At 67.5% G+C, this 55265-nt stretch carries 54 protein-coding genes and 2 pseudogenes (1 of these 56 running past the window's edge); 29 read left to right on the top strand and 27 right to left on the bottom strand.

Annotated features, from left to right (window positions below):
- On the bottom strand, positions 1-524 hold the beginning of the coding sequence (locus J7528_RS18435; RefSeq protein ID WP_291877345.1) for a Gfo/Idh/MocA family oxidoreductase. It extends 829 nt beyond the left edge of the window; only the first 524 of its 1353 coding nucleotides appear in the window; its start codon is at positions 522-524; its stop codon lies off the left edge, out of view.
- Positions 525-535: 11 nt separating this feature from the next.
- Entirely contained in the window at positions 536-1672 is a 1137-nt protein-coding gene (locus tag J7528_RS18430) for a Gfo/Idh/MocA family oxidoreductase (RefSeq protein ID WP_291877343.1), read from the bottom strand.
- 196 nt (positions 1673-1868) lie between these two features.
- Between J7528_RS18430 and J7528_RS18425 the strand changes: the two genes are divergently transcribed.
- Positions 1869-3863 carry a M13 family metallopeptidase gene (locus J7528_RS18425; protein WP_291877341.1) on the top strand — a complete coding sequence of 665 codons (1995 nt, stop codon included), beginning with the start codon at positions 1869-1871 and terminating at the stop codon, positions 3861-3863.
- A gap of 66 nt (positions 3864-3929) precedes the next feature.
- Here J7528_RS18425 and J7528_RS18420 read toward each other — a convergent pair whose 3' ends face one another.
- Positions 3930-4244, bottom strand: a complete 315-nt coding sequence (locus J7528_RS18420; protein WP_291877339.1) for a DUF1476 domain-containing protein — start codon at positions 4242-4244, stop codon at positions 3930-3932.
- 374 nt (positions 4245-4618) lie between these two features.
- Here J7528_RS18420 and purC point away from each other — a divergent pair, with 374 nt between their 5' ends.
- From purC to purQ, 4 genes are all read left to right on the top strand, one after another.
- Positions 4619-5377, top strand: a complete 759-nt coding sequence (gene purC, locus J7528_RS18415) for a phosphoribosylaminoimidazolesuccinocarboxamide synthase (protein ID WP_291877337.1) — start codon at positions 4619-4621, stop codon at positions 5375-5377.
- A 91-nt stretch (positions 5378-5468) separates the two neighbouring features.
- A complete protein-coding gene (gene purS, locus J7528_RS18410) occupies positions 5469-5708 on the top strand; it encodes a phosphoribosylformylglycinamidine synthase subunit PurS (RefSeq protein WP_291877334.1) in 240 nt (79 codons plus the stop codon).
- Between the two features lie 89 nt (positions 5709-5797).
- Positions 5798-6283, top strand: a complete 486-nt coding sequence (locus tag J7528_RS18405) for a DUF3291 domain-containing protein (protein ID WP_291877331.1) — start codon at positions 5798-5800, stop codon at positions 6281-6283.
- A gap of 56 nt (positions 6284-6339) precedes the next feature.
- Complete coding sequence (gene purQ, locus J7528_RS18400) at positions 6340-7002, top strand: phosphoribosylformylglycinamidine synthase subunit PurQ (protein WP_291877329.1); 663 nt, start codon at positions 6340-6342, stop codon at positions 7000-7002.
- A gap of 4 nt (positions 7003-7006) precedes the next feature.
- On the opposite strand, the gene J7528_RS18395 is transcribed toward purQ, so the two are convergent.
- Positions 7007-7765: a hypothetical protein gene (locus J7528_RS18395; RefSeq protein ID WP_291877327.1), complete on the bottom strand. Its 759-nt coding sequence runs from the start codon at positions 7763-7765 to the stop codon at positions 7007-7009.
- Positions 7766-7937: 172 nt separating this feature from the next.
- Between J7528_RS18395 and J7528_RS18390 the strand changes: the two genes are divergently transcribed.
- Positions 7938-9881 (top strand): CocE/NonD family hydrolase, encoded by a 1944-nt coding sequence (locus tag J7528_RS18390; RefSeq protein ID WP_291877325.1) that lies wholly within the window; start codon positions 7938-7940, stop codon positions 9879-9881.
- A gap of 68 nt (positions 9882-9949) precedes the next feature.
- On the opposite strand, the gene J7528_RS18385 is transcribed toward J7528_RS18390, so the two are convergent.
- Positions 9950-10120, bottom strand: coding sequence for a hypothetical protein (locus J7528_RS18385; protein ID WP_291877323.1), 171 nt, complete (start codon positions 10118-10120; stop codon positions 9950-9952).
- A gap of 88 nt (positions 10121-10208) precedes the next feature.
- Positions 10209-10811 (bottom strand): peptidylprolyl isomerase, encoded by a 603-nt coding sequence (locus tag J7528_RS18380; RefSeq protein ID WP_291877321.1) that lies wholly within the window; start codon positions 10809-10811, stop codon positions 10209-10211.
- A gap of 198 nt (positions 10812-11009) precedes the next feature.
- Here J7528_RS18380 and J7528_RS18375 point away from each other — a divergent pair.
- From J7528_RS18375 to J7528_RS18365, 3 genes and pseudogenes are all read left to right on the top strand, one after another.
- Positions 11010-11213, top strand: a pseudogene (locus J7528_RS18375) (hypothetical protein); the annotation flags it as partial.
- Between the two features lie 93 nt (positions 11214-11306).
- Entirely contained in the window at positions 11307-13514 is a 2208-nt protein-coding gene (gene purL, locus J7528_RS18370) for a phosphoribosylformylglycinamidine synthase subunit PurL (RefSeq protein ID WP_291877318.1), read from the top strand.
- Between the two features lie 19 nt (positions 13515-13533).
- Complete coding sequence (locus tag J7528_RS18365) at positions 13534-13881, top strand: hypothetical protein (RefSeq protein ID WP_291877315.1); 348 nt, start codon at positions 13534-13536, stop codon at positions 13879-13881.
- Here the strand turns inward: J7528_RS18365 and J7528_RS18360 are convergent.
- A complete protein-coding gene (locus J7528_RS18360; RefSeq protein WP_291877312.1) occupies positions 13878-14732 on the bottom strand; it encodes an oxidoreductase in 855 nt (284 codons plus the stop codon). The two genes, J7528_RS18365 and J7528_RS18360, sit on opposite strands and share 4 nt — an antisense overlap.
- A 47-nt stretch (positions 14733-14779) precedes the next feature.
- On the opposite strand from J7528_RS18360, the gene J7528_RS18355 reads away from it, so the two are divergent.
- Positions 14780-15427, top strand: a complete 648-nt coding sequence (locus tag J7528_RS18355; RefSeq protein ID WP_291877309.1) for a TetR/AcrR family transcriptional regulator — start codon at positions 14780-14782, stop codon at positions 15425-15427.
- On the opposite strand, the gene J7528_RS18350 is transcribed toward J7528_RS18355, so the two are convergent.
- Positions 15404-17200, bottom strand: a complete 1797-nt coding sequence (locus J7528_RS18350) for an ATP-binding protein (protein ID WP_291877521.1) — start codon at positions 17198-17200, stop codon at positions 15404-15406. The genes J7528_RS18355 and J7528_RS18350 overlap by 24 nt on opposite strands.
- A 119-nt stretch (positions 17201-17319) precedes the next feature.
- Positions 17320-18249, bottom strand: a complete 930-nt coding sequence (locus tag J7528_RS18345; RefSeq protein ID WP_291877306.1) for a M20/M25/M40 family metallo-hydrolase — start codon at positions 18247-18249, stop codon at positions 17320-17322.
- Positions 18250-18389: 140 nt separating this feature from the next.
- On the opposite strand from J7528_RS18345, the gene J7528_RS18340 reads away from it, so the two are divergent.
- The 4 genes from J7528_RS18340 to J7528_RS18325 are packed head-to-tail and all read left to right on the top strand — an operon-like array spanning position 18390 to position 20339.
- Positions 18390-18626: a BolA family transcriptional regulator gene (locus J7528_RS18340; RefSeq protein ID WP_291877303.1), complete on the top strand. Its 237-nt coding sequence runs from the start codon at positions 18390-18392 to the stop codon at positions 18624-18626.
- A 9-nt stretch (positions 18627-18635) separates the two neighbouring features.
- The gene (locus J7528_RS18335; protein WP_291877300.1) at positions 18636-19529 is read left to right on the top strand and encodes a hypothetical protein; all 894 of its coding nucleotides are present in this window, start codon (positions 18636-18638) and stop codon (positions 19527-19529) included.
- A gap of 52 nt (positions 19530-19581) precedes the next feature.
- The gene (gene grxD, locus J7528_RS18330) at positions 19582-19923 is read left to right on the top strand and encodes a Grx4 family monothiol glutaredoxin (protein WP_291877298.1); all 342 of its coding nucleotides are present in this window, start codon (positions 19582-19584) and stop codon (positions 19921-19923) included.
- Complete coding sequence (locus J7528_RS18325; protein ID WP_291877296.1) at positions 19920-20339, top strand: thioesterase family protein; 420 nt, start codon at positions 19920-19922, stop codon at positions 20337-20339. Before grxD ends, J7528_RS18325 begins: the two co-directional genes overlap by 4 nt.
- On the opposite strand, the gene J7528_RS18320 is transcribed toward J7528_RS18325, so the two are convergent.
- Together J7528_RS18320 and J7528_RS18315 are read right to left on the bottom strand one after the other, a co-directional pair.
- A complete protein-coding gene (locus tag J7528_RS18320; protein ID WP_291877295.1) occupies positions 20336-20515 on the bottom strand; it encodes a hypothetical protein in 180 nt (59 codons plus the stop codon). The two genes, J7528_RS18325 and J7528_RS18320, sit on opposite strands and share 4 nt — an antisense overlap.
- Positions 20512-20901 carry a hypothetical protein gene (locus tag J7528_RS18315; protein ID WP_291877291.1) on the bottom strand — a complete coding sequence of 130 codons (390 nt, stop codon included), beginning with the start codon at positions 20899-20901 and terminating at the stop codon, positions 20512-20514. The genes J7528_RS18320 and J7528_RS18315 overlap by 4 nt, the downstream gene beginning before the upstream one ends.
- A 79-nt stretch (positions 20902-20980) precedes the next feature.
- On the opposite strand from J7528_RS18315, the gene J7528_RS18310 reads away from it, so the two are divergent.
- Positions 20981-22123, top strand: a complete 1143-nt coding sequence (locus tag J7528_RS18310; protein WP_291877289.1) for a serine hydrolase domain-containing protein — start codon at positions 20981-20983, stop codon at positions 22121-22123.
- Positions 22124-22224: 101 nt separating this feature from the next.
- Here J7528_RS18310 and htpX read toward each other — a convergent pair whose 3' ends face one another.
- The 3 genes from htpX to rpsD form a co-directional block, all read right to left on the bottom strand.
- A complete protein-coding gene (gene htpX / locus J7528_RS18305) occupies positions 22225-23166 on the bottom strand; it encodes a zinc metalloprotease HtpX (RefSeq protein ID WP_291877286.1) in 942 nt (313 codons plus the stop codon).
- An 11-nt stretch (positions 23167-23177) separates the two neighbouring features.
- On the bottom strand, positions 23178-23486 hold the full coding sequence (locus tag J7528_RS18300) for a zf-TFIIB domain-containing protein (RefSeq protein ID WP_291877284.1): 309 nt from the start codon (positions 23484-23486) through the stop codon (positions 23178-23180).
- 277 nt (positions 23487-23763) lie between these two features.
- Complete coding sequence (rpsD, locus tag J7528_RS18295) at positions 23764-24381, bottom strand: 30S ribosomal protein S4 (protein ID WP_291877282.1); 618 nt, start codon at positions 24379-24381, stop codon at positions 23764-23766.
- Between the two features lie 200 nt (positions 24382-24581).
- On the opposite strand from rpsD, the gene J7528_RS18290 reads away from it, so the two are divergent.
- Positions 24582-25475, top strand: coding sequence for a LysR family transcriptional regulator (locus tag J7528_RS18290; RefSeq protein ID WP_291877280.1), 894 nt, complete (start codon positions 24582-24584; stop codon positions 25473-25475).
- A gap of 51 nt (positions 25476-25526) precedes the next feature.
- On the top strand, positions 25527-26648 hold the full coding sequence (locus J7528_RS18285; protein ID WP_291877278.1) for a TDT family transporter: 1122 nt from the start codon (positions 25527-25529) through the stop codon (positions 26646-26648).
- Here the strand turns inward: J7528_RS18285 and fghA are convergent.
- On the bottom strand, positions 26638-27471 hold the full coding sequence (gene fghA / locus J7528_RS18280) for an S-formylglutathione hydrolase (RefSeq protein ID WP_291877276.1): 834 nt from the start codon (positions 27469-27471) through the stop codon (positions 26638-26640). The two genes, J7528_RS18285 and fghA, sit on opposite strands and share 11 nt — an antisense overlap.
- A complete protein-coding gene (locus J7528_RS18275; protein WP_291877274.1) occupies positions 27471-28580 on the bottom strand; it encodes an S-(hydroxymethyl)glutathione dehydrogenase/class III alcohol dehydrogenase in 1110 nt (369 codons plus the stop codon). Before J7528_RS18275 ends, fghA begins: the two co-directional genes overlap by 1 nt.
- A gap of 147 nt (positions 28581-28727) precedes the next feature.
- Between J7528_RS18275 and J7528_RS18270 the strand changes: the two genes are divergently transcribed.
- A complete protein-coding gene (locus tag J7528_RS18270; RefSeq protein ID WP_291877271.1) occupies positions 28728-29747 on the top strand; it encodes an oxidoreductase in 1020 nt (339 codons plus the stop codon).
- Here J7528_RS18270 and J7528_RS18265 read toward each other — a convergent pair.
- Positions 29744-31018, bottom strand: a complete 1275-nt coding sequence (locus J7528_RS18265; RefSeq protein WP_291877269.1) for a DUF1254 domain-containing protein — start codon at positions 31016-31018, stop codon at positions 29744-29746. The genes J7528_RS18270 and J7528_RS18265 overlap by 4 nt on opposite strands.
- Before the next feature lie 71 nt (positions 31019-31089).
- Complete coding sequence (locus J7528_RS18260; protein WP_291877268.1) at positions 31090-31884, bottom strand: RNA methyltransferase; 795 nt, start codon at positions 31882-31884, stop codon at positions 31090-31092.
- A 76-nt stretch (positions 31885-31960) separates the two neighbouring features.
- Between J7528_RS18260 and J7528_RS18255 the strand changes: the two genes are divergently transcribed.
- Entirely contained in the window at positions 31961-32959 is a 999-nt protein-coding gene (locus tag J7528_RS18255; protein WP_291877266.1) for a serine hydrolase, read from the top strand.
- Here the strand turns inward: J7528_RS18255 and J7528_RS18250 are convergent.
- Complete coding sequence (locus tag J7528_RS18250; RefSeq protein WP_291877263.1) at positions 32956-35442, bottom strand: ATP-binding protein; 2487 nt, start codon at positions 35440-35442, stop codon at positions 32956-32958. The genes J7528_RS18255 and J7528_RS18250 overlap by 4 nt on opposite strands.
- A gap of 195 nt (positions 35443-35637) precedes the next feature.
- Here J7528_RS18250 and J7528_RS18245 point away from each other — a divergent pair, with 195 nt between their 5' ends.
- Entirely contained in the window at positions 35638-36849 is a 1212-nt protein-coding gene (locus J7528_RS18245) for an NADP-dependent isocitrate dehydrogenase (RefSeq protein ID WP_184721382.1), read from the top strand.
- Positions 36850-37019: 170 nt separating this feature from the next.
- Here the strand turns inward: J7528_RS18245 and J7528_RS18240 are convergent, their stop codons facing one another.
- Entirely contained in the window at positions 37020-37622 is a 603-nt protein-coding gene (locus J7528_RS18240) for a CAP domain-containing protein (protein ID WP_291877255.1), read from the bottom strand.
- Positions 37623-37974: 352 nt separating this feature from the next.
- Here J7528_RS18240 and J7528_RS18235 point away from each other — a divergent pair, with 352 nt between their 5' ends.
- The 5 genes from J7528_RS18235 (at position 37975) to J7528_RS18215 (ending at position 43425) form a co-directional block, all read left to right on the top strand.
- Positions 37975-38553, top strand: a complete 579-nt coding sequence (locus tag J7528_RS18235; RefSeq protein ID WP_291877254.1) for a DUF2939 domain-containing protein — start codon at positions 37975-37977, stop codon at positions 38551-38553.
- A 10-nt stretch (positions 38554-38563) separates the two neighbouring features.
- Positions 38564-39496 carry an AEC family transporter gene (locus tag J7528_RS18230; protein WP_291877253.1) on the top strand — a complete coding sequence of 311 codons (933 nt, stop codon included), beginning with the start codon at positions 38564-38566 and terminating at the stop codon, positions 39494-39496.
- A 108-nt stretch (positions 39497-39604) separates the two neighbouring features.
- Positions 39605-41692, top strand: coding sequence for a TonB-dependent siderophore receptor (locus J7528_RS18225; RefSeq protein ID WP_291877251.1), 2088 nt, complete (start codon positions 39605-39607; stop codon positions 41690-41692).
- Between the two features lie 9 nt (positions 41693-41701).
- Positions 41702-42991: a PepSY-associated TM helix domain-containing protein gene (locus J7528_RS18220; RefSeq protein WP_291877248.1), complete on the top strand. Its 1290-nt coding sequence runs from the start codon at positions 41702-41704 to the stop codon at positions 42989-42991.
- A 56-nt stretch (positions 42992-43047) separates the two neighbouring features.
- Entirely contained in the window at positions 43048-43425 is a 378-nt protein-coding gene (locus J7528_RS18215) for a VOC family protein (protein WP_291877247.1), read from the top strand.
- On the opposite strand, the gene J7528_RS18210 is transcribed toward J7528_RS18215, so the two are convergent.
- The gene (locus J7528_RS18210; RefSeq protein WP_291877244.1) at positions 43422-43922 is read right to left on the bottom strand and encodes a hypothetical protein; all 501 of its coding nucleotides are present in this window, start codon (positions 43920-43922) and stop codon (positions 43422-43424) included. The genes J7528_RS18215 and J7528_RS18210 overlap by 4 nt on opposite strands.
- A gap of 162 nt (positions 43923-44084) precedes the next feature.
- Between J7528_RS18210 and J7528_RS18205 the strand changes: the two genes are divergently transcribed.
- Positions 44085-44513: a cupin domain-containing protein gene (locus tag J7528_RS18205; protein ID WP_291877241.1), complete on the top strand. Its 429-nt coding sequence runs from the start codon at positions 44085-44087 to the stop codon at positions 44511-44513.
- A 34-nt stretch (positions 44514-44547) separates the two neighbouring features.
- On the opposite strand, the gene J7528_RS18200 is transcribed toward J7528_RS18205, so the two are convergent.
- The gene (locus J7528_RS18200) at positions 44548-45120 is read right to left on the bottom strand and encodes a TetR/AcrR family transcriptional regulator (RefSeq protein WP_291877239.1); all 573 of its coding nucleotides are present in this window, start codon (positions 45118-45120) and stop codon (positions 44548-44550) included.
- Between the two features lie 190 nt (positions 45121-45310).
- Between J7528_RS18200 and J7528_RS18195 the strand changes: the two genes are divergently transcribed.
- Positions 45311-46051, top strand: a complete 741-nt coding sequence (locus tag J7528_RS18195; RefSeq protein ID WP_291877237.1) for a 3-oxoacyl-ACP reductase family protein — start codon at positions 45311-45313, stop codon at positions 46049-46051.
- A gap of 110 nt (positions 46052-46161) precedes the next feature.
- Here J7528_RS18195 and alaS read toward each other — a convergent pair whose 3' ends face one another.
- Both alaS and recA read right to left on the bottom strand, forming a co-directional pair.
- Entirely contained in the window at positions 46162-48807 is a 2646-nt protein-coding gene (gene alaS, locus J7528_RS18190) for an alanine--tRNA ligase (protein WP_291877235.1), read from the bottom strand.
- A 420-nt stretch (positions 48808-49227) separates the two neighbouring features.
- Positions 49228-50298 (bottom strand): recombinase RecA, encoded by a 1071-nt coding sequence (gene recA / locus J7528_RS18185; protein ID WP_291877233.1) that lies wholly within the window; start codon positions 50296-50298, stop codon positions 49228-49230.
- Positions 50299-50561: 263 nt separating this feature from the next.
- On the opposite strand from recA, the gene J7528_RS18180 reads away from it, so the two are divergent.
- Positions 50562-52169 carry an EAL domain-containing protein gene (locus J7528_RS18180; protein ID WP_291877231.1) on the top strand — a complete coding sequence of 536 codons (1608 nt, stop codon included), beginning with the start codon at positions 50562-50564 and terminating at the stop codon, positions 52167-52169.
- 58 nt (positions 52170-52227) lie between these two features.
- Here J7528_RS18180 and J7528_RS18175 read toward each other — a convergent pair whose 3' ends face one another.
- Positions 52228-54051 (bottom strand): DUF885 family protein, encoded by a 1824-nt coding sequence (locus J7528_RS18175; RefSeq protein ID WP_291877228.1) that lies wholly within the window; start codon positions 54049-54051, stop codon positions 52228-52230.
- A 114-nt stretch (positions 54052-54165) separates the two neighbouring features.
- Positions 54166-54543 (bottom strand): nuclear transport factor 2 family protein, encoded by a 378-nt coding sequence (locus J7528_RS18170; protein ID WP_291877225.1) that lies wholly within the window; start codon positions 54541-54543, stop codon positions 54166-54168.
- A gap of 66 nt (positions 54544-54609) precedes the next feature.
- Between J7528_RS18170 and J7528_RS18165 the strand changes: the two genes are divergently transcribed.
- Positions 54610-55131 (top strand): GNAT family protein, encoded by a 522-nt coding sequence (locus J7528_RS18165; protein ID WP_291877223.1) that lies wholly within the window; start codon positions 54610-54612, stop codon positions 55129-55131.
- Here the strand turns inward: J7528_RS18165 and J7528_RS18160 are convergent.
- A pseudogene (locus J7528_RS18160) lies at positions 55128-55265 on the bottom strand (hypothetical protein); the annotation flags it as partial. The gene J7528_RS18165 and the pseudogene J7528_RS18160 overlap by 4 nt on opposite strands.

Raw genomic sequence — 55265 nt, 5'->3', positions numbered from 1 at the left:
GGCCAGGGCTTGTCCGACCGCTGTTGCGAGCCGATCTGCAGGATGCGGCCGCTGGCGGCGACGGCGTCGGCCATGGTCCGCCCCTCGGCGATGGTCAGCGAGGCCGGCTTCTGCAGATAGACGTCCTTGCCGGCCTTGACCGCGTGCACGGCCAGGATGGCGTGCTGGTGGTCGGGCGTGGCGATGATGACGGCGTCCAGGTCCTTGGCCGCCAGCACCTCGTGATAGTCGGCATAACCCCGCGCGCTGTCCCAGGCGCGGCCGTACTTCTTGCTGTAGGTCTCATTGACCAGCTGCTTGCCCAGCTCGACGCGCTTGGAGTCGAGATCGCAGACCGCCAGGATCTGGGCGTGGTCGTACTTGAAGGTCTCGGCCATGTCGTGGCCGCGGGCGATGCGGCCCACGCCGATGACGCCGATATTGATGCGGTTGGACGGCGCGTTCTGGCCGAAGACCGTGGCGGGCACGATGGTCGGGAAGGCGATGCCGGCGGCCAGAACACCGCGACGCGTGAGGTTGCTCATCGTCATCTCCCTTAAGCCAGCACCGGCTTGGTGGCGTTCTTCTGGGCGGTCAGAACCAGTTCGGCGGCCAGCAGGGCCTGCTCCTGGTCCTGGGCGATCGAGGTGCGCTCGACGATGTCGGTGACGAACTGCGGGCCGAAGGGCAGCTGCACCTGGCTGCAGTCGATGTAGCGGGCCTGCTTCTTGTCGACGATCAGCAGGTGGTTGGCGCCCGGCCGGCCCGTGGGATCGATGTACTTGCGCAGCTCGATATAGCCCTCGGTCCCGAGGATGAAGAGCCGCCCGTCGCCCCAGACGCCCAGGCCGTCGGGCGTGTACCAGTCGACCCGCACATAGCCCGTGCCGCCGTCGCCCACGGCGGTCAGGTCGCCGAAGTCCTCGAACTTGGGGTGGTCGGTATTGGCGATGTTGCCGACTTGGCTGGCCACGACCTTGGCGGTCTTGCTGCCGGTGTAGAACAGGAACTGGTCGGCCTGGTGCGAGCCGATGTCGGTAAGGATGCCGCCGTAGCGAGCCTTGTCCCAGAACCAGTCCGGACGCCCCTGGCCGATGCGGTGGGGCGCCAGGTTGACCGTCTGCACGACCTTGCCGATCGCCCCGGCCATCACCAGCTCGCCGGCCTTGATCGCCGAGGGCACCTCCAGCCGTTCGGAGTACATGATCGCGTATTTGCGTCCGGTCTTCTTCACCGCCGCGCGCACCTGGGCCAGTTGCTCCAGGGTGATGATGCCCGGCTTGTCGGCCAGGTAGTCCTTGCCGGCGGCCATGACCTTCAGGCCCAGCGGCGTGCGCTGGTCGGGGATCGGCGCGGCGGCGACCAGCTGGACCGACTTGTCGTTGAGGATCTGGTCGATGCTGGCAGCCACCGGCACGTCGCCATGCTGCTTCTTGAAGTCGGCCAGCTGCTTGGCGTCGTTGTTGTAGGCATAGACCCAGACGCACTCGCCGCCGCCCCGCTTCACGGCCGCGGTCATGCTCATGATATGGTAGTGGTCGAGCCCGATCACCGCGAACTTGATCTTGTGCTTGGCCGTCAGGGCCGGCCCCGGCGCGGCGACCTCCTGAGCGATGGCCGCGCCGCTCGCCAGAGCCGCGCCACCCAGTCCCGCCGCCATCAACACGGCTCGGCGACTTGCGAGATCGTTCATCGGTTTCCTCCACGCGTCAGCTTGCCTGACCACTGATTGGCAGTGATCAGACCACTAAAACGCCAGGTCGAAAATCCCCTTTTAGGTCGTAGCCGCTCAACCGAAGGCTTCATCTCACATTACGGGAAATTCATCTGCGCTGGGCCCGCGCTTGGGGCAGCATCCCAGCACTTTGAGGGGCATTGGGATCCTACACATGCGCATCTTCCTGCTGGCCGCCGTTTCGGCGGTCGCTCTTTCCAGCTCGGCCTTCGCCGCCGACAAGCCGATGTATGGCGCCTGGGGCGTTGACCTGACGGCTCGCGACATGGCCATCAAGCCGGGCGACGACTTCAACAAGTACGCCAACGGCGGCTGGGAGAAGAAGACGACCATCCCGGCCGACCAGGCCTCGGCCGGCGTCGGCTACGACGTCTACAACCGCTCGCAGGACCAGCTGCGCACCCTGATCGAGACGGCCGACGCCTCGACCCCAATCGGCGCGCTGTACAAGAGCTTCACCGACGAGGCCAAGGTCGAGCAGGTCGACGACGCGCCGCTGAAGGTCGACCTGGCCGCGATCGCCGCCGTCTCGTCCAAGGCCGAGATGGCCAAGGCGATGGGCCAGGCCCACGGCGGGTTCGGCCCCGACCTGTTCTCGCTGGACATCTATGCGGACGCCAAGAACCCCGAGATCAACACGCTCTACATCGGCCAATCGGGTCTGGGCCTGCCCGACCGCGACTATTACCTGACCGACGGCTTCAAGCCGCAGCTGGCGGCCTATACCGCCTTCGCCGAGCGGGCGCTGAAGATGGCCGGCTATGCGGACCCGGCGAAAGCCGCCGCCGACGTCGTCGCCTTCGAGACCGCCATCGCCAAGGTCAGCTGGCCGGTCGCCGAACGCCGCGACATCGACAAGGTCTACAACCCGGTCAGCCTGGACGAGCTGAAGGCCTACGCGCCTGAAGTTCCGTGGACGGATTACCTGGCCGCCGCCGGGATCACCGGGCGCAGCCAGGTGGTGCTGGGCGAGAAGACCGCCGTCCGCGACATCGCCAAGCTGTTCGCCAGCACGCCGCTGGAGACCCTGAAGGCCTGGCGCACGGTGCAGGGCGTGCAGGAGATGTCGCCTTACCTCTCCAAGCGCTTCGTCGACAGCCGGTTCGAGTATGTGAAAGTGCTGAGCGGCCAGACCCAGCTGCGTCCCCGCTGGAAGCGCGGCGTGCAGCTGGTCGACAGCAGCCTGGGCGAAGTGGTCGGCCAGACCTATGTCGCCAAGTACTTCCCGCCCTCCTCCAAGGCCCAGATGGTCGAGCTGATCGCCAATCTGAAGGTCGCCATGGCCGAGCGCATCGAGAAGGCGCCGTGGATGGCCCCGGCCACCAAGCAGGCGGCCCTGAGCAAGCTGTCGAAGATGAAGGTCATGGTCGGCTATCCCGACAAGTGGCGCGACTATTCGGGCCTGAAGCTCGACGCAGGCGACCTGTACGGCAACGTCCGCCGCAGCGGCGCCTTCGAATGGGCCTACACCCTGGGCGACCTGGGCAAGCCGGTCGACAGCGGCAAGTGGGGCATGACCCCGCAGACGGTGAATGCCTACAACGGCGGGCTGGAGAACAAGATAGTGTTCCCAGCCGGCATCCTGCAGGCTCCGTACTTTGACCCGGCGGCCGACGCGGCGGTGAACTACGGCGCGATCGGCGCGGTGATCGGCCATGAGATCAGCCACGGCTTCGACGACCAGGGCCGCAAGATCGACGACACCGGCAAGCTGCGGGACTGGTGGACCGCCGAGGACGCCAAGCGCTTCGAGGCGCAGGCGGCGGTGCTGGGCAGCCAGTACGGGACCTATGAGCCCGTGCCCGGCATGAAGATCAACCCGGCCTTGACCATGGGCGAGAACATCGCCGACTTGGCCGGTCTGCAGGTGGCCTATGACGCCTACCACGCCTCGCTGAAGGGCAAGCCCGCCCCGACCATCGACGGCATGACCGGCGACCAGCGCTTCTTCCTGGCCTTCGCCCAGAGCTGGCAGGACAAATCGCGCGACGATTCGCTGAAGCAGCAGATGGCGTCGGATCCCCACTCGCCGTCGAACTTCCGGGTGATCGGCCCGACGCGCAATGTCGACGCTTGGTACGCGGCCTTCGGGGTCAAGCCGGGCGACAAGTTCTATCTGCCGCCGGAGAAGCGCTCGCGTATCTGGTAGGGCGCAAAAGGAAAGGGCCGCTCTAAGGAGCGGCCCTTGTTCTTTTCAGCGATGAGCGCTGAAGGCCTATTCGGCCTTGATCTGCTCGCGAGCCACGGCCAGCAGTTCTTGCATCTTCATGCGGACTTCGCCTTCCGAGGCGGCGACGCCCGAGCCCTTCAGGTCTTCGAAGACCTTGCGGAACACGTCCTCGTCGCCCGGCTGTTCGAAGTCGGACTTCACCACGGCGCGCGCGTATTCCTCGACCGTCGCCAGGCCCATCAGGCCGGCCGCCCACTCGCCCAGCAGGCGGTTGCGGCGGGCGGTCGCCTTGAATTCCAGTTCCTGGTCGTGCGCGAACTTGCGTTCGAAAGCCTGTTCGCGTTCGTCGAAGGTGGTCATGAAGGCCCCAAAGTCGCCAGCCTGTCCCCGCCAGATGAATTCATCCGGCCGCGACAGGCCATAATTCTAAACATTTTGAGCATGATGGTCGCCGGAACCGGCGTCCGCTTTCAGCGATCATGCTCCTACGCGGGCTGCATATCCTTTGCCGGTCTCCGCCGCAATCGGCGGATAAGCCGCAGGCGACGTTTCCGGCTCCAGCATAGACCAAAACCAACCAGGTTTGTTTGCGCGGCCGCGCTCATTCGGGTAGGTTCCGTAAGATATTTTTTAGTGAGCGGCCTTGAGTCGAATGCCGCGCGCAGCTATCCGCCGCGCGCGCTTTTCGTTTCCCCGGTGGGGCGCGCGCTTTCAGAAGGGCCTCGACGAGAGCCATGACGACCCGTCGCAAGAAGATCTACGAAGGCAAGGCCAAGATCCTCTACGAGGGCCCCGAACCCGGCACCCTGATCCAGTACTTCAAGGACGACGCGACGGCCTTCAACGCCCAGAAGAAGGCCATCCTGGAAGGCAAGGGCGTCATCAACAACCGTATCAGCGAGTACATCATGACTCGCCTGAACGGCATCGGCGTCCAGAACCACTTCATCCGCCGCCTGAACCTGCGCGAGCAGCTGATCAAGGAAGTCGAGATCGTCCCGCTCGAGGTCGTGGTGCGCAACATCGCCGCCGGCTCGATCGCCACGCGCCTGGGCCTGACCGAGGGTCAGCCCCTGCCCCGCTCGATCATCGAGTTCTACTACAAGGACGACAAGCTCGGGGACCCGATGGTCTCGGAAGAGCACATCACCGCGTTCAACTGGGCCGCCACCCAGGAGATCGACGACATGATGGCCATGGCCCTGCGGGTGAACGACTATCTGTCGGGCCTGTTCAGCGGCGTCGGCATCACCCTGGTGGACTTCAAGGTCGAGTTCGGCCGCATCTACGAGGGCGACTTCTCGCGGATCATCCTGGCCGACGAGATCAGCCCCGACAGCTGCCGCCTGTGGGACTCGGCGACCAACGAGAAGCTGGATAAGGACCGCTTCCGCCGCGACCTGGGCAATGTCATCGAGAGCTATACCGAGGTGGCCCGCCGCCTGGGTATCATGAAGGAAATGCCGACCGTCATTCAGGGCGGCGTGCACTAAGTTCCTGACCCCGCAGCGGGGTGGGTGTCGCGACGCAGACCGTCGCGCGGGAGGGGCGCATGCGGCGGCCCTTTTTACGGAGAGACTGTCAGTGAAAGCCACCGTCCACGTGTTCCTGAAGCCCGGCGTGCTCGACGTCCAGGGCAAGGCTGTCGAGAACGCCCTGCACGGCCTGGGCTGGCCGTCGGTCAAGGAGGCCCGCGTGGGCCGCGTGATCGAGTTCGACCTGGACGCCACGGACGCCGAAGCCGCCAAGGCCGAGGTCAAGACCATGTGCGAGAAGCTGCTGGCCAACACGGTCATCGAAAGCTACCGCATCGAGATCGCCTAAAACGAATGTAGGGGCGGAATTTCCTCCGCCCCTCTTCCGCCCCCAGCTTCGCCACACAATGTTCGGTGAAGAGACAAAGGGAGTGATTGATGAGCGCGAAGTTCCACCTGGCCGAGGTCAATGTCGGACGCCTGAGGGCCCCGATCGACCATCCGATGATCAAGGACTTCGCGGACAACCTCGACCGCATCAACGCTCTTGCCGAATCCTCGCCTGGCTTCGTCTGGCGACTGAAGGGCGACGGCAACAACGCCACTGATCTCGCGATCGACGGCGATCCCCTGTTCATTCCGAACCTGTCGGTCTGGGAGGACATCCCCTCCCTGGGCGCCTACGTCTATCGTAGCGGTCACGTCGAGATCATGCGCCGCCGCAAGGAATTCTTCGAGCCCATGGACCACGCCATGGCCCTCTGGTGGGTCCCGGTGGGTCACGTCCCGACGGTGGAAGAAGCCCTGGAAAAGCTGGCCCTGCTCAAGGCCCATGGCCCGACCCCGGCCGCCTTCCTCTTCAAGACCCCCTTCCCGCCCCCGACCGGCGAACCGGTCCAACCCGAGCTGGACGAGTGCGCGTGATGTTTCCGGCCGTGCGGGACTGACATCCCGCACGAACGGTGCTACAGGCCCGCGCCATGAAAGCCGCCGTCGTCGTATTCCCCGGTTCGAACTGCGATCGTGACTGCAAGGTCGCCATCGAGCGCTCCGCTGGAGCCCGTGTCGAAATGGTCTGGCACCAGGAGACGGCCCTGCCGGACGACCTGGACCTGATCGTCCTGCCCGGTGGCTTCTCCTACGGCGACTACCTGCGCTGCGGCGCCATGGCGGCCCAGAGCCCGGTCATGAAGGAAGTCGTCACGGCCGCCGAAAAGGGCGTCGCCGTCGTCGGCATCTGCAACGGCTTCCAGGTCCTGACGGAAGTCGGCCTGCTGCCCGGCGCCCTGCTGCGCAACGCTGGCCTCAAGTACGTCTGCAAGCCGATCGGCCTGGACATCGTCAACGGCCAGACCCGCTTCACCGCCGGCTACGGCGAGCAGCGCCAGGCGGTCATGACCGTCGGCAATGGCGAGGGCAACTACTTCGCCGACGAGGAAACCCTCGACCGGATCGAAGGCGAAGGCCAGGTGGTGTTCCGCTACCAGGAAAACCCCAACGGCTCGGCCCGCAACATCGCCGGCATCGTCAACAAAAGCGGCAACGTCCTGGGCCTGATGCCCCACCCCGACCGCTCGTTCGATCCGGACCTGGGCTCGGACGACGGCGCGGTGCTGTTCCGCAGCATCTTCCAGAGCGCCTGACGCTCTAAGCGGGTTGGACCAACTTCCAGCCCTTGCCCTCCCGCACGATCCGCGCGGCCTTCCAGTCGGAGGGCTTGGTTGTGGGCGTCGCGGCGACACCCCGCATCCCCTCTGACAGGACCTTCACCTCGAGGGTGTCATTGTCGATCCAACGCGGATCGCATGCGGCGAAAGCCTGGACCTCGGCGTGACTGAACGCGCCATCCGCATGGGTCGCGATCTCGACGCCGTTCAGGCTCTCGCCCTCGACGTCGTCACCCGTAGCAGCGAACGAGCGTCCATCTGGAGAGGCCACGGGCGGACCGCCCAGACCGACCTGTGCGCCCTTCGCGTCGACGAGGTACCAGGTCATCCACTCCCAGTGGCGGCCCAGCAGCACGTCGAAGCGCGCGTCCGGCAACCGTCCCAGATAAGCGTAGGCGACCGAGGCATCGCCCTCCTCATCGTTGTCGGCGAACCGCGCGCCGGAGACGATCAGCACCCCATTCTCGCGTCGCACCCGGCCTTGGGTGGACGCCAGAACTCCAGGCTCCGCAGCCTTCGGCGTCGGCCCTGGCGACGCGGTCTCGCGCCTAGCCCAATCTTCCGCTGTCAGGTGGCAGAGGGCATCGCCATAGTCGGCTCGGAAGACTCGACCGGCGAAAGACGCCACCGCATGCGCGTTGGCGGGCCGAGCCGCCGACGCCTCGCGCACGGGCTCACGTTGGCAGCCTGAAACGATGATCACGAGAGCAAGCAGGCCGGGGACGAGCAGCAGGCGCAAGACAACCTCCGATAATCCTCCCGGTAGATCACGCTGTCCCGTCGCGCTCAAGCGCTAGCCCGGCGCCTGCCTTCCGCGCGCTGATCAAAAAGTGGGCTGCCCACTGCTGTTATAGTGTAGCAGCTCGAGAATCCGGAGCCTAAGGTGCCTGCCATTGCAGGAGGGCCATTCCATGAGTCTCGTTTCCAAGCTGCGCGTCGGCCTGCTGGCCGCCGTGGCTTTTTCGGCGTTCGCCGCCGCCGCTCACGCGCAAGTCACCTCGATGACGCCGGATATCGACGGCAAGTACGCCCAGACCAAGATCAACTACGACTACGAAAAGCGCGTGGTCATGATCCCAATGCGCGACGGGACCAAGCTGTACACCGTCATCGTGGTCCCCAAGGGCGGCAAGAACCTGCCCATCATGCTGACCCGCACGCCCTACAACGCCGCCAAGCGCGCCGCCCGCGCCGATAGCCCGCGCATGGTCGCGGCCATGCCGCAGGGCGACGAGCCGTTCGTGGCCGACGGCGGCTATATCCGCGTCTTCCAGGACATCCGCGGCAAGTACGGCTCGGAAGGCGAATACGTCATGACGCGCCCGCTGAAGGGGCCGCTGAACAGCTCGGAAGTCGATCACTCCACCGACGCGTACGACACCATCGACTGGCTGGTGAAGAACGTGCCCGAGACCAACGGCAAGGTCGGCATGCTGGGCAGCTCGTACGAGGGCTTCACCGTCGTGATGGCGCTGGTCAATCCGCACCCGGCCCTGAAGGTCGCCGCGCCGATGAGCCCGATGGTCGACGGCTGGATGGGCGACGACTGGTTCCAGCACGGGGCCTTCCGCCAGAACAATTTCGACTACTTCGCCGGCCAGACCAGCGTACGCGGCGCTGGCGAGAGCGTCCAACGCCAGGGCTATGACGACTACGCCAACTTCCTGCGAGAGGGGTCGGCCGGCGACTACGCCAAGAACCACGGCCTGGACAAGCTGCCCTGGGCCCAGAAGCTGTTCGCCCACACGGCCTATGACAGCTTCTGGAGCGAGCAGGCCCTCGACAAGACCATGGAAAAGACGCCGCTCAAGGTGCCGACCATGTGGATCCAGGGCCTGTGGGACCAGGAGGACATCTGGGGCGCGGTGCACTCGTACCCGGCGCTGGAGTCCAAGGACACGAACAACGACAAGAACTACCTGGTGCTGGGCCCCTGGCGGCACAGCCAGGTCAACTACGACGGCTACAACCTGGGTCCGTTCAAGTGGGACGGCGACACCGCCCTGCAGTTCCGCCGCGATGTGATGAAGCCCTTCTTCGACCAGTACCTGAAGGACGGCCCCAAGGCCGATACCCCGCCGGTGCTGATCTATGACCCCGGCCAGAACAAGTGGAACCGCTACACGTCGTGGCCCCAGGGCGGCGCTCAAGGCGCCGGCGCGGGCAAGGCGACCAAGAACCTCTACCTGAGCGCCAATGGCGGCCTGGGCTTCCAGGCTCCGGCGGCGGCGAAGGGCGCGGCGGCCTATGACGAGTATGTCTCCGACCCCGCCAAGCCGGTGCCCTACATCCCGCGTCCGATGCAGTTCGCCGACCGCAGCCGCTGGACGCCGTGGCTGGTCACCGACCAGCGCGCCGTCGATGGCCGCCCGGACGTCCTGACCTATGTCAGCGAGCCGCTGACCGAGCCGATGAAGATCGCGGGCGTGCCGAAAGTGAACCTGACGGCCTCGACCAGCGGCAGCGACAGCGACTGGGTGGTCAAGCTGATCGACGTCTATCCCGACGAGGTCCCCAGCCAGCCCGAACTGGGCGGCTACGAGCTGCCGGTGGGCATGACCATCTTCCGCGGCCGCTATCGCGAGAGCTTCAGCGAGCCCAAGGCCCTGACGCCCAACAAGCCGCTGAAGTACCAGTTCATCCTGCCGACCGCGAACTACACCTTCCAGCCGGGTCACCGGATCATGGTGCAGGTCCAGTCCAGCTGGTTCCCGCTGTACGACCGCAACCCGCAGACCTTCGTGCCGAACATCTTCTTCGCCAAGCCGGCCGACTACGTGAAGGCGACGCAGCGGGTGTTCCACGCGGGCCCCGAGGCCAGCTTCATCGAGCTGCCGGTGGTCGACGCCAAGTAGGCATACGAAAAGGGCCGGCGGTGACCATCCGCCGGCCCTTCCCATCTACGGAGAGGAATTCAGTCAGGTCAGCGATCGCCGCGCCTGGCGTTCTCATCCTGCTGGTTGGCCTGGCCGCCAGGATTGCGGCCCTGCTCGTTCGGGTTCTGCCTGGGCTGGCCCTGCTGCTGCTGCTGGTCGGGCGCTCGACGCTGCTGGTCGTTCTGCTGCTGCTGCGGGTTGCGATTGTTGTCAGCCATCGGGCTTACTCCTGTTTCACTCCGCACGCTCTCGGCGCACGAGGACAAAACGGGCGCGGACTCGCGACGTTCCTACGGCGGAGTCGCCTTAATTCCGGCTAAGCTCAAGAATCTTCACGGGTTTCTCGATCATCTGTCCCTTCATGTAGGGATCGTCGGCCCGCGTGACCGTCGCCGCCGCGTGGATGGCGCGGACCACATCCATGCCCTCGACCACCTTGCCGAAGGCCGCGAAGCCGCCGCCGTCCTTGTTGCGCGCGCCGCCATAGTCCAGGGCCGGGCTGTCCTCCAGGCAGATGAAGAACTCCGAGGTCGCCGAGCCGGGCGTGTCGCGGGCCATGGAGATCACCCCGGCGGTGTGGCGGATGCCAGTGCGCTTCGTCGGCTCCAGCGGGATCGGCGGCAGGCGCTCGCCCGCGTCGCCTAGCCCACCCTGGATCACGCTGATCGTGGCCGGGTTGTTGTCGTTCTTCGGTGAGACGGTCCGGTAGAAGGTCCCGCCCTTCATCAGCCCCTTGTCGGCATAGGCCAGGAAGTTGGCCACGGTGATCGGCGAGCGGTCGGGATAGAGCGCCAGGACGATCTTCCCCCTCTCGGTGACCAGCTTCACCCGCACCTCCCGGTCGCGGCCGGCGCCGGTCAATGGGATGGCGGCCAGGGCAGCGAGCAAGGCGCGACGATCGAGGCTCATGCGGGTCTCCGGAACGATACCCTCACCATGGCGCCGTTCGCGGGAGAAAGCTTCGCCTTAGACAAGAGAATTAGGGTTAAGCCGCACCACCCGCGCGAGATCGGTGGAATCCCCGTCTCGGGTCGATCAACGTTATCCCGAGGGAAAAACACGAAGGCATCGGCGGAGCCTTCGAAGACGCACAGAGTTAAGACCAACATGGCCGACCCCGAAGTTCGGTTCCCCGAGACCTATGTCAGCGGCGTGCCCGTCTGGGCCAAACGCCGTAAGCGCTCGGGCATCAATCCGTTGCTGAACACGATCATCGTCATCCTGGCCCTGTTCGGGGCCATGGTCATCGGCGTGTCGGCGCGCATGGGCTCCGTCGAAAAGGGCGGCGCGGTCATCGACCAGTGGATGGCCCTGGGGATGAAGCACCTGGAGAACGCCATCAAGGCGATGTAGCGCGCGACAGGCTGTAGCGGAATCTGACCGACCGGGTTAGAAGGCGCGCCCATGAGCACGCCCCAAAAGCCCATGGCCGAATTGGCCGCCGAGTTCGGCCTGAAACCCGCCGAATATGACGTCGTCCTGAAGCGGCTGGGCCGCGAGCCCAACCTTGTCGAGCTGGGCGTGTTCTCGGTGATGTGGTCCGAGCATTGCTCGTACAAGTCGTCGAAGAACCAGCTGAAGAAGTTCCCGATCGACGGGCCGCGCGTGATCTGCGGTCCGGGCGAGAACGCCGGCGTGATCGACATCGGCGACGGCGACGCGATCATCTTCAAGATGGAAAGCCACAACCACCCCTCGTACATCGAGCCCTATCAGGGCGCGGCGACGGGCGTGGGCGGCATCATGCGCGACGTCTTCACGATGGGCGCGCGGCCGATCGCGCTGCTGAACGCCCTGCGCTTCGGCGAGCCGGACCACCCCAAGACCAAGCGCCTGGTGGATGGCGTGGTCGCCGGCATCGCCGGCTACGGCAACTGCGTGGGCGTGCCCACGGTCGCCGGCGAGACCAACTTCCACAAGGGCTACAACGGCAACATCCTGGTCAACGCCATGTGCGTGGGCCTGGCCAAGGCCGACAGCATCTTCTACTCGGCCGCCCCGGGCCCGGGCCTGGCGGTCGTCTATTTCGGCTCCAAGACCGGCCGTGACGGCATCCACGGCGCGACCATGTCCTCGGCCGAGTTCTCGGAGGACTCGGAAGAGAAGCGCCCCACCGTGCAAGTCGGCGACCCCTTCGCCGAGAAGCTGCTGATCGAAGCCACGCTGGAGCTGATGGCCACCGGCGCGGTCGCCGCCATCCAGGACATGGGCGCGGCGGGCCTCACCTCCTCGTCGGTCGAGATGGCCGGCAAGGGCGGCGTCGGCATCGAGCTGAACATGGACATGGTCCCGCAGCGCGAGACCGGCATGTCGGCCTACGAGATGATGCTGTCGGAAAGCCAGGAGCGCATGCTGGCGGTCCTGAAGCCCGGCCGCGAGCAGGACGGCCACGCCATCTTCGAGAAGTGGGGCCTGGACGCCGCCGTCATCGGCTACACCACCGACACCGGCCGCCTGGTGCTGAAGCATCACGGCGAGACGGTTTGCGACGTGCCGCTGGCCCCGCTGTTCGACGACGCGCCGCTGTATGACCGTCCGTGGGTCCAGCCCAAGCTGGACGCCCGCCTCGACCCGGCCAAGATCCCGGCACCGATCAACTGGAACGAAGCGGTCCTGAAGATCGTCGGTTGCCCCGACATGGCCTCCAAGCGCTGGCTGTGGGAGCAGTACGACCGCCACGTCATGGCCGACACGCTGGAAGACAGCGCCACGGGTTGCGACGCCGGCATCGTGCGCATCCACGGCACGGGCAAGGCCATCGCCGTGACCAGCGACTGCACCCCGCGCTACGTCCAGGCCGACCCGTACGAGGGCGGCAAGCAGGCCGTCGCCGAGGCCTGGCGCAACCTGACGGCCGCCGGCGCCCTGCCGATCGCCATCACCGACAACCTCAACTTCGGCAGCCCCGAAAAGCCCGAGACCATGGGCCAGATCGTGCGCGCCACCGACGGCATGGCCGAGGCCTGCCGCGCGCTGGACTTCCCGGTCGTGTCGGGGAACGTCAGCCTCTATAACGAGACCAACGGCGTCGCCATTCCGCCGACCCCGACCGTCGGCGCCGTCGGCCTGCTGGAAGACTACGACCTGCGCACCGGCTTCGGCGCTGTGGCCGAGGGCGACACGCTCGTCCTGATCGGCGAGACACACGGCGAACTGGGCGCCTCGATCTATCTGCGCGAGATCCTGGGCCGCGAGGACGGCGCCCCGCCGCCGGTCGACCTGGCCCTGGAGCGCAAGAACGGCGACTTCGTGCGCGGCCTGATCAGCTCGGGCCTGGTGGCCGGTGTCCACGACCTGTCGGACGGCGGTCTGCTGATCGCCGCGGCCGACATCGCCCTGGCCAGCAAGGTCGGCGTCACCCTGAACGCCACCAGCGCCGCCCACGCTCACCCCTACCTGCTGGGCGAGGACCAGGCGCGCTACCTGATCGCCACCCCGGACCCGGAAGCGGTGCTGGAAGCGGCCAAGGACGCCGGCGTCCACGCCAATGTCGCCGGCGTCGCCGGTGGCGACACGTTCGCGTCAAAGGACCTGTTTAGCGTCTCCCTGGACGCCCTGCGCTCGGCCCACGAGGCCTGGCTGCCGGGCTACATGAACGCCCCCAAGGCCTAAGACCGGAAAGCACGAGTACATGCGCATCCTCGCCCTCACCGCCGTCGTGGCGCTCATGCTGAGCGCCTGCGCCCCGACCGCCCAACCCGCCGCCCCGTCGGCGGACAACCTGGTCGCCCAGTGCTCGGCCAAGGGCGGCAGCGTCCAGCCCGTCGGCAAGGCCCAGATCCCGACCTGCGTCGTGCCCTATGCCGACGCCGGCAAGACCTGCACCGACAAGGCTCAGTGCGAAGGCGCCTGCATCCTCGAGGGCAACCTAGAAGCCCAGGGCGACGTCACCGGCCAGTGCCAGAAAACCAACCGCCAGTTCGGCTGCTACGCCAAGGTCGTGAACGGCAAGTCGACCGGCGCGATCTGCGTCGACTAGACCGGCGTGTCGAAGCCTGTGGACCGCGATAGCGCGTCCCAGGCGACGATCTCGGCTTTCATCGCAGTCAGCTTCTGGTCAACGAGCGCCAAGGCATCCTCGCCCAAGAACAGCCTGACGGGCGGATTTTCCAGCGCGATAAGCTTCAGCACCACCTGCGCCGCCTTGTCCGGGTCGCCTGGCTGACGGCCGCTCTTGGCTTGTCTGGCCTCGCGGATCGGATCCATGACGGCGTCGTAGTCGCTGATACTCCGGGAGGTCCGGTCCATTGAACGACCAGCCCAGTCCGTACGGAATTGTCCAGGGGCCAGCGCCGTCACGTGGACGCCGAACGGCGCCAGCTCCTTGCCCAGCGCCTCTGAAATTCCTTCGAGGGCGAACTTGCTGCCGCAGTAGAAACTGATCCCCGGCATGGTGATGAAACCACCCATGGAGGTCACGTTGATAATGTGCCCGCGCCGACGCTCGCGCATGCCTGGCAGCACGGCCTTGATCATCGCGACGGGGCCGAAGACGTTGGCCGCGAATTGACGCTGGAGATCCTGCAGCGACGACTCCTCCAGCGCGCCTTCATGGCCGTAGCCGGCGTTGTTGACCAGCACCTCGACCGGGCCGGCCAGCGCTTCCGCGCCGCGGACTGCCGATGCGATCGACGGATAGTCCGTGACGTCGAGCAAGAGCGGAAAGGCGCGGTCGGAATACCGCGCCGCGAACGCCGCCCCGTCCTCCGCACGCCGCACGGTCCCGATAACACGATGCCCCGCCTCCAGGGCGGCCGCGGCAAAGGCCTTGCCGAGACCGGAGCTGACCCCGGTGATAAGGAACGTTTTCGAATGGCTGTTCTCGCCCATGGCAAGGCTCCGTAGATCCAAATTTATATCATGATATACTTTTTCGAATGACTGAGGACAAGCCCCCCGCCCCGGCGAAAAGCCGCGCCGACGCCATGCGTCGGCGCGTGCTCGACGCCGCCGAGCGCCTCCTGCACGAGGGACGCGCCGAGTTTTCGATGCGAGAGCTGGCCGCCAGCGCCGAGGTGAGCTTCGCCACTCCGTTCAACCACTTCGGCAGCAAGGCGGCGATCATGCACGCCCTGTCGGCCGAACGTATCGCGTCGATGGTGTCCCGCTTCGACGAGGCGGCTCCGAAGGGCGATGCCGCAGACCGCGTCCTCGCCGCGGTAGACATCGCCGCCGCCGTCATGCTGGCCTCGCCGGAGGTGAACCGCGCGGTGATCGGCACGATCGGCGCGCCGGGTGGAGAGGCCGGACAGGCCTATGTCCAGTCACGCGCGTTGTGGGCCCGGGCGATCGCAGACGGTGACGGACTGGAGCCAAGCCTTGCCGATATCGCCAGCCAAGCTTTACCCGATCATCTGGCTTTGGCTTTCCGGGGCGCGCTGTCGTTCTGGACGGCCGGTGAGATCGCCAACCTGGAGCTCGCGGCTCGGGCCCGCGCCGTAGCGGCTACCCTGCTGCTGGGTTTCGTGAAGCCTGAACGTCGAGAGGCGCTGCGGGCTTCGCTAGGCCGCGTGCGTCCGTCCTGACCACCGCGCCACCGTCTCCAGCAGCTTGGTAGGGTTGATCGGCTTGCCCAGGTGGTCGTCCATGCCGGCAGCCAGGCAGGTGGCGATCTGTTCGGGCAGGACGTTGGCGGTCATGGCGACGATCGGCGTGGCCGCGCCGCGCGCGCCTTCCATGGCCCGGATCTCGCGGGTGGCTGTCAAGCCGTCCATGACCGGCATCTGCACGTCCATCAGGACGAGGTCGAACTGGCCCTGGCGCATGGCCTCGATGCCGGCGACCCCGTCATTGGCCGTTTCCACCCCGATGCCGAACGGCTCCAGCATGGTGCGGATAAGCTCGCGGTTCACCGCATTGTCCTCGACCAGCAGCAGGCGCACCCCAGCCTCGGCGTCCAGCGGCGAGACATCTTCCGCCTCCGGGGCCGGCAGCTCGGCCAAGGGACCACGCACTTCGAACCAGAAGGTCGAGCCCTGCCCTTCGACGCTGTCGACGCCGATCTGGCCATCCATGCGCTCGATGATCCGGCGCGAGATGGCCAGGCCCAGGCCCGTGCCGCCGAAGCGGCGCGAGACGGCCGCATCGGCCTGCGAGAAGCGGTCGAAGATCGCCTCGCGGTTCTCGGCTGCGATGCCGATGCCGGTGTCGATCACCTCGCCGCGCAGCACGGCCTCTTCACCGTCGATCGTCTGGGTCAGGGCCACGGTGATCGCGCCGTGGGCGGTGAACTTCACGGCGTTGGACAGGAAGTTCAGCAGCACCTGCGACAGGCGCGGCCCGTCCAGGTTCATCGGCGCGATGTCCTTGGCCGCCCGCACCTCGACCTTCAGCCCCTTGGCGACGGCGCGCTCCTCGACCAGGGCGGCGCAGGACGAGGCCATGGCCGCCGGGTCGAACGGCCCCGGATCCAGCTCCAGCCCGCCGGCCTCCAGGCGCGAGAAGTCCAGCACGTCGTTGACGACGCTGAGCAGGGTGTTGCTGGCGTCCAGGATATGGCCGACCTGGCGGGCGGCGGTCTTGTTCAGGTTGCGCGAGCGGCGCAGCACCTCGGCGAAACCGATGATGGCGGTGAGCGGCGTGCGCAGCTCGTGGGTCATGTTGGCCAGGAAGTCGGACTTGGCCGCCGACGCCGCCTCGGCCAGCTCCAGGGCCTTGGCGATGTCGATCTCCAGCTGCTTGCGCTCGGTGATGTCGCGCGAGGTGACCAGCAGGATGTCCGAGCCGTCGCCCAGCCGCGAATAGGAACTCTCCAGCCAGATCACCCGGCCGTCCTTGCGGGCGGATTCGTAGTCGGCGTGCACCGGCGGGCCGCCGGCTTCCAGGCCGCGGATCACGCCCTGCACGCGCTTGAAGTCGGCGTCGCTGACCATGGCCTGCGGCGGCAGGGCCATGAACTCCTCGTGGGTGTAGCCGGTGATGCGCTCGATGCTGGGCGAGCTGTAGATCCGCTCGCCCTTGGGCGACCACAGGGCGACATGGTCGGTCAGGTTGTCGCCCAGCAGCCGATAGAGGCGGTCGGCCTCACGATACTGCTCGATGGCCCGCTGCTGGGCCTCGACGCTGGCCGATAGTTCGTCGCGCAGCTGCTCCAGCTTCATCTTCTGGCTGGTCAGCCAGTAGGCCAGCGGCGTGGCCACGACAGTGGCGATGATCAGGGTCGTGAAGGGCGTGAAGGTCTGCGGATTGCGCATGACCAGCACGTTGATGACGTAGTCGGCGATCAGCGCCGCGGCCACGATGAGGCCCACCGTCGGCGCGGTTTTGAAGATCCGGTCTCTCACGACGGCGGGCTTGATCGCGGCGCTCCTTCGGCTTTTCGGAATCACGATGCCCCCGCCACATTAAGGAGGAGTGAGGCCATTCCGCCAGCCGGGTGACAATTCGTCGCGCCGTGAAACCCAATGAAGCCAGAGGTTTAGCGGCCAGACGCCTTGGCCACATCGTCCAGGTCGCGCTCCAGCGCCTGGGCGGCCATGACGACCGTCGCCACCGAGCGCTTGAAGAACTCCTGCGGCACGGTCGCGAAATCGTCCGTGGGCCTATGATATTCGGGATGGTCCTCGACCCCGAAATAGATCCACGGCACACCCTTCTCGCCGAAGGCGTAGTGGTCGGACTGGTTGGTCCAGTTGTTCTCCTTACCGCCCTCGTCGGTGTCGTGCCCCAGCTTCAGGGTCACCGGCGCGGTCGTGGCCACCTTGACCAGGATCGGCTTCAGATACGGGAACGGAGCAGTCCCGGCGGCGTAGAGCTCGTTCTTCGGGTTCTTGGCCAGCATGTCGAAATTGATGTTCAGGGCGATCGTCGACAGCGGAACCGGCGGGTTGGCCGCGAAGGCCTTGACGCCGCGCAGGCCGCCCTCCTCGGCGTCGACCACCGCCAGGATCACGTCATGCTTGGGCGGCTTGGCCTTGAAGGCCTCAGCCAACGCCAACAGGCCGGCCACGCCCGAGGCGTTGTCGTCAGCGCCGTTGTAGATCTGGCCATCGCGGACGCCCAGGTGGTCGTAGTGAGCCGAGATGACCAGGGCCTTGCCGCCGGCCTCGGTCCCCTTGATGCGGGCCACCAGGTTCGTGCCCGTGACCTTGGTCCCGTCACGCTTGGCGAACTCGAAGGTCTGCTCGAACTTGTCGCCCAGCGGGACGAGGCCGATCTCGGCGAAGCGCGACAGGATGTAGGTCCGCGCCTTCTCCGAGCCCGGCGTGCCAACCAGGCGGCCCTGCATATCGTCGGCCGACAGGATGCGGACGTCGTCCAGGGCCTTGTCGCCCGGGCCCGCTAAAGCCGGCGCGGCGATGGAAACGAGGACGGCGGTCAGCGCCAAAGCGCGGGTAAGACGGATCATTCCGCCTACATGCCGTGCGCCGCGCGGCGAATTCAATTAAATCTCCGACAGATCGCCGTGGCCCGGAATGACAAACGCTGTCAGCGTGCGTCCGTCCTTAAGGAATCGCGGCCAGTTAGACGTTCCAGGAGTCCTTGCCCGTGCCCATGTCCCATGCCGAACTCGAGGCCCGCCTCACCCAGGCGTTCCCCGATTCCGAGATCGTGCTGACCGACCTGGCCGGCGACAATGACCACTGGAAAGCCCGCATCGTCTCGCCCGCCTTCAAGGGCCTGCCGCGCGTGCGCCAGCACCAGCTGGTCAACAAGGCGCTGGCCGACGTGCTGGGCGGGACCCTGCACGCTCTGGCCCTCGAAACCGCCGCCCCGGCGGAATAGGAGCAGACCTTGCGCTATCGCCCGTTCGGCGCGTCTGGCATGGCGATCTCGGCGCTGACCTTGCGCCTGGCCGACAGCGCGCGCCTGCGGGCCAACGACTGGCGGGCCCTGGTCTTCACGGCCTTGGAGAACGGCATCAACAGCTTCCAGGTCGAGGGCGACAGCCCAGAGCTGCTGAAGGGCGCCGGCGAGGCCTTCGCCTCGGTCGAGCGCCACCTGCTGTTCCTGACCTGGCGGGTGCGCGGCGACGCGGCGATGCTGGGCCAGCAGGCCGTCGACAGCCTGCTGGGCTCGGCCTTCGAGGGACTGGGCCTGTCCTACCTGGACCTCGTCCTCATCAACGACCCGCTGGGCCCTGCCCTGCCCCAGGTCTTCGACGCCGGCCTGCGCTTTTTGCACGAGAGCCGTGCGGTGCGGGGCTTAGGCATCGCCAGCCGCGGGGACATCGATCCGCGCCTGATGAAGAGCGGCCTGGTCACGGCCATCTCCTCGCCGTTCAACCTGTCATCCGGCTGGGCCGAGCGCCACCGCATACGCCACGCCGCGCAGCATGACTTCGCGGTCATCGGCGAGGACTTCTGGCCCCAGGCCCTGCGCGAGAGCGGCGGTGTCGCGGCCGCGCCCAAGCCGTCGCTGTGGCGTCGCCGCACCGACCCGCTGGCCGACTTCGGCGGCTACGACTTCCTGCACTCCACGCCCGGCTGGAATGCCGAAGAGATCTGCCTGGGCTATGCCCTGACCGAACCCTCGCTGGCCACCGTGCGCGTCACCGCCGACAGCCGCGCCGAGGTCGAGCGCCTGGCCGGCGTGGTCGAGCGCGACCTGCCCACCGGCGTCTGCGCCCAGATCGAAATGGCCCGCTTCTCGGCCCAGGAACGCGAGAAGGCAGCGGGTCGCACTTGACCAGAAGGCCCATGGCGCCTAGCTGAAAGGCTTACGCTCCAGGACTATTGCCATGACCGACGTCGCCTCCTCCCCCGCCCTCGACTTCATCGCCAAGACCGTGGCCGATCATCCGGTCGTGGTGTTCATGAAGGGCGTGCCGGACCAGCCGCGCTGCGGCTTCTCGTCGGTCGTCGTGCAGATCCTCGACCACCTGGGCGTCGAGTTCGTCGGCGTCGACGTCCTTCAGGACGACGACCTGCGCCAGGGCATCAAGACCTTCACCGACTGGCCGACCATCCCCCAGCTGTACGTGAAGGGTGAGTTCATCGGCGGCAGCGATATCATCCGCGAGATGTTCCAGTCGGGCGAGCTGAAGACCATGCTGGTCGAACAGGGCGTCCTCACGGCGTGAGCCGTCTCTTCGTCCCGCCCACGGACGCCTATTCCCTGACTTTCGAGCCCAAGGCGTCGGACATCGACGCCAACGGCCACGTCAACAACGTGGTCTACCTGGCCTGGGCCCAGGACCTGGCCATCGCCCACTGGGAAGCCTGGGCGACGGAAGAGCAGCGCGCGCCCTGGAGCTGGGTAGCGCGCCGCCACGAGATCGATTATCGCCGCGAACTGCTGCCGAACGCGATCGCCACCGGCTACACCTGGGTCGGCGAGCTGAAGGGCCCCCGCTTCGAGCGCTATGTCCGCATCGACGGCCCGGACGGCGAGATGTGCGCCCAGAGCCGCACCGACTGGGTGCTGATCGACATCGCCGCCAAGCGTCCTGCCCGCGTACTGCCCTGGATGGTCGAGCGATTTACGCCGAAGGGCTAGGGCCGCGACGGCCGGTGGATCTTCACGATCCGCAGACCCCGGCAGCGCGAGCAGCGCCCCAGGCTATATTTGGTCCCGGATCCGCCGATGCGAACGCCGCCGGCCTCGGCCAGCGACTTCTGGTGACCACAGCTGACACATTGGATCTTCCAGCCTGGCGCCGCGGCGTCGGTCATCTCTTGCCCCCAGAGTGCAATTCTGGGTTGGCAATGACAATCAACTCACCCACCGTCAAGCCAAGCTCGTTATAGCCGAACCGCAAGTTCGCCCATCCTTCAGACCCCTTGCACGTCTCCAGCCTCCGTCGGGCGAAGGCGACCACCGCATGGCCAGCCTTACGGTCGACGCGGAACACGAAATCGGCCTTGGCCGTGCAGCCCTTGGACCTCACGCGAACGGTCAGGGCGTCGGCGGCCGTCTCCACGATGGCCACCGGTTCCAGTTCGTCCAGGGTCTCGTCCGGTGCGGCGGGCAGCAGGCGCGGCCGCGTGGTCGCGCAGCCGGACAGCGCGAGGGCCGCTCCGCCGATCACAAAACCTCTGCGCGACTGAACGAAGTTCATCGACCCCTGTACGAACGGCTCAAACTTGACCAAAGATCGCCCACCGCTGGCGAGCTGACCAGCCTTCGGGGAGAGTCTTGTGCGTCTTCGTAGCGTTTTGCTGGCCGCGTCGCTGGCCACCATCCTGACGGCTCCCGCCCACGCGGCTTCGGACTACAAGAAACTCGACGCCGAGATCGACCGGCTGATCGTCGCCGGCAAGATCCCTGGCCTGGCCATGGCCGTGATCGACAACGGCAAGGTCGCCCACGTGGTCGCCAAGGGCGTGCGAAATGAAAAGGGCGATCCGCTGACCACGGATACCATCATGTACGCGGCGTCGATCACGAAAATGACCTTCGCCTATTACGTCCTGATGCTGGTCGACGACGGCACGATCGACCTGGACAAGTCCATCGCCGACTACCTGCCCAAGCCCCTGCCGGCCTATCCGCGCTATGCCGACCTGGGTGTCGATGAGCGCTGGAAGACCATCACGATCCGCCGCCTGCTGACCCACAGCTCGGGCCTGGCCGACCAGCGCTTCTATGATCCGGAGAACAAGTTCCGCTTCAACCTGGAACCCGGGAGCCGCTACGCCTACTCCAACGAAGGCGTCAACCTGGCCCAGTTCGTCATCGAGGAGAGCCTGGGCATCAAGGTCGGCGACGAGATGAACCGCCGCATCTTCCAGCCCCTGGGCATGACCCGCTCCAGCATGATCTGGCGCGACGACTTCAAGGGCAACCTGGCAGACGGCATTCGCGAGGACGGCAAGTGGGAGCCGCATGACGACCGCTCCAGCGTCCGGGCGGCCGGCTCGCTGGACACCACGATCAGCGACATGAGCAAGCTGGCGGCGGCGATGGTCTCAGGCTGGGGTCTCTCAGCCAAGGCGCGCGCCGAACTGGACAAGCCCAGCTTCCCGATCGTCAGCGAAGCCCAGTTCCCGCCGTTCCTGATCAAGGACAATCCCGCCAACGCCAAGATCGGCCTGGCCGCTGGCATCGGCGTGGTCGTCTATGACGGTCCGCAGGGCCGCGCCTTCTTCAAGGGCGGCCACAACGACATCACCGACAACCACGTGGGCTGCGTCGAGAAGGGCAAGCGCTGCGTCGTGCTGTTCAGCAACAGCGGCCTGGGCCAGCGCCTCTATCCGACGCTGGCGAAGGAAGTCCTGGGCGACCTGGGGACGCCGTGGCCGTGGGAGTACAATCGCCAGCTGCCAGTAGCGGCACAGTAAAAGCTGTCATCCCGGCCAAGCGCGAGCGCGCCGAGCCGGGACCGCCGGAAGCTCTGAGCCTGTTGCGGTCCCGGGTCTTCGCCCGGGATGACAGGATTGAACTAGCCCCAAGGACCCGGATTGCTCGGCGGCGCGACCGACGCCATGACCGGGACGGCCGGACGTCGCGTGCCCTGCCCCACGCCCAGCCGCATCAGGGCCTCGACGCGGTTCTGGGTCGACGGGTGGGTCGAGAACAGGTTGTCCGCGCCCTTCCCCGCCAGCGGGTTGATGATGAACATGTGGGCCGTGGCCGGATTGCGCTCGGCGTCGTGATTGACGTAGCCGCCGCGGGCATAGGCCTCGATCTTCTCCAGGGCGCGCGCCAGGGCGGCCGGGTCGCCGCCGATCTGGGCGCCGATGCGGTCGGCCTCATATTCGCGGGCGCGGCTGATAGCCATCTGCACCAGCATGGCGGCGATGGGGGCAAGGATGGCGATGGCGATCGCGCCGATCATCCCGCCGATGCCCCCGCCGTTGCCTTCCTCATCGCGCGAGCCGCCAAAGAAGAACGCGAAATTGGCCAGGGCCGAGATCGCGCCGGCGATGGTCGCCGTCACGGTCATCACCAGGGTGTCACGGTTCTTCACGTGGGCCAGCTCGTGGGCCATCACGCCGCGGATCTCGTCGCGGGTCAGCAGCTGCAACAGGCCCGTGGTCGCCGCGACGGCGGCATGGGCCGGGTCACGGCCGGTGGCGAAGGCGTTGGGCTGGACGTTGTCGATCACCGTCACGCGCGGACGCGGCAGGCCGGCCTTTTGCGCCATCTCCACGACGTCGACCACATAGTTGCGGATCAGCGGCTCGGGGTGGCTCTCGTCGACCTCTTGCGCACCATAGGTCCGCAGCACGATCTTGTCGGCGTTCCAGTACGAGAAGGCGTTCAGGGCCAAGGCGAACAGCAGCGCGATCAACATGCCGGTCGGCCCGCCGATCAGATAGCCCGCGCCCATGAACAGAGCCGTAAGGCCCGCCAGCAGCATGTAGGTCTTGAAGTGATTCATCGCTTTGATCGTCAGTCGAAGATGTCGAAGAGGTCGAAACGCTTCTTCTTGTGATGGCCGTACGAGCCGTGGCGACGGTGGTCATCGTCATCGCGGTCGTAGTGCTTGTGCTTCTGGTCGGCATAGTGGTCGGGGCGCTTGTAGGGCCTGGGCTCGGCATAGGCCGCCTGGGTCTCCTCGCGCTCGATCACCATCAGCTTCTCCAGCTCGCCCCGGTCCAGCCAGACGCCACGGCAGCGCGGGCACATGTCGAACTCGACGCCGGCGCGCTGCACGGCCTGCATGGAGCCGTCGCAGTTGGGGCACATCAGAAGGGGCATGTACGAACCTCCGGTCCAAAAGATGGATCGGGTGTCCTCGTGTCGGAGGCGGCGCCTTTAGGGAGGGGGGCTTAGGCGGCCGGACCCAGTGACATCGAGAACACCCGATGCGGTCCGACATCACGAGCGCTTGCATCGCTCGCCAGAGGGGCCCGGTCCCGCTGAATTAACCTGGGATGGGCCAAAGGGGCTTTCAAGGGGCGGTTGGCCCTTAAGGGCGCAACAAAAAAGGCCCCGGATTGCTCCGGGGCCTTTTCCGTTGGTTCGGATTCGACGCTTACGAAGCGTAGAATTCGACGACCAGGTTCGGTTCCATCTTCACCGGATACGGAACTTCCGACAGTTCCGGAGCGCGGACGAAGGTGGCCGACAGGCTCTTGGCGTCGACCGAGACGTACTCGGCGAAGTCACGCTCGTTCGAGGCGACGGCTTCGAGGACCAGAGCCATGTTGCGCGACTTTTCGCGGACCTGGATCACGTCGCCGGCCTTGCAGCGGTACGACGGGATGTTCACGCGCTTGCCGTTCACGGTCACGTGGCCGTGGTTCACGAACTGGCGGGCGGCGAACACGGTCGGCACGAACTTGGCGCGATAGACGATGGCGTCCAGGCGCGACTCGAGCAGAGCGATCAGGTTCTCCGAGGTGTTGCCCTTGCGGCGAGCAGCTTCCTCGTAGGTGCGCGAGAATTGCTTCTCGGTCAGGTTACCGTAGTAGCCCTTCAGCTTTTGCTTGGCGCGCAGCTGCAGACCGAAGTCCGAAACCTTGCTCTTGCGGCGCTGGCCGTGCTGGCCGGGACCGTACGAGCGCTGGTTGACCGGGGACTTCGGACGGCCCCACAGGTTTTCACCCATGCGGCGGTCGATCTTGTACTTGGCGCTATGGCGCTTCGACATAGTCAGTCTTTCAAAACGATCCGGGCCGGCTCCTCGAAAGAGGTGCGATCGCAACGGCGGCTTCGGGTCAATCCGTCATAAGGCTCCGCGCCGCGCGGCGAGCCGGCGGCGTGAAGGGGTGGCTTATGAGGGAACGGGCCTAGGGAGTCAACGTGCGCGGCGGGTTCGCCAGCGCCCGCGACTTGGCCTAAACCTCTCCCATGACCCTGGAGCAGCTCCGCATCTTCGTCGCCGTGGCCGAGCGCCAGCACGTGACCCAGGCGGCGCGCGAGCTGAACCTGACCCAGTCGGCGGTGTCCAGCGCGGTGGCGGCGCTGGAAGCTCGTCATGGGGTGAGCCTGTTCGACCGGGTCGGCCGCAACGTAGTGCTCAATCCGGCCGGTGCGGTGTTCCTGGCCGAGGCCAAGGCGGTGCTGGCGCGAGTTGAAGCGGCCGAGACGGCCCTGACCAATCTCGGCGACCTCTCGCGCGGCCGGCTGTCGATCCGGGCCAGCCAGACCATCGCCAGCTACTGGCTGCCCAGGCGGCTGGCCGCCTTCCGCCGCGCCTGGCCGGGGATCGCGTTGGACATCACCATCGGCAACACCCGCCAGGTGGCCGACGCCGTCGCCGAGGGCCTGGCCGAGCTGGGCTTCGTCGAGGGCGAGGTCGACCATCCGGTGCTGGAGGTCGACGTAATCGACCACGACCAACCGGCGGTACTGGTCGCGCCGGACCATCCGTGGGCGAAGGCGCGGCCCAGCCTCGCCGACCTGGCCGACACGCCTTGGGTGGTGCGCGAGCCGGGCTCGGGCACGCGGGCGGTGTTCGACGACCTTCTGGCGCGAGCGGGTGTGGAGCTGTCGCGCGTGACCCTGGCCATCACCCTGCCCGACAACGAGCCGACGCGCGGAGCTATCGAGGCCGGCATGGGCGCGGGCGTGCTGTCGCGCAGCGTGGCGGCCGCCAGCCTGGCCTCCGGCGCCCTGGTCGAGGTGCCCTTTGATCTGCCGCCGCGCGCCTACTGGGTATTGCGCCACAACGACCGCTACCGCGCCAAGGCTGGCGAGGCGTTCCTGGCGCTAGTCAGATCGTTCGATAATATCGAACATTAAAAGCAAAAGAACGCGTTGGATCGATTGATTGGAAAGGCGCATGCCAGCGCCATGACCACCGCCGCCCTGCCCTTCGCCCATCTGGACCACCCGACCGAGGTCGTCCGCCAGTTCACGCCCAACTGGTTCGCCGCCAGCATGGGCACCGGCGTGCTCGCCCTGGTCCTGGCCCAGATCGCGCCGCTGAAGCCGATCGGCCAGGCGCTGTGGCTGTTCAACATCGGCCTGTTTGGCCTGTTCGCGGGCCTCTACGCCGCGCGCTGGATGCTGTTCCCGCAGCAGGCCCGGCGAATCCTGGACCATCCGGTGATGTCGATGTTCCTGGGCTGTATCCCGATGGCCCTGGCCACCATCGTCAACGGCTTCCTGGTGTTCGGCCCGGCCCTGCTGGGCGCGAAGGCGGTCGAGATCGCCACCGTCCTGTGGCGGGCCGACGTGGCCCTGTCGATCGGTACGGGCCTGCTGGTTCCCTTCCTCATGTTCACCCGCCACGACCACGGCATGGAGCGGATGACCGCCGTCTGGCTGCTGCCGATCGTGCCGGCCGAGGTCGCGGCGGCCAGCGGCGGCCTCTTGATCCCGCACCTGGTCGATCCGGCCCTGAATCTGGACGTGCTGGTGGCCAGCTACGCCCTGTGGGCCACGTCCGTGCCGCTGGCCCTGGGCCTGCTGGCGATCCTGGTGCTGCGGATGGTGCTGCATAAGCTGCCCGAGGCCGGCATGGCCGCCACCAGCTGGCTGGCCCTCGGCCCGCTGGGCAGCGGCGCCCTGGCCCTGCTGTTGCTGGGCGAAGCCGCGCCGAGCGTGCTGGCCGATGTCGGCCTGTCCGCCTACGCCGTCGCCTTCAAGGGCGCCAGCCTGCTGATCGCGCTGCTGCTGTGGGGCTATGGCCTGTGGTGGCTGGCCACGGCCGCCATGGCCACCGTACGGCAGGTTCGGCGCGGCCTGCCATTCAATCTGGGCTGGTGGGGCTACACCTTCCCGCTGGGCGTCTTCACCCTGGCGACCCTGCGGCTGGCGGCCATCCTGCCGATCCCGGCCCTGACGACGCTAGGCTGCGCCCTGGTCGCCGTGCTGGCCGCCGCCTGGCTGGTAGTCGCCACCCGCACCGTGCGCGGCGCCTGGAGCGGGGTCCTGTTCCACGCGCCTTGCTTGGTTGAAGCTAAAGCCTAGCCCCGTGCCAGGCGACGTGGTCGCCGATGAAGGTCGTGATGAAGAAGTAGCTGTGGTCGTAACCGTCCTGACGGCGGACCGTGACCTTACGGCCGGCCTTCTCGGCGGCGGCTTCGATCAGCTGCGGCTTGAGCTGGTTTTCCAGGAAGCTGTCGGCCAGGCCCTGGTCGATCAGGATCTCGTCGAAGCTCGCGCCCGCTCCGTCCTCGATCAGCGCGCAGGCGTCGTGGGCCCGCCAGGCGGCGCGGTCCTCCCCCAGATAGGCCGTCAGCGTCTTGTCGCCCCACGGGCAGTTCAGCGGCGAGACGATCGGCGAGAAGGCGCTGACCGACTTGAAGAGGTCGGGATTGCGCAGCGCCAGGGTCAGCGCCCCGTGCCCCCCCATCGAGTGGCCGAAGATCCCCCGCCGCGCTGGGTCCAGCGGGAAGGCGCCGTCGACGGCCTCCAGCAGGTCCTTGGTCACGTACGAGTACATCCGGAAATGCGGCGCCCACGGGGCCTGGGTGGCATCGACATAGAAGCCCGCGCCCTGCCCCAGGTCATAGGCCGGATCGTCCGCCACGCCCTCGCCGCGCGGGCTGGTGTCCGGCGCGACGATCGCGATCCCGTGCTGGGCCGCATAGGCATAGATACCCGACTTCACCGTGAAATTGTCCTCGGTGCAGGTCAGACCCGACAGCCAGACGAGGTACGGGAACGGCCCTTCGCCATCCGGCGTCCACACCGTGAACTTCATCGGCGTGCCGGTGCTGGCGCTGTCATGCTTGCAATAGCGCAGCGTGCCGCCGTGGACGCGATGCGTGGCCGTGGTTTCGACGGCCACTAGAACGTCACCACGGTCCGGATGCTCTCGCCGGCGTGCATCAGGTCGAAGGCTTTGTTGATGTCTTCCAGCGGCAGGACGTGGGTGATCATCGGGTCGATCTGGATTTTCCCGTCCATGTACCAGTCGACGATCTTGGGCGTGTCGGTGCGGCCGCGCGCGCCGCCAAAGGCCGTGCCCTTCCAGACGCGGCCAGTGACCAGCTGGAACGGGCGGGTGGAGATCTCCTTCCCCGCCTCGGCCACGCCGATGATGATGCTCTCGCCCCAGCCGCGATGGCAGGCTTCCAGCGCCGTGCGCATGACGCCGGTGTTGCCGGTGGCGTCGAAGGTGTAGTCCGCGCCGCCATCGGTCAGGGCCACCAGGTGCGCGACCAGATCGCCCTGCACGTCGTTCGGATTGACGAAGTGGGTCATGCCGAACTTGCGGCCCCATTCTTCACGGGCCGGGTTGAGATCGACGCCAACGATCATGTTGGCGCCCACCAGCTTCAGGCCCTGGATGACGTTCAGGCCGATGCCGCCCAGGCCGAAGACGATGGCGTTGGCGCCCGGCTCGACCTTGGCGGTGTTGGTGACGGCGCCCACGCCCGTGGTCACGCCGCAGCCGCAGTAGCAGGCGGTCTTGAACGGCGCGTCCTTGCGGATCTTAGCCACCGCGATCTCGGGCAGCACCGTATAGTTCGAGAAGGTCGAGCAGCCCATGTAGTGGGCGATCGCCTGGCCCTTGTACGAGAAGCGGCTGGTGCCGTCTGGCATCAGGCCCTTGCCCTGGGTGGCGCGGATGGCCGTGCACAGGTTGGTCTTGCCGCTGAGGCAGCTTTTGCACTGGCGGCATTCGGGCGTGTAGAGCGGGATCACGTGGTCGCCGACAGCCACAGAGGTGACGCCCGCGCCGACCTCGACCACCACGCCCGCGCCTTCGTGGCCCAGGATCGAGGGGAAGATGCCTTCGCTGTCCAGTCCGTCCAGCGTGTAGGCGTCGGTGTGGCAGACGCCGGTGGCCTTGATCTCGACCATCACCTCGCCAGCCTTGGGCCCTTCCAGGTCGACCTCGACGATTTCCAGCGGCTTCTTGGCTTCGAAAGCGACGGCGGCGCGGGTCTTCATAGCGAGTCTCCTGGAGAGCGAACGGGCGCAATCTGCCGTCGAAGCGACGCCGGGTCGAGACTTGATAGCCACCCATTTTTTGCCCGTCGTCGTGACCCGCGTTCAGCGAACAACTAGGGTCCGGCCCAGTTTCGTCGGAGCCCGCCCATGACCAAGACCCTGAACGTCGCCCTGCTGGGCTATGGCATGGCGGGCAAGGTCTTCCACGCCCCGCTGATCGCGGCGACGCCGGGCCTGGCGCTGAGGACCGTGGTCACGTCGCGCACCGATCAGGTCGCCGTCGACCATCCGGGCGCGGGCGTCGTCGCCGATGTCGGCACGGCGCTGGCCGATCCCGAGATCGACCTCGTCGTCGTCGCCACGCCCGACGCCTTCCATGCAGAACATGCCCGCCAGGCCCTGGCGGCCGGCAAGGCGGTGCTGATCGACAAGCCGTTCGCCACGACCCTGACCGACGCCCAAGCCCTGGCCGAGCAGGCCGCCCATACCGGCAAGCTGCTCAGCGTGTTCCACAACCGCCGCTGGGACAGCGACTTTCTCACGATCAAGCAGCTGATCGCCGACGGCGCGCTGGGCGAGGTCACGCACTTCGAGTCCCGCTACGACCGCTTCCGCCCCATGGTCGTCGACCAGTGGAAGGAGAAGGCCGGCGCCGGCACCTGGTACGGCCTGGGCCCGCACCTGGTCGACCAGGCCCTGCAGCTGTTCGGCATGCCGCTGGGCGTCTATGCCGACTTCGCGGTGCAGAAGGACGGCGGCGAGGCGGTCGACTACTGCCACGTGGTGCTGCGCTATGCGCGTCTGCGGGTCGTGCTGCACGCCTGCCAGCTGGCCCCGGCCAATGACCTGCGCTTCATCGTGCACGGCACGGGCGGCAGCTTCATCAAGCACGGCCTGGACCCGCAGGAGGCCGCTTTGGCTGGCGGCGCGAAACCGGGCGGCGAAGGCTGGGGCCTCGATCCGCGCCCCGGCGCTCTGCTGCGCGTCGAGGGCGACGGCGGCTATGAGAGCCTGCCCGGCGACTACCTGGCCTTCTACGCCGCCCTGCGCGACGCCCTGAACGGCGCGGGTCCCAACCCGTCCGACCCGGCCGACGCCCTGGCGACCATGACCGTCATGGACCTGGCCATGCGCAGCGCCCAGGAACGCCGCGAGCTGACGCCCTAGGTCTTCACCACCGCCGGAAAACGGAAAGCGCCGCCCAGCAGCTCGGCCTTGGGCAGATAGGCGCGCAGATAGAGGGCGAACGGGCCGGCCTTCGGCGCGGGCAACCAGTTGGCGCTGCGGTCGCCGCCAGGGTCGGTGCGGCCGATCCACAGGTCCAGCGAGCCGTCGGCATTGCGCTTCAGGCCCGGCGTGCGGTCGCCGATCGTGTAGCGCTTGATCGGGTTGTCGGTGAAGAAGAACTGGCCGTCGGGCATGGCCTCGTACATCGACAGCGACCAGAAGCCGTCCAGCGGGATCTGGGCCGGCAGGCTCAGGCGGTAGAGGCCATCGCCCGTGAAGTTGCCCGCCCCATCGTCGCCAGCGGCCTTCATGTACATGGCCTCGGCCACGGGCAGCGCGCCCAGGCCCTGCAAGGCGACGATGCCGCGATAGAGATAGTCCTGACCGTAGTCGCCCAGGTTCGGGCGCGGATACGACCAGCCGCCGACGAAGGCCTGCCGCCCCTTGGCGAAGACGGTGATCATCCGCGCCTGCTCGACCCCAGCCGTCGCGGCGGCCTCGTCATAGGGTCCCGCGCTCAGGAAGGCGGCGGTGCGGGCCAGGATCTTCAGATCGGTCGGCGGCGCCGGATCGCTGGCCAGCAGACTGCGGGCCGTCGCGAAATAGTCGGCCGGCTTGGCGTCGCGGTTGGCATAGGCGGCGACCGGACCGCCGGCAGGTCCCTTCACGACGAAGCCATCCTGGGCCTTGTGGGCGGCGTCGAGGTCGGCCTCGCCATTGACCAGGGTGCGGACCAGCAGCCAGGCGTGCGGTGTGGCGATGCGCGTCGGGTTCGGCCCACTGGAGGCCTGCCCCGGTCCGACCAGGGTGAAGGTTCCGCCCTTGCCGCCGATCGTGCGCGTGCCCAGCACCACGTTATTGTTGGTGAACATGTCCATGACCGCTGCCGAGTAGTAGCGCTCGCCCAGGGCTGGGATGGTCAGGGTCACCGGCCCCTTGGTCAGGTCCAGGAAGGCGGACGAATACAGCGTGTCATTATTGGGCGTCGTCACCCAGCGGGCGTTGTGGTCCGACAGGGTGCGGGTGTGGGACAGCCGGTTGATCGCCGCGCCAGGCGCCTTCAACAAGCGCGCCCGCGTCGTGGCCATCTCGATCAACGGCAGGGCATAGAGCCAGGCGTCCCGCGCGGCCGTCGGATCACCCTGCGCTCGCGCCAGAGACGGGACCAGACCCAAGGCGCTGGCCATGGCCAGCCATTCCCGACGGTTCATCCCGACCTCCCCAACATTTGTTTGAGAGGAGTTGAGCGCTAGAAACGCCTCAGTTCAAGAGGCCGCGCCGCTTAAGCCTCGCCGCCCTCGGCGGCCTTCTTGGCGGCCAGCTTGGCCAGCACCCGGCCCCGCCCCTTGCTGAGCGCGGTGATCACGCCTCGGAAGGTGCGGACTTCCTGGTCGGTCAGGCGGGCGCGGGCCAGGGGGACGCGCAGGTTGCGGACCATCGACGGCTTCTTCTCCGGCGGATGGTAGAAGCCGGCCTTGTCCAGCTCGCCCTCGAGGTGCTCGTACAAGCCCACCATGGCGGCCTGGTCGGCGGGCTCCTCGACATTGTGCTCGAACTTTTTCCAGGGCCGGTCGTCCTGGGTCATCTTCCATTCGTAGGCGTTGATCGACACCGCCTGGGCCAGGTTCAGCGAGCGGAAGCGCTCGTCGATCGGGATCGAGACGATGGCCTGGCACAGGGCGATGTCGTGGGTCTCGAGCCCCGCGCGCTCGCCGCCAAACAGCAGGCCGACCTTGCGACCGTGGGCGACTTCCTCGGCCAGGTGGCTGGCGCTTTCGCGCGGCGTGTAGACCGGCAAGCGCGTCTCGCGCGGGCGGGCCGTGGTGGCGTAGACCAGCTTCAGGTCGGCGATCGCCTCTTCCAGCGTGTCGAACACCTTGGCGTCGTCCAGCGGCCAGTGGGCGCCCGAGGCGCTGGCCCAGGCCCGCTCCTGCGGCCAGCCGTCGCGCGGTCGCACCAGGCGCAGCTCGTACAGCCCGAAATTGGCCATCACCCGCGCCACCGAGCCGATGTTCTCGGCCAGCTGGGGCTCGTTCAGGATGACGCAGGGGGGGACGGGCTTGAAGTCTTCGGTCATCCGCACCCTTTCCGCCGACTACGCCCCGTATGCAAGAGGTTGGCAGCCGAAACCGCCACAGCCGCGTTTACCCGGCATGTCGCGCCGCGCCGTCCTGACCGCTCTCCTCGCCCTGCCTCTGCTGTATGCCTGCGGCGAGAAAAAGCCGATGCTGGGCCAAGAAGAGCCGGTGATGAAGCCCAAGCGGCTGCAGAAGCGTATCGAGGCGATCGCCGTCCGCGCACAGCCGGCGACGCTGGGCGTGGCGGTGGAGGACCTGACCACGCGGCAGATGTGGGTCTTCAATGGCGATCGCGCCTTCCCGCTGGGCGCCGCCGCGCGCGTCCCGATCCTGGCGGCGGCCATGGCCGAGACAGCGGGCGGCCGCCTGTCGCCCGAGACGACCATGCCCGTCCGCGACGTCGACCTGTCCCCACCGCCCAGCGCCGTGGCCGACGCCTGGCCCGAGCGCCAGGTGTGGAGCGTCGTCGACCTGGAGGTGCTGGCCGAGCACGGCGACGCCACGGCGCTGGACCTGCTCACCAAGAAGATCGGCGGGCCGGGCGCGGTCGGCGGCTGGCTGGACGTCAAGCGCATCGAGGGCGTCCGCGTCGATCGCTACCAGCGCCAGGTCCGCACCGAGGCCCTGGGCCTGGCCTCGTTCCGCGCCGACTGGAAGGGCGAGGCCGCCTGGAACAAGGCCATCGCCGCCGTGCCGCCCGAACAACGCGCCCGCGCCGCCCACGAACTCCAGACCGACCACCGCGACACCGCCACGCCCGTGGGCATGCTGCGTCTGCTGGAGGCCTTCATGCAGCGCGAGTTGGGCGTGTCGCCCGACGCCGATCGCCTGCTGGGCCACGATCCCGGCCATCTGGCCCTGGCCTTGCCCAAGGGCGCGAAGCTGGCCCAGGCGGCCGGCTCGGCGCGCGCCGACCAGGGCTTCACGCCTTCCAGCCACGCCCTGGCCGTGGTCGAGCTGAAGGGCGGCCGGCGCGTGGCTTTCGTGGTGTTCCTGACCGGTTCGACCGCCGACGCGGCGACGCGCGAGCGGCTCATCGCCGAGGTCGGAAAGACCGTCCTCGAAGAGTTCTAGCGCCGGCGAACTCGCGCCAGGGCCTCCAGCAGCTGGGCCGGATGCAGCGGCTTGGCCAGGTGCAGGTCCGCGCCAGCCGAGTGGGCGGCGGCGACGTGCTCCTCCATGGCGTTGGCGGTCAGCATGACCACCAGCACCGGCGGCGCGTTCGAAGCCGCCTCACGCGCGCGGATGGCGCGGGTGGCGGTCAGGCCGTCCATCACCGGCATCTGCATGTCCATCAGCACCGCGTCGAAGCTGGCGGCCTCCAGCGCGTCCAGCGCCGCCTGGCCGTCCTCGACCATGGTCAGGTCCACGCCGAACGGCTCCAGCACGATCTCGACGACCTTGCGGTTGGTCGGATGATCCTCGGCGACCAGCACCCGCAGGCCCTCCAGCGAGATCTCGCGATCCTCCTCGACGGCGTTCTGCGCCATGTTTTCGCAGCGGACCAGCGGCAGCACGACCTCGAACCGCGCGCCCTGGCCGGGCGTCGCCTGGGCATCGATTGTGCCGCCCATCATCTCGGCCAGAGCCGCGCAGATCGAAAGGCCCAGGCCCGTGCCGCCGAACTGGCGGGTGATCGACTGGTCGGCCTGGACGAAGCGCTTGAACAGGCGGTCGCGCACGGCCCCGTCGAAGCCGACGCCGGTGTCGCGCACCACGAAGCGCACCGCCTCGCCCACCCGGTCGACCTCCAGCGAGACCTCGCCCTCGGCCGTGAACTTCACGGCGTTGGCCAAGAGGTTGGAGAGGATCTGGCTGATCCGCGCGGCGTCGCCGTCATAGGTTCCTTCGGCGTCGGGCGCGACCGACCAGCGGAACACCAGGTGCTTGGCCTCGGCCGCCGCCGCGTGCAGCTCGGCCATGCCGCGCACCAGTTGCGTCAGGTCGAACGCGCCGAGGGTCAGCTGGAACTCGCCGGCCTCGATCTTGGAGACATCCAGGATGTCGCCCAGCACCTGCTCCAGCAGGCGTCCCGACGACGAGACCAGGGCGGCGAGCTCGCGGCGGGCTTCCGGATCGTCTTCATTAGCCAGGCGGTCGCCGATGGCGATCACCCCGTTCAGCGGCGTGCGCAGCTCGTGGGACATATTGGCGAGGAACACCGACTTGGCCTGGTTGGCGCGCTCCAGCTCGGCGGTGCGCTCGGCCACGCGATCTTCCAGCGAGCGGCGCAGCTCCTCGTTGCGGTCGCGCTGGCGACGCAGCGCCCTGGCCAGGGAGCCGATCTCGTCCGGCCGCGCCTCGATCGGGCGAGCGGCGGCGGGGTCGCCCTGCTGCTGGGCATCGGCCAGCTTCTCGAGCGGCTCGGTGACCATGCGGTTGGTCAGGCGGTAGAGCAGCGGGGCCTGCAGGGCCACGCCGATGAAGCCGAACAGCAGCACCCATGAGGCGGTCTTCAGCGACGACCAGACGATATCGCTGGACGGGAACGCCATGATGAACCACCAGCCCGGCTCGACCAGGCGGCCATAGGCCACCAGCTTGTCCCCCTTGGGCGACAGCACCGTGCCGACCTCGCGTTTCTGGGCGGCGATGTGCTCGACCAGGCGCTTGAGATCGTTGTCCGCCTCGAACTTGCGCAGGATGCCGACATCCACCACGCCGTTGCGGGCCAGACCTTGCGCGGCCACCAGCTCGCCGTCGTCGGCCACGATCAGATTGCGCCCGCCCGGCAAGGCGTCGGCCACGGCGCGCAGCAGGTAGCTGTCCAGCGACAGGCTGGTGCCGAACGCCCCCATGAACTGGCCCTTGTAGTAGAAGGGCGTCATGCAGGCCGCGTTCAGGCCCCGGCCGCTGGGGTCCGAGATCAGCCGCCGCAGCTTGGTGCACTTCATGACCCGCGCCGGATTGTTCTCCGGCAAGGTCAGCAAGGTCATCTCCTCATGGGCGATGGAGAGGTCCGGCGGCGCGGTCTGGCGGTAGTACATCAGCCGATCGGGCCGGTTGGGGCCGAACATCACCAGCCGCGTGCGGGGCGTGAAGAAGTAGAAGTTGTCATAGTGGCGGATCTCGGTCTCGCCGGTCGAAGCCACAACGTCGGTCGCGCCGACGAACAGTTCCTGCTCGGGCAGGCTCATGGTGTGAGCCTGGGGCAGGTAGGCGCCGACGCCATAGACATAGCGGTTGCCGATCCGCGCGCCGTCGAACAGGCCCGGGATCGAACGCCGCGTGCCGTCGCCCTTCTCCGGGAACAGGCGCTGGAACTGGGCGTGGACCTCGGGGTCGTCGCTCATGGCCAGACGCCGGGTCAGGGCCTCGCCCGCCGCGTCGTGCACCTTGACCAGGTCGGAGAACAGGCGGTCCTCGGTCTTGACCCGCTCGCCGACATATTCGGCCAGGTGGCGGGTTTGGGTGTCGGCGGCGCTCTTGCGCACGAAGACGAAGGCCGCCGCCGTCGCGACGCCCGTCACGGCGATCGACAGGATCGCCACCATGGTCAGCAGCCGCCGCGCCAGCGGGGAGGTCACCCCCGCGATCGCCCCCGGATGGTCGTTCAAGAGTACTCCCTGGCCCGCGCCCTTGGGCCGTTATCCCCAAATCGCTACGCTTGAACGCTGAACTGACTGGCAAGGTCGAAGCGACTGGCTTTTCCCCCGCGACGCAACAGTCTATAGCCTCCCGGTCCGCGCCGCTTCCTGGCCCTGTGCGCCAGATCGCCACAGGCGCGCCACCGCCAGAGGAACCTCCCCGCAATGGCCAAGATTAAAGTCGCCAACCCCGTCGTCGACATGGACGGCGATGAAATGACCCGGATCATCTGGAAGCTCATCAAGGATAAGCTGATCTTCCCTTACCTGGATCTGGAACTGGACTACTACGACCTGTCGGTCGAAAACCGCGACGCCACCGATGACCAGGTGACGATCGACGCGGCCAACGCCACGAAGAAGCACGGCGTCGCCGTGAAGTGCGCCACCATCACCCCGGATGAGCAGCGCGTCGAGGAATTCAGCCTCAAGAAGATGTGGAAGTCGCCGAACGGCACGATCCGCAACATCCTGGGCGGCGTGATCTTCCGCGAACCGATCATCTGCCAGAACGTGCCGCGCCTGGTGCCGGGCTGGACCCAGCCGATCATCGTCGGCCGTCACGCCTTCGGCGACCAATACCGCGCGACCGACTTCAAGTTCCCCGGCAAGGGCACCCTGTCGATCAAGTTCGTCGGCGACGACGGCGAAGTGATCGAGCACGAAGTCTTCAAGGCCCCGGACGCCGGCGTCGCCATGGCGATGTACAACCTCGACGACTCGATCCGCGACTTCGCCCGCGCCTCGTTCGCCTACGGCCTGAACCGCGGCTATCCGGTCTATCTCTCGACGAAGAACACGATCCTGAAAGCCTATGACGGCCGCTTCAAGGACATCTTCCAGGAGATCTTCGACGCCGAATACGCCGACCAGTTCAAGGCCAAGGGCATCCACTACGAGCACCGCCTGATCGACGACATGGTCGCCTCGGCGCTGAAGTGGTCGGGCGGCTACGTCTGGGCCTGCAAGAACTACGACGGCGACGTGCAGTCGGACATCGTCGCCCAGGGCTTCGGCTCGCTGGGCCTGATGACCTCGGTGCTGATGACGCCGGACGGCAAGACGGTGGAAGCCGAAGCCGCCCACGGCACCGTCACCCGCCACTACCGCCAGCATCAGAAGGGCGAGAGCACCTCGACCAACTCGATCGCCTCGATCTTCGCCTGGACGCGTGGCCTGGCCCACCGCGCCAAGCTGGACAACAACCAGGAACTGGCCGACTTCGCCGCCACCCTGGAAAAGGTCTGCATCGACACCGTCGAGAGCGGCTACATGACCAAGGACCTGGCCCTGCTGGTCGGCGACAAGCAAGGCTGGCTGACCACCGAAGGCTTCCTCGACAAGATCGACGAGAACCTGAAGAAGGCCATGGCCTAAGTTTCCCTTCCGCCCCCTGCGGGGGCGGACGGTCGCGCAGCGACCAGGTGGGGGCAAGTAGAGTGACAGAACTCTGACTCGCCCCCTCCGCGCTTCGCGCTCCTCCCCCGAAGGGGGAAGAAGGATCGAAAAACAGAAACGCCCCGGAGGATCTCCTTCGGGGCGTTTTTCTATTCCGCTCGGCCGCGCTCCATGACGGCTCCGGCAAAGTCGATCACACACATCGCGCCCCACTGCCGGTGGCTTCCACAGGCCACGCCGGCCGTGGTGTATCCCGCCCCGAAAATGTTGCGGCGATGCCCTCGCCCCGGCACGCGGCTGTCGATGATCAGCTGCCGCACGACCTGCCGCGCATCGTCATAGCCGTACGAAATGTTCTCGGCTGAAAGGCCCGCATAGACCCCCGCCGCCCGCAGGCGCAGCCCCAGGCTGCCGGCCGCGCCATGGCCGACCTCGCCGCGCGGGCCTTGCAGCCGCACATGCTCCAGCGCCGCCGACCCGATCCGGCGATCGGCCTTCAGCGGCGGCAGAGGCCGCTGGCGCTCCAAGAAATCGATAGCCTCCTCCACCGCGCCCGGCTCCTCCTGCTCGAACGCCCACTCGGGCGCGCGGCGCAGTTCGCGGGCGTAGTCGGCCGGATGGGCCCGGGCGTAGTTGACCTCGTCCAGCACCGCCTCATCGAGATCAGCGGCATGCGCCATGGCGGGGATCAGGAAAGCGGCCACAAGGGCGGCGGCGCACGCGAAGGCGGGCGCGTCGGGACAACGCAACACTTGGCTTTACTCTCGATACTGAACGTCCCCGCTCGTCAGATATCAGCGACCGCCCAGCCGATCGACGCGCGTGTTGTCGCAACAATCCATGGGCGACAATTGACAAATACAACTTATAAGACTTCACTTGCGTGCAAGTCGTCCGATCGGACGCCTTCCCCGATCCGTAGTCGAGAGTTTCCTCCCCGACCGGATCCGCCTCCAGCGCCGCCCCCGCCCCCGGGAGCGGCGCTTTTTTCTGCGCCTCCCCCAAGGCCTCCCCGCAGCGAGCGCCCCTCACGCGCGAGCGCCCTTGCGGCGAACGGCGATAGCTGGTCTATCCGCGTTAACCTTTGAGGGCGGGCAAAGCGGCATGACTCTGCAGAAGCGGATCTGGGACCTGATCGTTCTGGCGATCTTCGTCTTCGCCGCCGCCTTCGCCACGGCGCCCTGGTTCGCGTTCCGGGCGCTGAAGGCCGCCGCCCAGTACGAAGACGTCCAGGCCATCGGCGAGCTGGTCGACTTCCCGGCCGTGCGACGCAGCCTGACCGGCCAGCTGATCGCCGACGCCCCCGCCGCCCAGCCCGAGAGCCCCTCAATCTGGCGCGACCCGCTGGGCGTCTTCAAGAAGGCCATCGAGCCCATGGCCCCGCCCGAGCCCAAGGTCGACCGCTACCTGACCGTGGCCGGCGTCTCGGCCCTGACCCGCGGCTACGCCCCTGGCAAGGCCCCGCCCGCCTCGTCCCGCGACGGCTCGCTGGGCGGCCAGATCAAGGACGCGGTGCGCGGTCCTTATCCGGGCATCGCCTATTGGGACCCCAATCGCGTGCGCATCTCGATCAAGCGCCCAGACGCCAGCGGCAAGGTCACGATCTTCACCTTCGAGCGCAAGGCGCTGTTCACCTGGAAGCTGGTGCACATCCGCCTGCCGGGCGACGAGCGGCAGGGCTAGCCTGACCTCCGTGCTGCATCTCGTTCTCGACGTCGTCTCGCGGGTCTGGCCGTTCTTCCTGCTGGTCGGCGCGGGCCTGACGCTCAGCCGCCTGCGCCTGCTCGACGCCAAGATGACCCAAGGCCTGTCGGCCTATGTCTATTGGGTCGGCTTCCCCGCCCTGCTGCTGCACTCGCTGTCGCGCCTGGGACGCCCCGGACACGACCTGCTGCTGGGTTTGGCGGCCTATGCTGGCGCGGGCCTCTTGGTCATGGCCGCCGTCGTCACGGCCGGCCGGCTGCTGGGCTGGAGCAAGGCCGAGCGCGGCGGCGCGGGCATGGCGTCCGGCGTGGGCAACAGCGCCTTCCTGGCCCTGCCGATCACCGCGTCCGTCATGGGGGCAGAGACCGCCCGCCTGGTCGCCGGCGTCGTGGCCATCGACTTCGTAGTGATGGCCGCCACCGGCGTGGGCCTGCTGGGCTGGGCGGCCGGCCGCTCGGTCTGGCGCTCGACCGTCCAGGCGTTCCGCAACCCGGTCGTGGCCGCCGCCCTGGCCGGCGTCGCCCTGGCCCTGCTGGACCTCGCTTTGCCCGAGCCCCTGGACCGCGCCGTTGGCATGGCCGCCGTCTCGGGCAGTCCGGTTGGCCTGGTAGCCCTGGGCGCGGCCCTGGGCCTGCGAGAAACCGAGGGCCAAACCGCGCCGTCCTGGGGTCCCGTCACCCTGGCCGCCATCGGCAAGCTGGTCGCCTTCCCGCTGCTGGCCTGGTTCGCCATCGGCCTGACGCCGGCCCCGCCCGCCTTCCGCGCCGGCGCGACCCTGCTGGCCGCCGCGCCGACGGCGGTGAACGTCTTCATCCAGACCCGCGCCTATGGCGTCTTCGCCCGTGGCGCCGCCCGCACGGTGGCCCTGACCACAACGCTGTCGATGGTCACCCTGGCCCTGGCGGCCCTGCTGCTGCGCTAAGCCATTCATCCCATAAATTGCGCACCGTCACGCTTGCCGTGTTTGACACCCCTTGTCTCGACCACTAAACGCTCTTGCGAGTCATTATCGTTTGCACAGAGGTTGTCCATGACCCCGTCCCTCCGCGCCCTTCTGCTGGCTGGCGTCGCCGTGACGAGCGTTCCATGCCTGGCTCTGGCGACCGAGACTGGCGCGGACAGCGCGGCGGAAGCCAACCAGGTCGAAGGCGTGGTGATCACCGGCGCGCGCACCCGCACCTCGGCGGTGACGGGTCTCGACATGAGCCTGCGCGAGACGCCCCAGTCGGTGACGATCATCAACCAGGAGCGGATCAAGGACTTCGCCCTGACCGACGTGAACCAGCTGCTCGACCAGGTGACGGGCGTCAATGTCGAGCGGGTCGAGACCGACCGCACCTATTACAACTCGCGCGGCTTCGACATCACCAACTTCCAGGCCGACGGCATCGGCCTGCCGCTGATCTGGGGCATCCAGTTCGGCGAGCTGGACACGGTGCTGTTCGAGCGTGTCGAGACCGTGCGCGGCGCCAACAGCATGATGACGGGCACGGGCAATCCGTCGGCGACGATCAACTACGTCCGCAAGCGCCCGACCAAGACCTTCCAGGCCTCGGGCGCGCTGCAGTACGGCTCATGGGACAACAAGCGGCTGGAGGCCGACGTCTCGGGTCCGCTGAATGCCTCGGGCACGCTGGCCGGCCGGCTGATCTACGCCAACGAGGATCGCGACAGCTATCTGGACTATTACGGCGTCAACCGGAACGTCTACGGCGCCCTGCTGGCCTGGGACGCGACCTCGAACCTGACCGCCACGGTCGGCTGGTCGATGCAGGACAACCGCGCCCGCGGCAACAACTGGGGCGCCCTGCCCCTGGTCTATAGCGACGGCACGCGGATCGACTATCCGCGCTCGGCCTCGACCTCGGCCGACTGGACGCACTGGAACGTCCGCGACCAGACCGCCTTCGCCGAGCTAGCCTGGCGCTTCGACAACGACTGGCAGGTCAAGGCGATCGGAACGTTCAAGCGTTTCGAGGAGAACGCCAAGCTGCTGTACGCCTACAACAATCCCGATCCGGTGACGGGCCTGGGCGTCGAGGGCATGGCCGGCGTCTATCCGTCGATCTACGAGAACTACATCCTGGACGCCTATGCCTCGGGTCCGTTCCAGGCGTTCGGCCGCGAGCACCAGCTGGTGATCGGCGGCCAGACCTCACGTTCGCACGGGCATGAGTACGAGGACTTCTCGCAGGACCCGATCATCTATCCGTCGATCAAGGACTGGGGCAGCGTCCAGGTCGCCGAGCCGACCTTCCCCGGCGCCTATCTGGCCACCGACCAGGTCGACCGCCTGTCGCGCTTCTACGCCGCCGCCCACCTGAACCTCTCCGACCGCCTGAAGGTCGTGGCCGGCTTCAACGCCCTGAAGCTGAAATCCAAGGGCTATTCGTATGGCGCCGACACCCCGCGCAACGACAGCGAGGTCAGCCCCTACGCCGGCGCGGTGTTCGACCTGTCCGAGAACGTGTCGCTGTACGCCAGCTACACCGACATCTTCAATCCGCAGTCGGAAGTCGACGTCACCCACGCGCGGCTGGATCCGGCCCACGGCAAGAGCTACGAGGCCGGCTTCAAGAGCGAGTGGCTGAACAAGCGCCTCTATCTGACCGGCGCGGTGTTCACCTCGCGCCAGGCCGGCCTGGCGACCTATGCCGGCGACTTCCCGGACGGCAAGAGCTACTACGCCGGCGTCGACACCAAAGCGACCGGCTACGAGCTGGAGGCTGTCGGCGCGATCAACGACCAGTGGCGGGTCAGTCTGGGCTGGACCGACCTGACCATCAAGGACGCCGACGGGAACAAGGCCCGCCTGTTCACCCCGCGCAAGACGCTGAAGGCCTCGACCACCTACACCATCCCGTCGCTGCGTAACCTGACCCTGGGGGCCCAGGTCCGCTGGCAGGACGATATCGAGGGCGCCGACATCGTGCCCGTCACCCAGAAGGCCTATGGCGTCATCGACCTGATGGCTGGCGTCGACCTGACGGAGAAGGTCCGCGCCACGGTCAACGTCAAGAACGCGACCGACAAGACCTATCTGGCCAGCCTGATGTGGAACCAGGCCTATTACGCCGCCCCGCGCAGCGTCTCGCTGCGTCTCGACTACACGTTCTAGGAGCAGGTCATGGACGCCCGCACCCCGCCTGCCCTGGCCAAAGCCCCTAGCCTGAGCCTGCCCAAGCAGGCCGTGCGCCCGCTGCTGGGCTTCTTCCACCGCTGGGTGGGGCTGTTCATCGCCGGCTTCCTGTTCATTTCGGGCGTCACCGGCGCGGTCATCTCGTGGGACCATGAGCTGGACGACCTGCTCAACCCGCACCTGATGCACGCTCGCGCCGAAGGGACGCCCAAGGCCCCGCTGGAGGTGGCCAAGCTGATCGAGGCCCGCGACCCGCGCGTCCAGGTCACCTTCATCCCGCTAGCCCCGGAAAAGGGCGAGGCCTACGCCTTCGGGGTCGACGCCAAGCAGAACCCGACCACCGGCAAGCTGTACACGCCCGGCTACAACCAGGTTTTCATCGATCCGGCGACCGGCGACGAACTGGGCCGACGCAACTGGGGCGCGGCCTGGCCGATCACGACCGAGACCTTCGTCTCGTTCCTCTACGTGCTGCACTACACCCTGCACATCCCGGCCATGTGGGGCGTCGACCGCTGGGGTGTGTGGCTGATGGGCGCGATCGCCGTGCTTTGGACGATCGACTGCTTCGCCGGCTTCTACCTCACCCTGCCGGCCCAAAAGAACGCAAAGGGGACCGGGAAAGGCTACTGGAGCCGCTGGAAGCCCGCCTGGCAGATCAAGACCAAGGCCAGCGCCTACCGGATCAATTTCGACATCCACCGGGCCTTTGGCCTGTGGCTGTGGGGCGTCTTGTTCACCGTGGCCTTCACGGCCTTCTCGCTAAACCTCTACACCGAGGTCTTCTATCCGGTGCTGTCCAAGGTCTCTAAGACCACGCCCGGCCCGTTCGAGTTGCGCACGCCCGCGCCGCTGGACCAGCCGATCATCGCCAGGAAGACCTATGCCCAGGTCATCGAGACGGCCAAGGTCGAGGCCAGGAAGCGCGGCTGGACCGACCCCGTCGGCGGCGCCTTCTATGCCCCGGCCTATGGCGTCTATGGCGTGACCTTCCACCAGCCGGGCGGCGACCACGGCGCGGCGGGGGTCGGCACGCCCTATCTCTACTATGACGGCCAGACGGGCCTGCCCGCCGGCGAGCGCCTGCCATGGGTCGGCACCGCCGCCGACATCTTCGTCCAGGCGCAGTTCCCGCTGCACTCGGGCCGCATCCTGGGCCTGCCCGGACGAATCCTGATCTCGTTCATGGGCGTGGTGGTGGCCGCGCTCAGCGTCACCGGCGTCGTGATCTGGCTGAAGAAGCGCAAGGCGCGGGTGGCCCGCCAGGCGAAGGCCTGACTGCTGACAATCCCTGTCAGCGGCCCGGCCTAGTCTTGGCGTCAGGAGGAGACGCCATGATCAGCTACATCACCATCGGCGCCAGCGACATCGACCGCGCCGGCGACTTCTACGACGCCGTGCTGGGCGCGCTGGGCAACCAGCGGCTCTGGCGGCAAGGCGACTGGATCGGCTACGGCCCCGATCCCGAGCACGCCACCGTCATGATCTGCAGCCCCGAGAACGGTCAGCCCGCCAAGGCCGGCAACGGCATCATGGTGGGGCTGAAGGCCGAAACCTCCGAGCAGGTCGACGCCTTCTACGCCGCCGCCATGGACAAGGGCGGATCCTGCGCCGGCCCGCCCGGTCCACGTCCAGCCTATGGCGAGGGCTACTACCTGGCCTATGTCCGCGATCCCGACGGCAACAAGCTGTCGGCTTTCTTGAAGAGCTAACCCGGTCCCTGCCCGCTCAGCACATTGGAGGTCGGCGCGCCGCCGGGCGGCCCCTGGTCGCCAGCCTTCCAGCCCGTCGGGCACGGGCCGATGCGCTGGTAGCGGCGCGCCTGGACAACCTTGCCGCCGGCGGACTGCAGCGGCTGCAGGGCGAAGCGGACGGTGAAGTCGTCGACCTTGTGGCGTGTCGTCGTGACATAGAGGCCGTAGCGCGCGTCGCCGACCTGGCAGCGCTTGATGTGCTCGTCGGCGGTGTCCTTGGCGGCCTGGCCATACAGCTGGCAGGGCGCACCGTTGATATTCGGCTCGACGCGCGAAAACGAGCTGACCACCTCGGGATTGGCGCAGACCATGACCACACCTGTCTGGCCGCCGGAGTCCTCGACCACCTCGATCCGCCACAGGGCCGGCGGCGCGAAGTGCTTTGGCGCCTGCGCATTCTGCCCGCAGCCGGCCAAGGCCAGCAGACCGACGACCATCAGAGCCTTTCGCGACATACGACCATCCGGACTTGAACTACATATGTAATTCTATTGAACTGGCGCGCGCACTGCCGTCAAGTCACAACCTCAGTCGACCGAGGGAGAGCTGCGGTGAAGGCAATGGCGAGAATTTTCACGATCTGCGCAACATCGTTGGTGCTTGCCGTCTCGGCGGGCTTGGCCACCGCTTCCGCCGCCGAACCTTCCGGCTTCGCCAGCAGCGCGGATGTCCAGGCCCAGATCCGCGAGATGCTCACGGCGATGAAGCCCGATCAGGGGTTCATGTGGCGTCCGCTGGTGCGCGACGGCGCTACCGTGGCGGCGATCGAAATCTGGAAAAAACCCGGCCGCCCCGCCGTTCACCCCACCGAAGCCGAATACGCCATCGTGCTGGAGGGCGCCGGCACGCTGATTTCCGGCGGGACCATGGCCGATCCCAAGCCCAAGAACCCCAACCTGATCGAGGGCAGCCAGATCGATGGCGGTGAGACCCGGACACTGGGGCCGGGCGACGTCATCCTCGTCCCCGCCGGCGTGCCGCATTGGTTCGGGATCACCGGCGAGCGGTTGGTCCTGCTGGGAATCAAGCTGCCGGGCGCGAAGTAGCGACCCGCTGATAACTGGAAGTGGCGAGTGGAACTTAAACTGTTGACGTGGAAGGACCCTGGTCTTGACGCGCGTCGAAGCTCCGCATCGCGATCCGCGCCACGGCTTCCAGTTCCGCCCGCGTCGCGCCATCCCGCGCCAGGATCGACATCCCGCTCTGGACCGTCTGAACGAAGCGGGCGAGGGCGTGGACGTCGGTTGCGGCCGGAAGCTCGCCGGCCTCCACGCCTTGATCCAGTCGCGCCTTCAGCCGCTCCAAGCTGCCCAGGCGCGCCGCGCGGACCAACTCGCCGAGGCTCGCATGGCCTTCTTCGCCGACCATGGACAAGGTCACCATGCAGCCTCGGGGCATGTCGCACAGCGAACCGGTCAAGGAGGCGGCCGAGTCCAGCAGCCACGCCGCCACCGCCTCGCGCGCCGTTGCGCCGGCCCTGAACCCACCCCAGCCCATCTCGTCATAGGTCTGGCGGTAATGGTCGAGCGCCGCGCCATACAGCGCTTCCTTCGAACCGAACGCCGCGTAGAGGCTGGGCGCGCCAATCCCCATCGCCGCGGTCAGGTCGGAGATGGACGTGGCCTCGTAGCCCCGCTCCCAGAACAGCAGCATCGCCTGAGCCAGCGCCGCGTCGCGGTCGAACGCGCGCGGCCGACCGCGCCCGCGCCCTAGGGTGTTGGCGTCGCTTTTCGGACCTTGTTCTGAATTTTGCATCGATCGTTAGATAAGTCCCTTGAACCGGTCCGACAACCTTCCTAGCTATTTGTGTATCGATCACTCCATAAATGGACTCTGGACTCACATGACGAATTTGGCTGGCAAGCGCGCCCTGGTGACAGGCGCTTCTCGCGGCATCGGGGCCGCGATCGCTCTGGAGCTCGCCCAACAGGGCGCGGACGTCGCCATCACCTACGAACGCGCCGCCGACAAGGCCGCGGAGGTCGTGAAGGCCATCGAGGCCAAGGGTCGCAAAGCCGTCGCCATCCAGGCCGACAGCGCCGACGTCGCGGCGGTGAAGCGGTCGGTGGACGAGGCGGCGGCCGCGCTCGGCGGTCTCGATATCCTGGTCAACAACGCCGCCATCGCCCGCTACGCCCCGTTCGCCGAGATCAGCCAGGAAGATGTCGACGCCCTCCTGGCGGTGAACGTGCGCTCGCCGATCTTCGCGGCCCAGGCGGCCATTCCGCACCTGAAGGCCGGCGGTCGTGTCATCACCATCGGCTCGGCCGGCGCCGACCGCATCGTGGGCGATCCGGGCGCCGCCTACTACATGACCAAGTCGGCGCTGCAGTCGTTCAACCGCGGCCTGGCCCGTGAACTGGGTCCGCGCGACATCACCGTGAACCTGGTGCAGCCGGGCTCGACCGACACCGACATGAACCCGTCCGATGGCGAATCTTCGGATTTTCAGCGCTCGCTGATCCCGCTCGGCCGCTACGGCAAGCCGGAGGACGTGGCCGCCGCGGTAGCCTTCCTGGCGTCGCCCGCCGCCCGTCAGATCACGGGGACGATTCTGAACGTCGACGGCGGCGCGCTGACCTAGATCCCGTTCGCAGGGGGCGTTTTCGCGCGCCCCTGCGAACCTCCGCTAGCCGCGTGAAAAAGGGGACGCCTTTCGGCGTCCCCTCATCTCGTCTTAGGCTGGAGGCCCGATCAGCCGGCCAGCGCCGCCTTGACCGCCGCGAGGCCTTCATTGGCCTTGCTGTCGTCGGGCGCGCCGCCCTGGGCGAAGTCGGCCTTGCCGCCGGCGCCTTGGCCGCCCATGGCGATCACGGCGGCCTTGGCCAGGTCGGCGGCGCTGAACTTGCCGGTCAGGTCGGCGGTGACGGCCACGGTGACGGCGGCCTTGCCGTCGCTGGTGCCAACCAGGGCGACGACGCCCGAGGTCAGCTGCTTCTTGAACTCCTCGGCGACGCCGCGCAGCTCCTTGCCGCCGACGCCGTCCAGGACGCGAGCGATCAGAGCCGTGCCGTTGACGTCTTCCGGACCGGCCGCCGCGCCGCCACCGCCGCCCAGGGCCAGCTGCTTCTTGGCGTCGGCCAGTTCCTTCTCGAGACGCTTGCGGTCGGCGATCAGGGCGTCGACGCGGCTCGCCACGTCGGCGACCGGGGTCTTGAACTGATCAGCCAGCGACTTGGCCACGCCCGCCTGGTCCAGCAGGAAGCGGCGGGCCGCCTCGCCGGTCAGGGCCTCGATGCGGCGCACGCCGGCGGCGACGCCCTGCTCCGAGACGATCTTGAACAGGGCGATGTCGCCGGTGCGGGCCACGTGGGTGCCGCCGCACAGCTCGACCGAATAGGCCTTGGCTTCGTCGGCCAGCGACTTGCCCAGGGTCAGGACGCGGACGCTGTCGCCGTACTTTTCGCCGAACAGCGCCACGGCGCCGGCTTCGATGGCCTCCTGCGGGGCCATTTCCTTGGTCTCGGCCGGGACGTTCTGGCGGATGACCTCGTTGACCTCGGCCTCGATGCGGTCGAGTTCCTCGGCCGTCAGCGGGCCGCCGTGGCTGAAGTCGAAGCGCATGCGCTCGCCGTCGACCATCTGGCCCTTCTGGGCGACGTGCGGGCCCAGCACGTGGTGCAGGGCGGCGTGCACCAGGTGGGCGGCCGAGTGGTTGGAGCGGGTGGTATGGCGGCGCTCGGCGTCGACCGAGGCCACGACCTGGTCGCCGACCTTCAGGTCGCCCGACAGCTCGACGCGGTGGACGAACAGTTCGCCCGCCTGCTTCTGGGTGTCGATGACGCGGTTCTCGCGGCCATTGGCCTCGATCACGCCGGTGTCGCCGGCCTGACCGCCGCTCTCGGCGTAGAAGCTGGTGCGGTCCAGCACGACCTCGGCGGTCACGCCGGCAGAAGCGCTCTCGACCTCGACGCCGTCGACGACGATCGCCTTCACGACGCCCGTGGTCTCGGTGTTCTCATAGCCGACGAAGTCGGTCGCGCCGGCCTTTTCCTTGATCGCGAACCAGGCGGCCGCGCCGGCCTGTTGGCCCGAACCGGCCCAGTTGGCGCGCGCCATCTCGCGCTGCTTCTGCATCGCCGCATCAAAGCCGTCGGTGTCGACAGTCAGGCCCTTGGCGCGCACGGCGTCCTGGGTCAGGTCAAGCGGGAAGCCGTAGGTGTCGTACAGCTTGAAGGCGGTCTCGCCGTCCAGCACGCCGCCGGCCGTCAGGTTGGCGGTGGCGTCGTCCAGCAGGCCCATGCCGCGGCCCAGGGTGACGCGGAAACGCTCTTCTTCCTGGCGCAGGGTCTCGACGATCGAGGCCTCGGCGCGGCGCAGTTCCGGATAGGCCTGGCCCATCTCGGCCACCAGGGTCGGCGCCAGGCGGTGCATCAGGGGCTCGTTGGCGCCCAGCAGATAGGCGTGGCGCATGGCGCGGCGCATGATGCGGCGCAGGACGTAGCCGCGGCCTTCGTTCGACGGCGTGACGCCATCGGCCAGCAGGAACGACGACGAGCGCAGGTGGTCAGCGATGACGCGGTGCGACGGGGCCTGGTCGCCCTCGGCCGCAACACCGGTCAGCTCGACCGAGGCGGCTATCAGCGACTTGAACAGGTCGACGTCATAGTTGTTGTGCACGCCCTGCAGGACCGCCGCGACGCGCTCCAGGCCCATGCCGGTGTCGATCGAGGGCTTGGGCAACGAGACGCGCTCGCCGCCGGCCAGCTGCTCGAACTGCATGAAGACCAGGTTCCAGATCTCGATGAACCGATCGCCGTCCTCATCCGGGCTGCCCGGAGGGCCGCCGGGGATGCCTTCGCCATGGTCGTAGAAGATTTCCGAGCACGGGCCGCACGGGCCGGTGTCGCCCATGGACCAGAAGTTGTCGCTGGTCGGGATGCGGATGATGCGATCGTCCGACAGGCCGGCGATCTTCTTCCACAGCGCGGCCGCCTCGTCGTCGGTGTGGTACACCGTGACCAGCAGCTTTTCCTTGGGCAGCTTGAACTCGCCGGTCAGCAGGGTCCAGGCGTGGTGGATTGCCTGTTCCTTGAAGTAGTCGCCGAACGAGAAGTTGCCCAGCATCTCGAAGAAGGTGTGGTGGCGGGCGGTGTAGCCGACATTGTCCAGGTCGTTGTGCTTGCCGCCGGCGCGGACGCACTTCTGCGAGCTGGCCGCGCGCGGATGGGCCGGCGTCTCGGCGCCCGTGAACACGTTCTTGAACGGCACCATGCCGGCATTGACGAACAGCAGGGTCGGATCGTTCTGCGGCACCAGCGGCGCCGAGGGCGTCACGGCGTGATCGGCCTTGCCGAAGTAGTCGAGGAAGGTGCTGCGGATCTCGTTCAAGCTGGGCATGAGCGTCTCAAGTGTGGGCGTCCGGCGAGCGGCCGGGAGTCGCGCGCTGCATAGCGCGGTTTTTGGCGAAGGGGAAACCGATCCACAGATGGGGACCCAGGTTGAGGCGGAAAAGGGCGGGTTCGGAGGCTGAGATGCTCCCCCGCGATGCGGGGGAGCTGTCGGCGGAGCCGACTGAGGGGGCAAGTGCTGCTTAGGCCGAGCTAGCCCCCTCCGGCCCTCCGGGCCACCTCCCCCGCATCGTGGGGGAGGATCTCCGTCCCAGAAACGAAATAGGCCGCCTGGCATGGGGTCCAGGCGGCCTGCAATCGCGGCCCTCGCGGCGGTCCGGCCGCGAGCGTGTTGAAGGCGGGGACGCCCGGGGTCGGGCGAGGGCCGCGAAACCGTAAGGCCCAGAGGTTTAGGTCTGGGGCCTCGTTCTTAGTCCTCTTCGCCCTCTTCCGGGCCGCCGACCAGGAGCTCTTCCTCGATCTTCTGCGACGACTTGCGGACGGCCGCTTCGATCGAGGCGGCGACGTCGGGGTTGGTCTTCAGGAACTCGCGGACATTGTCGCGGCCCTGGCCGATGCGCTGGCTACCGTACGAGAACCACGAACCGGCCTTGTCGATGATCCCGGCCTTGACGCCCAGGTCGATGACTTCGCCCAGCTTGGAAATGCCCTCGCCGTACATGATGTCGAACTCGACCTCGCGGAACGGCGGGGCCACCTTGTTCTTCACGACCTTCACGCGGACGTTGTTGCCGATGATCTCGTCACGCACCTTGACCGAGCCGGTGCGGCGGATGTCCAGGCGCACCGAGGCGTAGAACTTCAGCGCGTTGCCGCCCGTGGTGGTTTCGGGGCTGCCGTACATCACGCCGATCTTGTGACGGATCTGGTTGATGAAGATGACGATGGTGTTGGCCTTGTTGATCGAGGCGGTCAGCTTGCGCAGCGCCTGACTCATCAGACGGGCTTGCAGGCCCGGCAGGCTGTCGCCCATCTCGCCTTCGATTTCGGCCTTCGGGGTCAAGGCCGCGACCGAGTCGACGACCACGATGTCGACGGCGCCCGAACGCACCAGGGTGTCGGTGATCTCCAGGGCCTGTTCGCCGTTGTCGGGCTGCGAGACCAGCAGGTTGTCCAGATTGACGCCCAGCTTGTAGGCGTAGGACGGATCCAGCGCGTGCTCGGCGTCGACGAAGGCGGCGGTGCCGCCGGCCTTCTGGACCTCGGCCACCACGTGCAGGGCCAGGGTGGTCTTACCCGAGCTTTCCGGGCCATAGACCTCGACGATCCGGCCCTTGGGCAGGCCGCCGATGCCCAGGGCGATGTCCAGGCCGAGCGAGCCGGTGGAGACGGACTCCATCTCGACCTTGCCCTTTTCGCCCAGCTTCATCACCGAGCCCTTGCCGAACGCGCGGTCGATCTGGGCGAGAGCCGCCTCTAGCGCGCGTTGCTTGTCGCCTTCTTCCTTGCCCACGAGTTTCAAAGCCGCCTGACTGGTCATTGTTGATCCGCCCTCTATCCCATGATTCCGGTCGCCCGATCGGCGCTTCCAGCGCCGCGTCCCAACGACCTGTGGAACACAGTTAAGGCGTACATGCTTTGTTCCGAGTTCGCAAGATGTTCTCATCGCTAGAAACGTCCGTTTCTGACGTAGGCCAGAATGCCGCACCCTTCTGACTCTGAAATCAGTTGGCGCCCGCCGCGCCGAAACTGGTCCTTAAGTCCCGCTGTGCCAGCTTCGCCGCTTCTCGGGGGACTATCGACTTGTCCATTGATCCGCGCCGCCTGCTGGGGCTGGCCTTCGCCAGCGCCGATCTTCTCGTGGAATTGCAGAGCGGCCGCGTGCGCCTGGCGCTGGGCGCGGCGCAGAAGGTCATGGGCAAGTCCGAGGTCGGCCTGACGGGTCAGGCCTGGTCTGAGCTGTTCCACCCCGACGACCGCCCCTTGATGGAGGCCATGCTCAGCTGCGCCGACGACGGCATCCGCCGGGGTCCCGTGGTGCTGCGTCTGGCCGGGACCGAGGAGCGCTGCGTCCGCGTGATCCTGCGCGCCCTGCCGGAGAACGACGGCCGCGTTTCGTGCGCCGTCACCGCCGCCCAGTCGGCCGGCCCTCCCCTGACCGCCGACAGCCTGCAGCCTCGCGAGTCGTTCGACGATATCGCCCAGGGCCTGTTCGAGGCCGCCCGCGTCACCGGCTTGGAGCTGGAACTGGCCATGGTCGAGTTCGCGGGCCTGGGGGCCATGCGCGAAGGCCTGACGCCCAGCGAGGCCCAGGCCCTGGACGTCCGCGTCGCCAGCGCCGTTCGCGCCGAGTCGCACGGCGGTTCGGCCGCCACCCGCCTGTCGCCCGACCGCTTCGCCCTGCTGCGCCAACGCGACGACCGGCCCGAGAACATGGTCAAGCGCCTGACCAAGATGGTCAGCGCCGAGGCCGACGCCCACCTGGTGCCGCTGGAGTCCGGCGGCGGCTCGTCCCGCGCCCTGCGCGCCCTGCGCTACGCCCTCGACGACTTCCTGCGCGAGGGCCTGAAGGACATGCCGCCGATGACCCTGTCGGAGGCGATGAACCGGTCCGTGAAGCGGACCCTGGCCCGCGCCGGCGCCCTGGGCGTGGCAGTCAGCCAGCGGCGCTTCACCCTGGCCTACCAGCCGGTGGTCTCGCTGGCCACGGGCCTGGCCCATCACCACGAGGCCCTGGTGCGGTTCGAGGACGGCGGCAGCCCGTTCGCCCTGATCCGCATGGCCGAGGAATTCGACCTGATCGAGGAGCTGGACCACGCCATCGTCGAGCAGGCCGTCAAGAAGCTGGCCAATGACCAGGAGCGCAAGCTGCGCCTGGCGGTCAATGTCTCGGGCCAGACGATCGGCAACGAGAGCTTCGTCGACCATGTCAGTCGCCTGCTGGCCAAGTTCGACGAGGCCAAGGGCCGGCTGATCTTCGAGATCACCGAGACCCGCGCCATCGACAACCTGGCCGTGGCCAACCAGCACATCCAGGCCCTGCGCGGCATGGGCTCGCTGGTCTGCCTGGACGACTTCGGGGCCGGCTCGTCCTCGTTCGCCTACCTGCAGCAGCTGCAGCTGGACATCGTGAAGATCGACGGCCGCTACGTCCGCGAACTGGCCGACAACGGCCGCGACGGGGCCCTGGTGCGCCGCCTGGTCGAGCTGTGCCGCGATCTGAAGATCCGCACCGTCGCCGAGATGGTCGAGACCGTCGAGGTCGAGGAGATCGTCCGCGCGGCGGGCGTCGACTTCGCCCAGGGCTGGCTGTACGGCAAGCCCGCCGACAAGCCCGCCCCCGCCCTGCGACCCAGCGCGCCGGTCAAAGCCGTGGCGCGCCGGGCCGGGGCTTCGGACAGCTGGGGCTAACCCCCTCCACCGCCTTCGACGGTCCCCCTCCCCCATTGAGGGGGGGAGGAGTTCACGACTAGGCCTTGCCGCCCTTGCTGACGATGTAGTCGTCGACCACGCGTTCCAGCACCGTCAGCGGCATGGCCCCCGACAGCAGGGTCGCGTCGTGGAATTCGCGGATGTCGAACTTCTTGCCCAGCGCCTTCTGGGCCTTGGCGCGGACGCGAAGCCAGACGATCTTGCCGATCATGTAGCTGCAGGCCTGGCCCGGCCACACGACGTAGCGTTCGATCTCGGTGATCGTGCCGCTTTCCTCGTCGCCCATGGTCTCGGCCATGTACTTCACGGCCTGTTCGCGGCTCCACTTCTTGTGGTGCATGCCGCTGTCGACCACCAGGCGGACGGCGCGGAACAGGGCGTCGTGCAGCATGCCGATATGGCCGCGCGGGTCGCTCTTGTAGATGCCCATCTCGACGGCCAGCTGCTCGGAATAGAGCGCCCAGCCCTCGCCGTAGCCCGAGAACCAGACCAGCTTGCGGATCATCGGCAGGCCTTCGGCCTCGTTCGACAGCGAGCCCTGCAGGTGGTGGCCCGGGACGCCCTCGTGCACCGTCAGGGTGGTCAGGATGTACTTGGCCTGCTCGGCCGTGTCGCGCAGGTTGATCCAGTAGATGCCGGGGCGCTTGCCGTCCAGCGAGGGCGAATTGTAGTAGCCGGCCGGGGCGCCGGCCTCGATGGCCTTGGGCACGCGGCGGATCTCCAGCGGAGCCTTGGGCAGGGCGCCGAAATAGGCCGGCAGCTGCTTCTGGATCCAGGCGGCCTTTTCGTTCAGGTCCTTGATCAGCTGTTCCTTGGCCGCGTCGGTGTTGGGATAGATGTCCTTGCCCAACTCGCGCATGCGGTCGCCGACCGTGCCGGTCTTCATGCCGATGCTCTTGAACAACTTGTCGGCTTCGGCCGAGATCGACTTCACCAGGTCCAGGCCCAGCTGGTGGATCTCGTCCGGCGTCAGGGTCGAGGTCGTGTAGTTCTTCAGCGACGTGGCGTAGTAGGCGCCGCCGTCCTTCAAGCGCCAGCAGCCGGCGTCGTGCACGGCCTTGGGGCGAGCCCATTCCATCAGCGCGATCTGGCGCTTCAGGGCCGGCAGCACCGAGCCTTCGTAGATCTTGGAGGCTTCACCGGCCCAATCCCCGGCAATGTTCTTTTCCTTGGTCCGGCGAGCGATCGACTTGACCAGCGGCGCGTCGGCCGTCGGGGTGTCGGCGAAGGCCTTCATCTGGACCAGGGCCTTATCGATGATGAAGTCGGGCGGGATCACGCCGTCGGCCATGTCCTGCTTGGCGATGGCGGTTTCCTGATCCATCAGGCGAGCAAAGCCCTCCATCCGCGCGAGGTACGCGTCGGCGTCGGCCTTGGTCTCGATGCTGTGCTGGGTGTCCAGGAAGTCCGGCATCTGCTGGTACGAACCGGTCAGCTGCGAGAGCACGTAGGGCGCGCCCGAACCGCCGCCCCCGTAGGTGAACTGCTTGTTGCCCTCGTCCTGGACGGCCAGCACGAATTCGACGGTGTCGTAGTTGGCCGCGTCCATGCCCTTGAGGGCGCGGCGGTCGATGCCGCGCAGGGCGGCGAGCTGCCGGGCGGTCTGGGCCTTGCCGGCCTCGATGGCGGCGGCCGAGCGATCGGTCAGCAGGTCCTTGGTCCAGGCCAGGTCGCCGCTGTCCAGGCCCAGGCTGGTGGCCGTCTCGGGCGACTGGCGCAGCTGCTTGGCCATGATGTCGTCGAACAGGGCGTTCAGCTTGGCGACTTCGCCTTCACGCGCGAAAGCCAGGGTCGGCACGCCTCCGGTGGCGGCGAAGCCCGCGGCGGCGGTGGCGAACATCATATGGCGACGATTGAGCAAGGCTTTCCCTCCCAGGCCCGTAATTAGAGGCGAAGGCGTAGGCCCCTCCCCGAGTTTGGCGAAATTAATTCCGAGTCATCCGGCGAAATCCAGCAGTGATTGCGGTCACACCGCTCAGGCCAGGGTCACGAAGAGCTCGTTCTCGATCACCCACTGGCCGGTGACCTTCTTCCAGGTGGCCAGATAGGTCCCAGACTGTTCGGCCGCGTCCTTCCACGAGCCCACCCAGCGGCCGCGCTCGGCGGCGCGATTGCCGTCGGCGTCCAGGTCGATCTGCTCGGTCGTGCGGACATAGGCGATGAAGCCGCGATCGGCGAACTGGCCGGCGAAGGCGGCCAGCACGTCCTCGGCCCCCAGCAACAGCGAACCGTCGCCAGCGATCAGGGTCATGCGCGGATCGAAGAACGGCCGCAGCCGCGCGGCGTCCTTGGCGGCGATCAGCTTGTTGGTCAGCTTGCGGCGGGCGGCGATGGCGTCAGCGGGCGTGGTCATGGGCTCTTTCCAGGTCGTGGTGTCGGTGTAGCTTGCGAGCCGCATCCGCCGCAAACCGCGAGTCTCATGCCTGTTCCTACCCTGACCACCGCCCGCCTCACGCTCAGCGCGCCGCAGCTGTCGGACTTCGAGGACAGCAAGGCCATGTGGGCCGACCCCGTGGTGGTCCGCCACGTCGGCGGCCGCGCCTTCACCGAGGAGGAGAGCTGGACCCGCTTGATGCGCGCCCGCGGCCTGTGGGCGGTGCTGGGCTTCGGCTACTGGGCCGTGCGCGAGACCTCGACGGGGCGGTATGTCGGCGAGGTCGGCTTCGCCGACCTGCGCCGCGACCTGACGCCCAGCCTGTATGGCCTGCCGGAGATGGGCTGGGTGTTGGCGGCCTGGTCGCACGGCCAGGGTTTTGGAACCGAAGCGGTCGGCGCGGGTCTGGCCTGGATCGACCAGGCGATGGCCCCGCCGGTCGTGCCCTGCATCATCGACGCCGACAACGCGCCGTCCCTGGCCCTGGCGGCCAAGATGGGGTTCCTGATCAAGGCGCATACGACCTACAAGGGGTCTCCGATCGTGATGATGGAGCGGCGGCGCTAGGCGCCACGCTGAGCGCCCCCTCCGTCACGATGCTTCGCATCGCGCCACCTCCCCCGTTTCACGGGTGAGGAGGAAGCTGCACCCTCCTGCCCCGCTTGCGGGGGAGGTGGATCGGCGCCGATAGGCGACGAGAC

The sequence above is a fragment of the Caulobacter sp. genome (assembly GCF_017744445.1).
GTDB lineage: Bacteria > Pseudomonadota > Alphaproteobacteria > Caulobacterales > Caulobacteraceae > Caulobacter.
This window is presented reverse-complemented; position numbering and strand designations above follow the sequence as displayed.

What these genes read in the sequence shown, in the direction of transcription:
- J7528_RS18430 (WP_291877343.1), bottom strand. Translation starts at nt 1,672, where the DNA reads ATGAACGATCTCGCAAGTCGCCGAGCCGTGTTGATGGCGGCGGGACTG.
- J7528_RS18425 (WP_291877341.1), top strand. Translation starts at nt 1,869, where the DNA reads ATGCGCATCTTCCTGCTGGCCGCCGTTTCGGCGGTCGCTCTTTCCAGC.
- J7528_RS18420 (WP_291877339.1), bottom strand. Translation starts at nt 4,244, where the DNA reads ATGACCACCTTCGACGAACGCGAACAGGCTTTCGAACGCAAGTTCGCG.
- purC (WP_291877337.1), top strand. Translation starts at nt 4,619, where the DNA reads ATGACGACCCGTCGCAAGAAGATCTACGAAGGCAAGGCCAAGATCCTC.
- J7528_RS18405 (WP_291877331.1), top strand. Translation starts at nt 5,798, where the DNA reads ATGAGCGCGAAGTTCCACCTGGCCGAGGTCAATGTCGGACGCCTGAGG.
- purQ (WP_291877329.1), top strand. Translation starts at nt 6,340, where the DNA reads ATGAAAGCCGCCGTCGTCGTATTCCCCGGTTCGAACTGCGATCGTGAC.
- J7528_RS18390 (WP_291877325.1), top strand. Translation starts at nt 7,938, where the DNA reads ATGAGTCTCGTTTCCAAGCTGCGCGTCGGCCTGCTGGCCGCCGTGGCT.
- J7528_RS18385 (WP_291877323.1), bottom strand. Translation starts at nt 10,120, where the DNA reads ATGGCTGACAACAATCGCAACCCGCAGCAGCAGCAGAACGACCAGCAG.
- J7528_RS18380 (WP_291877321.1), bottom strand. Translation starts at nt 10,811, where the DNA reads ATGAGCCTCGATCGTCGCGCCTTGCTCGCTGCCCTGGCCGCCATCCCA.
- purL (WP_291877318.1), top strand. Translation starts at nt 11,307, where the DNA reads ATGAGCACGCCCCAAAAGCCCATGGCCGAATTGGCCGCCGAGTTCGGC.
- J7528_RS18365 (WP_291877315.1), top strand. Translation starts at nt 13,534, where the DNA reads ATGCGCATCCTCGCCCTCACCGCCGTCGTGGCGCTCATGCTGAGCGCC.
- J7528_RS18360 (WP_291877312.1), bottom strand. Translation starts at nt 14,732, where the DNA reads ATGGGCGAGAACAGCCATTCGAAAACGTTCCTTATCACCGGGGTCAGC.
- J7528_RS18355 (WP_291877309.1), top strand. Translation starts at nt 14,780, where the DNA reads ATGACTGAGGACAAGCCCCCCGCCCCGGCGAAAAGCCGCGCCGACGCC.
- J7528_RS18345 (WP_291877306.1), bottom strand. Translation starts at nt 18,249, where the DNA reads ATGATCCGTCTTACCCGCGCTTTGGCGCTGACCGCCGTCCTCGTTTCC.
- grxD (WP_291877298.1), top strand. Translation starts at nt 19,582, where the DNA reads ATGACCGACGTCGCCTCCTCCCCCGCCCTCGACTTCATCGCCAAGACC.
- J7528_RS18320 (WP_291877295.1), bottom strand. Translation starts at nt 20,515, where the DNA reads ATGACCGACGCCGCGGCGCCAGGCTGGAAGATCCAATGTGTCAGCTGT.
- J7528_RS18315 (WP_291877291.1), bottom strand. Translation starts at nt 20,901, where the DNA reads ATGAACTTCGTTCAGTCGCGCAGAGGTTTTGTGATCGGCGGAGCGGCC.
- htpX (WP_291877286.1), bottom strand. Translation starts at nt 23,166, where the DNA reads ATGAATCACTTCAAGACCTACATGCTGCTGGCGGGCCTTACGGCTCTG.
- J7528_RS18300 (WP_291877284.1), bottom strand. Translation starts at nt 23,486, where the DNA reads ATGCCCCTTCTGATGTGCCCCAACTGCGACGGCTCCATGCAGGCCGTG.
- rpsD (WP_291877282.1), bottom strand. Translation starts at nt 24,381, where the DNA reads ATGTCGAAGCGCCATAGCGCCAAGTACAAGATCGACCGCCGCATGGGT.
- J7528_RS18290 (WP_291877280.1), top strand. Translation starts at nt 24,582, where the DNA reads ATGACCCTGGAGCAGCTCCGCATCTTCGTCGCCGTGGCCGAGCGCCAG.
- J7528_RS18285 (WP_291877278.1), top strand. Translation starts at nt 25,527, where the DNA reads ATGACCACCGCCGCCCTGCCCTTCGCCCATCTGGACCACCCGACCGAG.
- J7528_RS18275 (WP_291877274.1), bottom strand. Translation starts at nt 28,580, where the DNA reads ATGAAGACCCGCGCCGCCGTCGCTTTCGAAGCCAAGAAGCCGCTGGAA.
- J7528_RS18270 (WP_291877271.1), top strand. Translation starts at nt 28,728, where the DNA reads ATGACCAAGACCCTGAACGTCGCCCTGCTGGGCTATGGCATGGCGGGC.
- J7528_RS18265 (WP_291877269.1), bottom strand. Translation starts at nt 31,018, where the DNA reads ATGAACCGTCGGGAATGGCTGGCCATGGCCAGCGCCTTGGGTCTGGTC.
- J7528_RS18260 (WP_291877268.1), bottom strand. Translation starts at nt 31,884, where the DNA reads ATGACCGAAGACTTCAAGCCCGTCCCCCCCTGCGTCATCCTGAACGAG.
- J7528_RS18255 (WP_291877266.1), top strand. Translation starts at nt 31,961, where the DNA reads ATGTCGCGCCGCGCCGTCCTGACCGCTCTCCTCGCCCTGCCTCTGCTG.
- J7528_RS18245 (WP_184721382.1), top strand. Translation starts at nt 35,638, where the DNA reads ATGGCCAAGATTAAAGTCGCCAACCCCGTCGTCGACATGGACGGCGAT.
- J7528_RS18235 (WP_291877254.1), top strand. Translation starts at nt 37,975, where the DNA reads ATGACTCTGCAGAAGCGGATCTGGGACCTGATCGTTCTGGCGATCTTC.
- J7528_RS18225 (WP_291877251.1), top strand. Translation starts at nt 39,605, where the DNA reads ATGACCCCGTCCCTCCGCGCCCTTCTGCTGGCTGGCGTCGCCGTGACG.
- J7528_RS18220 (WP_291877248.1), top strand. Translation starts at nt 41,702, where the DNA reads ATGGACGCCCGCACCCCGCCTGCCCTGGCCAAAGCCCCTAGCCTGAGC.
- J7528_RS18215 (WP_291877247.1), top strand. Translation starts at nt 43,048, where the DNA reads ATGATCAGCTACATCACCATCGGCGCCAGCGACATCGACCGCGCCGGC.
- J7528_RS18210 (WP_291877244.1), bottom strand. Translation starts at nt 43,922, where the DNA reads ATGTCGCGAAAGGCTCTGATGGTCGTCGGTCTGCTGGCCTTGGCCGGC.
- J7528_RS18200 (WP_291877239.1), bottom strand. Translation starts at nt 45,120, where the DNA reads ATGCTGCTGTTCTGGGAGCGGGGCTACGAGGCCACGTCCATCTCCGAC.
- J7528_RS18195 (WP_291877237.1), top strand. Translation starts at nt 45,311, where the DNA reads ATGACGAATTTGGCTGGCAAGCGCGCCCTGGTGACAGGCGCTTCTCGC.
- alaS (WP_291877235.1), bottom strand. Translation starts at nt 48,807, where the DNA reads ATGCCCAGCTTGAACGAGATCCGCAGCACCTTCCTCGACTACTTCGGC.
- recA (WP_291877233.1), bottom strand. Translation starts at nt 50,298, where the DNA reads ATGACCAGTCAGGCGGCTTTGAAACTCGTGGGCAAGGAAGAAGGCGAC.
- J7528_RS18170 (WP_291877225.1), bottom strand. Translation starts at nt 54,543, where the DNA reads ATGACCACGCCCGCTGACGCCATCGCCGCCCGCCGCAAGCTGACCAAC.
- J7528_RS18165 (WP_291877223.1), top strand. Translation starts at nt 54,610, where the DNA reads ATGCCTGTTCCTACCCTGACCACCGCCCGCCTCACGCTCAGCGCGCCG.